This is a genomic window from Streptomyces sp. Root1310 (assembly GCF_001426425.1).
Lineage (GTDB): Bacteria > Actinomycetota > Actinomycetes > Streptomycetales > Streptomycetaceae > Streptomyces.
In genome coordinates this window covers 57672-115342 of record NZ_LMEQ01000032.1, presented here as the reverse complement: position 1 = coordinate 115342, position 57671 = coordinate 57672, and the positions used below count along the sequence as shown (strand labels likewise).

General features: G+C 70.8%; 43 protein-coding genes and 1 pseudogene (2 of these 44 cut by a window edge). 10 read left to right on the top strand and 34 right to left on the bottom strand.

From position 1 onward, the window contains the following. On the top strand, nt 1–423 hold the 3' portion of the coding sequence (locus ASD48_RS33780) for a response regulator (protein WP_054243652.1). Its footprint begins 258 nt before the window's first position; 423 of the gene's 681 nt are visible here — the last part of the coding sequence; its start codon lies beyond the left edge, outside the window; the stop codon is at nt 421–423. A gap of 77 nt (nt 424–500) precedes the next feature. Here the strand turns inward: ASD48_RS33780 and ASD48_RS33775 are convergent, their stop codons facing one another. From ASD48_RS33775 to ASD48_RS33765, 3 genes are all read right to left on the bottom strand, one after another. After that, the gene (locus ASD48_RS33775) at nt 501–1562 is read right to left on the bottom strand and encodes an ABC transporter substrate-binding protein (protein ID WP_057605687.1); all 1062 of its coding nucleotides are present in this window, start codon (nt 1560–1562) and stop codon (nt 501–503) included. 151 nt (nt 1563–1713) lie between these two features. Beyond that, nucleotides 1714–2577, bottom strand: coding sequence for an ABC transporter permease (locus ASD48_RS33770; protein ID WP_057605686.1), 864 nt, complete (start codon nt 2575–2577; stop codon nt 1714–1716). Beyond that, on the bottom strand, nt 2567–3382 hold the full coding sequence (locus ASD48_RS33765; protein WP_020125102.1) for an ABC transporter ATP-binding protein: 816 nt from the start codon (nt 3380–3382) through the stop codon (nt 2567–2569). Before ASD48_RS33765 ends, ASD48_RS33770 begins: the two co-directional genes overlap by 11 nt. 161 nt (nt 3383–3543) lie before the next feature. Between ASD48_RS33765 and ASD48_RS33760 the strand changes: the two genes are divergently transcribed. Beyond that, nucleotides 3544–4236, top strand: a complete 693-nt coding sequence (locus ASD48_RS33760; protein WP_057605685.1) for a response regulator — start codon at nt 3544–3546, stop codon at nt 4234–4236. A gap of 47 nt (nt 4237–4283) precedes the next feature. On the opposite strand, the gene ASD48_RS33755 is transcribed toward ASD48_RS33760, so the two are convergent. From ASD48_RS33755 to ASD48_RS33730, 6 genes are all read right to left on the bottom strand, one after another. After that, nucleotides 4284–5876: a cation acetate symporter gene (locus ASD48_RS33755; RefSeq protein WP_057605684.1), complete on the bottom strand. Its 1593-nt coding sequence runs from the start codon at nt 5874–5876 to the stop codon at nt 4284–4286. Beyond that, nucleotides 5873–6448, bottom strand: coding sequence for a DUF485 domain-containing protein (locus ASD48_RS33750; RefSeq protein WP_057605683.1), 576 nt, complete (start codon nt 6446–6448; stop codon nt 5873–5875). Before ASD48_RS33750 ends, ASD48_RS33755 begins: the two co-directional genes overlap by 4 nt. Nucleotides 6449–6528: 80 nt before the next feature. Beyond that, on the bottom strand, nt 6529–7212 hold the full coding sequence (locus ASD48_RS33745; protein ID WP_057605682.1) for a response regulator transcription factor: 684 nt from the start codon (nt 7210–7212) through the stop codon (nt 6529–6531). After that, complete coding sequence (locus ASD48_RS33740; protein ID WP_057605681.1) at nt 7209–8360, bottom strand: histidine kinase; 1152 nt, start codon at nt 8358–8360, stop codon at nt 7209–7211. Before ASD48_RS33740 ends, ASD48_RS33745 begins: the two co-directional genes overlap by 4 nt. Continuing rightward, nucleotides 8357–8881 (bottom strand): hypothetical protein, encoded by a 525-nt coding sequence (locus tag ASD48_RS33735; protein WP_057605680.1) that lies wholly within the window; start codon nt 8879–8881, stop codon nt 8357–8359. The genes ASD48_RS33740 and ASD48_RS33735 overlap by 4 nt, the downstream gene beginning before the upstream one ends. Before the next feature lie 364 nt (nt 8882–9245). Next, nucleotides 9246–11366 carry a DNA topoisomerase IV subunit B gene (locus ASD48_RS33730; protein ID WP_057605679.1) on the bottom strand — a complete coding sequence of 707 codons (2121 nt, stop codon included), beginning with the start codon at nt 11364–11366 and terminating at the stop codon, nt 9246–9248. Nucleotides 11367–11810: 444 nt separating this feature from the next. Between ASD48_RS33730 and ASD48_RS33725 the strand changes: the two genes are divergently transcribed. Next, a complete protein-coding gene (locus ASD48_RS33725; RefSeq protein WP_020125094.1) occupies nt 11811–12041 on the top strand; it encodes a hypothetical protein in 231 nt (76 codons plus the stop codon). A 121-nt stretch (nt 12042–12162) separates the two neighbouring features. Here ASD48_RS33725 and ASD48_RS33720 read toward each other — a convergent pair whose 3' ends face one another. From ASD48_RS33720 to ASD48_RS33690, 7 genes are all read right to left on the bottom strand, one after another. After that, nucleotides 12163–13029, bottom strand: coding sequence for a serine protease (locus tag ASD48_RS33720; protein ID WP_057605678.1), 867 nt, complete (start codon nt 13027–13029; stop codon nt 12163–12165). A gap of 134 nt (nt 13030–13163) precedes the next feature. Next, the gene (locus ASD48_RS33715; protein ID WP_057606093.1) at nt 13164–14702 is read right to left on the bottom strand and encodes an RNA polymerase sigma factor; all 1539 of its coding nucleotides are present in this window, start codon (nt 14700–14702) and stop codon (nt 13164–13166) included. Between the two features lie 425 nt (nt 14703–15127). Beyond that, a complete protein-coding gene (locus tag ASD48_RS33710) occupies nt 15128–16015 on the bottom strand; it encodes a FadR/GntR family transcriptional regulator (RefSeq protein WP_079074141.1) in 888 nt (295 codons plus the stop codon). Nucleotides 16016–16177: 162 nt separating this feature from the next. Then, nucleotides 16178–18571, bottom strand: coding sequence for an ABC transporter ATP-binding protein (locus ASD48_RS33705; RefSeq protein ID WP_057605676.1), 2394 nt, complete (start codon nt 18569–18571; stop codon nt 16178–16180). A gap of 129 nt (nt 18572–18700) precedes the next feature. Further along, nucleotides 18701–19459: an NUDIX hydrolase gene (locus ASD48_RS33700; protein ID WP_057605675.1), complete on the bottom strand. Its 759-nt coding sequence runs from the start codon at nt 19457–19459 to the stop codon at nt 18701–18703. 130 nt (nt 19460–19589) lie between these two features. After that, nucleotides 19590–21509, bottom strand: a complete 1920-nt coding sequence (locus ASD48_RS33695) for a glycogen debranching N-terminal domain-containing protein (RefSeq protein ID WP_079074139.1) — start codon at nt 21507–21509, stop codon at nt 19590–19592. Nucleotides 21510–22253: 744 nt separating this feature from the next. Continuing rightward, a complete protein-coding gene (locus tag ASD48_RS33690; protein WP_079074137.1) occupies nt 22254–24152 on the bottom strand; it encodes a DUF4192 domain-containing protein in 1899 nt (632 codons plus the stop codon). 163 nt (nt 24153–24315) lie between these two features. Between ASD48_RS33690 and ASD48_RS33685 the strand changes: the two genes are divergently transcribed. Both ASD48_RS33685 and ASD48_RS33680 read left to right on the top strand, forming a co-directional pair. Next, complete coding sequence (locus ASD48_RS33685; protein ID WP_057605674.1) at nt 24316–26481, top strand: RecQ family ATP-dependent DNA helicase; 2166 nt, start codon at nt 24316–24318, stop codon at nt 26479–26481. Nucleotides 26482–26837: 356 nt separating this feature from the next. Beyond that, nucleotides 26838–27458 (top strand): hypothetical protein, encoded by a 621-nt coding sequence (locus ASD48_RS33680; protein WP_020125086.1) that lies wholly within the window; start codon nt 26838–26840, stop codon nt 27456–27458. 202 nt (nt 27459–27660) lie between these two features. Here the strand turns inward: ASD48_RS33680 and ASD48_RS33675 are convergent, their stop codons facing one another. The 3 genes from ASD48_RS33675 to ASD48_RS33665 form a co-directional block, all read right to left on the bottom strand. Beyond that, nucleotides 27661–28299 carry a hypothetical protein gene (locus ASD48_RS33675; RefSeq protein WP_057605673.1) on the bottom strand — a complete coding sequence of 213 codons (639 nt, stop codon included), beginning with the start codon at nt 28297–28299 and terminating at the stop codon, nt 27661–27663. Between the two features lie 68 nt (nt 28300–28367). After that, nucleotides 28368–29069 carry a ribonuclease HII gene (locus ASD48_RS33670; RefSeq protein WP_057605672.1) on the bottom strand — a complete coding sequence of 234 codons (702 nt, stop codon included), beginning with the start codon at nt 29067–29069 and terminating at the stop codon, nt 28368–28370. Nucleotides 29070–29162: 93 nt separating this feature from the next. Continuing rightward, the gene (locus ASD48_RS33665) at nt 29163–29786 is read right to left on the bottom strand and encodes a TetR/AcrR family transcriptional regulator (RefSeq protein ID WP_057605671.1); all 624 of its coding nucleotides are present in this window, start codon (nt 29784–29786) and stop codon (nt 29163–29165) included. A 234-nt stretch (nt 29787–30020) separates the two neighbouring features. Between ASD48_RS33665 and ASD48_RS33660 the strand changes: the two genes are divergently transcribed. Beyond that, nucleotides 30021–31568 carry an MFS transporter gene (locus ASD48_RS33660; RefSeq protein WP_079074135.1) on the top strand — a complete coding sequence of 516 codons (1548 nt, stop codon included), beginning with the start codon at nt 30021–30023 and terminating at the stop codon, nt 31566–31568. Nucleotides 31569–31962: 394 nt separating this feature from the next. Here ASD48_RS33660 and ASD48_RS33655 read toward each other — a convergent pair whose 3' ends face one another. The 3 genes from ASD48_RS33655 to ASD48_RS33645 form a co-directional block, all read right to left on the bottom strand. After that, on the bottom strand, nt 31963–32883 hold the full coding sequence (locus ASD48_RS33655; RefSeq protein ID WP_057605670.1) for an ADP-ribosylglycohydrolase family protein: 921 nt from the start codon (nt 32881–32883) through the stop codon (nt 31963–31965). Between the two features lie 12 nt (nt 32884–32895). Then, complete coding sequence (locus tag ASD48_RS33650) at nt 32896–33555, bottom strand: phosphoglycerate mutase family protein (RefSeq protein WP_057605669.1); 660 nt, start codon at nt 33553–33555, stop codon at nt 32896–32898. A gap of 164 nt (nt 33556–33719) precedes the next feature. Next, a complete protein-coding gene (locus ASD48_RS33645) occupies nt 33720–34325 on the bottom strand; it encodes a YdbC family protein (RefSeq protein WP_020125079.1) in 606 nt (201 codons plus the stop codon). A gap of 155 nt (nt 34326–34480) precedes the next feature. Here ASD48_RS33645 and ASD48_RS33640 point away from each other — a divergent pair, with 155 nt between their 5' ends. Beyond that, nucleotides 34481–35011, top strand: coding sequence for a TerD family protein (locus ASD48_RS33640; RefSeq protein ID WP_057605668.1), 531 nt, complete (start codon nt 34481–34483; stop codon nt 35009–35011). A gap of 129 nt (nt 35012–35140) precedes the next feature. On the opposite strand, the gene ASD48_RS33635 is transcribed toward ASD48_RS33640, so the two are convergent. Together ASD48_RS33635 and nrdR are read right to left on the bottom strand one after the other, a co-directional pair. Then, nucleotides 35141–38041: a vitamin B12-dependent ribonucleotide reductase gene (locus ASD48_RS33635; protein ID WP_057605667.1), complete on the bottom strand. Its 2901-nt coding sequence runs from the start codon at nt 38039–38041 to the stop codon at nt 35141–35143. 166 nt (nt 38042–38207) lie between these two features. Continuing rightward, nucleotides 38208–38777, bottom strand: a complete 570-nt coding sequence (gene nrdR, locus ASD48_RS33630) for a transcriptional regulator NrdR (protein WP_057606090.1) — start codon at nt 38775–38777, stop codon at nt 38208–38210. A 583-nt stretch (nt 38778–39360) separates the two neighbouring features. Here nrdR and lexA point away from each other — a divergent pair. Continuing rightward, nucleotides 39361–40140 carry a transcriptional repressor LexA gene (lexA, locus tag ASD48_RS33625; RefSeq protein WP_028806029.1) on the top strand — a complete coding sequence of 260 codons (780 nt, stop codon included), beginning with the start codon at nt 39361–39363 and terminating at the stop codon, nt 40138–40140. A gap of 169 nt (nt 40141–40309) precedes the next feature. Here lexA and ASD48_RS33620 read toward each other — a convergent pair whose 3' ends face one another. The 4 genes and pseudogenes from ASD48_RS33620 to ASD48_RS33605 all read right to left on the bottom strand — a co-directional run bounded on the left by ASD48_RS33620 (nt 40310) and on the right by ASD48_RS33605 (nt 46902). Beyond that, complete coding sequence (locus ASD48_RS33620; RefSeq protein ID WP_057605666.1) at nt 40310–42286, bottom strand: ATP-dependent DNA helicase; 1977 nt, start codon at nt 42284–42286, stop codon at nt 40310–40312. 172 nt (nt 42287–42458) lie between these two features. Further along, the gene (locus tag ASD48_RS33615) at nt 42459–43082 is read right to left on the bottom strand and encodes a GNAT family N-acetyltransferase (protein ID WP_057605665.1); all 624 of its coding nucleotides are present in this window, start codon (nt 43080–43082) and stop codon (nt 42459–42461) included. A gap of 79 nt (nt 43083–43161) precedes the next feature. Then, nucleotides 43162–45033 carry an IucA/IucC family protein gene (locus tag ASD48_RS33610; protein WP_242432830.1) on the bottom strand — a complete coding sequence of 624 codons (1872 nt, stop codon included), beginning with the start codon at nt 45031–45033 and terminating at the stop codon, nt 43162–43164. A 247-nt stretch (nt 45034–45280) separates the two neighbouring features. Beyond that, nucleotides 45281–46902 (bottom strand): annotated as a pseudogene (locus ASD48_RS33605) (diaminobutyrate--2-oxoglutarate transaminase family protein). A gap of 575 nt (nt 46903–47477) precedes the next feature. On the opposite strand from ASD48_RS33605, the gene ASD48_RS33600 reads away from it, so the two are divergent. Both ASD48_RS33600 and ASD48_RS33595 read left to right on the top strand, forming a co-directional pair. Then, a complete protein-coding gene (locus ASD48_RS33600; RefSeq protein WP_057605663.1) occupies nt 47478–48701 on the top strand; it encodes a hypothetical protein in 1224 nt (407 codons plus the stop codon). Nucleotides 48702–48910: 209 nt separating this feature from the next. Next, complete coding sequence (locus ASD48_RS33595) at nt 48911–50110, top strand: hypothetical protein (RefSeq protein ID WP_057605662.1); 1200 nt, start codon at nt 48911–48913, stop codon at nt 50108–50110. 91 nt (nt 50111–50201) lie between these two features. Here the strand turns inward: ASD48_RS33595 and hflX are convergent, their stop codons facing one another. The 6 genes from hflX to miaA form a co-directional block, all read right to left on the bottom strand. Further along, on the bottom strand, nt 50202–51695 hold the full coding sequence (gene hflX / locus ASD48_RS33590) for a GTPase HflX (RefSeq protein ID WP_057605661.1): 1494 nt from the start codon (nt 51693–51695) through the stop codon (nt 50202–50204). Between the two features lie 135 nt (nt 51696–51830). Continuing rightward, complete coding sequence (locus ASD48_RS33585; RefSeq protein ID WP_057605660.1) at nt 51831–53342, bottom strand: M1 family metallopeptidase; 1512 nt, start codon at nt 53340–53342, stop codon at nt 51831–51833. A 178-nt stretch (nt 53343–53520) separates the two neighbouring features. Continuing rightward, nucleotides 53521–55716 (bottom strand): HD domain-containing protein, encoded by a 2196-nt coding sequence (locus tag ASD48_RS33580; RefSeq protein WP_057605659.1) that lies wholly within the window; start codon nt 55714–55716, stop codon nt 53521–53523. Nucleotides 55717–56016: 300 nt separating this feature from the next. Continuing rightward, nucleotides 56017–56886 (bottom strand): diaminopimelate epimerase, encoded by an 870-nt coding sequence (dapF, locus tag ASD48_RS33575; protein WP_057605658.1) that lies wholly within the window; start codon nt 56884–56886, stop codon nt 56017–56019. Between the two features lie 74 nt (nt 56887–56960). Then, nucleotides 56961–57470 (bottom strand): hypothetical protein, encoded by a 510-nt coding sequence (locus ASD48_RS33570; RefSeq protein WP_057605657.1) that lies wholly within the window; start codon nt 57468–57470, stop codon nt 56961–56963. Nucleotides 57471–57578: 108 nt separating this feature from the next. Continuing rightward, nucleotides 57579–57671, bottom strand: partial view of a tRNA (adenosine(37)-N6)-dimethylallyltransferase MiaA gene (miaA, locus tag ASD48_RS33565; protein WP_057605656.1) — the end only. Its footprint extends 846 nt past the window's final position; 93 of the gene's 939 nt are visible here — the last part of the coding sequence; its start codon lies off the right edge, out of view — the gene reads right to left on this strand; it ends in the stop codon at nt 57579–57581.

Below are 57671 nucleotides of genomic sequence, written 5' to 3'. Positions count from 1 at the left end.
GACGTCACGACCGTGCAGGCGGCGATGCGCCAGGGTGCCCTTCAGTACCTGGTGAAGCCGTTCGCCTTCGCGGGTCTGCGCGCCAAGCTGGAGGCGTACGCCGAGCTGCGCCGGACGCTCGACGGGGGCGGGGAGGCCGAACAGGCCGATGTCGACCGCATCTTCGGCGCGCTGTCCGCCTCCTCGGAACCCGGCCTGCCCAAAGGCCACTCCCCCACCACGGCCGAACTCGTACGCCAGTCCCTGATGAACGCGGAAGGGCCCCTGTCGGCCCAGGAGATCGCCGACCGGACCGGGGTGAGCCGCCAGACCGCCCAGCGCTACCTGAAGCTCCTGGAGCGCACGGGGCGGGCCCGGCTGACCCTGAAATACGGCGACGCGGGCCGCCCGGAACACCGTTACGTGTGGGCGACCCGCGCCTGAAGGACGCGGTCCTCGGGGGCGGGGGAAGGAACCGGCCCTCCTGGGGTTCGGATCCCGGCCCGCCGCCCGCTCGACCGTCAGCCCACCGCCTTCTCGACGAACTCGGTCGTGTAGGTCTTGCTCAGGTCCACGTCGGCGTTCTGGATGTTCGGGTTGAAGGCCTTGAGGACCTTCTCGACGGTCTCGGGACCGTTCTTGGGCATCACGCCGTCCTTGGTGAACATCGGCAGCGTGTTCTCGATGGCCACCGAGTACAGCAGCTTGTTCCCCTGGGAGTAGTCCGTCGGCATCTTCTCGGCGATCTCCGCCGCGCTGTGGGTGGACATCCACTTGAGCGTCTTGACGAATGCATTGGCCAACTTCTGGACGGTGTCCTTGTGACTGTTGACCCAGTCCGTCTGCATGTACAGGCTTGACGAGGGATACGGTCCGCCGAGCGCTTCCTCCGAGCCCTGCGGGGTGCGCATGTCGAGCAGGACCTTGCCCGCCTTCTTGTCCAGGATGGTCGCCACGGTCGGGTCGGTCGTCATGCCGCCGTCGATGGCGCCCTGCTGGAGCGCTGCGATGAAGGTCGGCCCCGCGCCCACGGCGACCGGGGTGAACTCGCTGACCTTCACGCCGTTCTTGACCGCGAGGTACTTGGTGAGGAAGTCGGTCGAGGAGCCGAGACCCGTGACGCCGAGTTTCCTGCCCTTGAAGTCCTTGGGCGAGGTGATGTCACCCTCTGCCTTCGTGGAGACGATCTCCACCTCACCGGGTGCGTGCGAGAACTGCACGACGGACTCCACCGCCTTGCCCTTCACCTGGAGGTCGAGGGTGTGGTCGTAGAAGCCGACGGCTCCCTGCACCTGGCCGGAGACGAGTGCCGTCTCGGCCTGGACACCGGCCGGCTCGCTCAGCATCTCGACCTCCAGCCCCTCGGCGTCGAAGTAGCCCAGGCGCTGGGTCAGCATGGCGGGCAGGTAGATGACCTTGTCCAGGCCACCGACCATGATCTTGACCTTGGTGCCCTTGCCGTCTCCCTTGCCACCGGAGCCCGTGGACGCGGTGCTCGCCGCGTCGTCGGCACAGGCGGTGAGCGAGGAGAGGGCGAGCAGACCGGCGGCGGCCAGGGCCGTGTATCTGGCGGTTGTGCGCATGGCGGGTTCACGTCCTTGTGAGAGTGCGGCGATGCGGGAGTGGGGCAGCAGTGAGGGGAGGCAGCGGTGAGGGGAGGGCGGGGAACTGCCCGAGGAGGTCCCGAGGGCCCCTGCGTGGGAACGGCTCCCCCATGGATCGTTGAACGAAGGGTCAGCTGTCGGAGCCCGACGGCTTCCACCGGAAGACGCGGCGCTCGACGAAGGTCAGCAGCCCCTCCGCGACGAGTGCGACAACGGCGAGGATGACCATCGCGGCATACACACCGGCCGCGTTGAACGTGCCCTGGGACTGCGCGACGAGCAGTCCGATCCCCTTGGTCGCGCCGATGTACTCACCGACGATGGCGCCGATCAGGGCGAAGCCGAAGCTCACGTGGAGGCTGGTGAAGATCCAGGAGGTGGCGGACGGGACGACCACCTGGAGCGTCACCCTGCGGTCGCTCGCGCCGAGGATGCGGGCGTTGGCGACGAGGTTGCGGTCCACCTCGCGGGCCCCTTGGAAGGCGTTGAAGAAGACCGGGAAGAACACCAGGACGACGGCCGAGGCGACCTTGGAGGCGGGGCCGAGGCCGAACCAGATCACGAAGATCGGGGCCAGCACGATCCTGGGTATGGAGTTGAGCACCTTGATGTATGGACCAAGGATGTCGGCGAGGAAGGTGATCCGCCCCAGTGCGATACCGCACACGACACCGGCGACCACCCCGATGACCCAGCCGAGCAGGGCCTCGTAGAGCGTGTACCAGATCTGCTCGCCCAGTGAACCGAGCGCGGTCCCGTGCGTCACCCAGGTCCAGATCTGGTCCCAGATCTTGGAAGGCATCGAGAAGTTGAAGGGGTCGATGACCTTGGCCCGGGAGAACGCCTCCCACAGGGCGAGCACGGCCACCAGCAGCAGGACGCGCGACGCCGTCACCACGGCCTTGCGTCTGCGAGCGGCACGCGCGCGTGAATGGGCGCGATCGGGCACCTTGGCCGTGTCGACGACCGGTGTGCTGAGAACCTCAGGCGACATGAGCCGCACCTCTCTCGCGGGTGATGCGGACCTCTTCGCCGAGGGACTCCCAGATCTCGCGGTAGATCTCGATGAACCGCGGCTCCAGACGCACCGACTCGACCTTGCGCGGCCTCGGCAGGTCGATGTCGAAGACCTGCTTCACGGTTGCGGGGCCGGCGGTCATCACGACGACCTTGTCGGCCAGGGCGATGGACTCCTCCAGGTCGTGGGTGACGAACACGACGGACGCGCCCGTGCCCTCCCACAGCTCGAGGAGCTCGTCCGACATCAGCGCCCTTGTCTGCACGTCGAGCGCCGAGAACGGTTCGTCCATGAGGAGGATCTCGGGGTCGTTCACGAAGGTCGCGGCGAGGGCCACGCGCTTGCGCTGACCGCCGGAGAGCTGGTGCGGGTAGCGGTCCTCGAAGGCGGTGAGCCCGACCCGGGCCAGCCACTCGCGTGCCTTCCGTTTCGCCTCCGCCTTGGGCACCCCGCGAAAGCGCGGCCCGGCCATGACGTTGGAGAGGACCGTGCGCCAGGGAAAGGTGGCGTCCTGCTGGAAGACGAAGCCGACCTTGTCGCCGACGCCACGCACGGGCTGCCCGGCGACCATCACCTCGCCCTGGGTGGGCTCTTCCAGGCCGCTGACCAGGGTCAGCGTGGTGGACTTGCCGCAGCCGGTCGGGCCGACGACGGCCACGAACTCGCCCCGCCCGACAGTGAGGTCGAGCTCCCGCAGGGCGGTGTGCGGGGCCCCCGACGGGGTCCTGAAGACCTTGCTCGCGCCCCGCAGCTCGATGGCGGGGCTGGTGTGTGCGCTCATGGCCGGGGACGGTAGAGGCGACCCGGGAAATGGCGTCAGCCTTCTGGGCGCATGCGCTTCTTTTGCTTGCAGTAGCCTGTTGTGCTCGTTTTGCTCGCGCTAGAACAGCGAAGCCGAAACACGGGCTCAACGCCCGCCTGGCCTTGACGGAGAGAGGCCCGATGATTGACGTCCTGGTGGTGGACGACGACTTCCGTGTCGCCGAGATCAACGCCAAGTACGTGGGAAAGGTTCCCGGATTCCGGGTGGCCGCCCGCGCGCACAGTGCCGCCCAGGCGCTGGGAACCATCGAGCGCGGAACCATCGACCTGGTGCTGCTCGACCACTACCTGCCCGACCAGACCGGCCTCCAGCTCATCCACCGCATGCGTGAGCAGGGCCATGGCACCGACGTCATCATGATCACGGCGGCCGGTGACGTCACGACGGTCCAGACCGCGATGCGCCTCGGCGCGCTGCACTACCTGGTCAAACCGTTCACCTTCGCCGCCCTGCGCACCCGCCTCGATTCGTACGCCGCCCTGCGCCGCACGGTGGACCGGGTCGGTGGGCACGGCATCGCCGGCCAGGAGCAGGTCGACCGCATCTTCGGCGCCCTGCGCACCGGACCGGCGCCCTCCTCACCCGGCCTGCCGAGCGGCCACTCGGAACCGACCACGGACCTGATCTGCGACGTTCTGCACCGCGCGAGCCACCCCCTGTCGGCCCACGAGGTCGCCGCCGAGACCGGCCTGAGCCGCTCCACCGCCCAGCGCTACCTCCGCCACCTGGAACAGGCCGGACGCCTGCACCTCTCCCTCAAGTACGGCGACACGGGCCGCCCGGAGCACCGATACGCCTGGGTGGCGCCCTAACCGTGCGCCAGGACCCCGAGGCAGCTACGGCGGTGAGGCGTCGCCCGTTACGCGGCTCCCGCCCCGGTCAGTGACCGCACCTCGGTCTCCGCGTGCTTGGCCTCGTCCGCGACCTCGGCCGAGGTGACCGTGCCGAGCCAGCCCGCGACGAAGCCCAGTGGAATCGAGACCAGGCCGGGGTTCTGCAGCGGGAAGTACTGGAAGTCCACGGTCGGGAAGAGCGACTCGGGGCTGCCGGATACCACCGGCGACAGCACGACGAGCGCCAGAGCCGGCACCAGTCCGCCGTACACCGCCCACACGGCGCCCCGCGTGGTGAAGCCCGGCCAGAACAGCGAGTACATCAGGACCGGCAGATTCGCGGACGCCGCGACGGCGAAGGCCAGCCCGACCAGGAAGGCGACGTTGAGATCGCGGGCCAGCAGGCCGAGTGCGATCGCCACGACGCCGACCCCCACGGCGGCGACCCGCGCCACCGCGACCTCGCTGCGGGGTTTGGCCTGCCGGCGGCGCAGGGAGGCGTACAGGTCGTGTGCCACCGACGCCGAGGAGGCGAGCGTGATCCCGGCGACGACCGCGAGGATCGTCGCGAAGGCGATGGCCCCCACGACCGCGAACAGCACGGCTCCGCCGGTGGAGTCGGCGCCGCCGCCCAGGTCGAGTGCCAGAAGCGGAACCGCCGTGTTCCCCGCCGCGTTCGAGCCGCGTACCGCCTCCGGGCCGACGATCGCCGCCGCACCGAAGCCGAGGACGATCGTCATCAGGTAGAAGCCGCCGATCAGCCCGATCGCCCAGACGACGGAGCGGCGGGCGGCCTGCGCGGTCGGCACGGTGTAGAAGCGGGACAGGATGTGCGGCAGTCCCGCCGTGCCCAGCACCAGCGCGAGCCCCAGGCTCATGAAGTCCAAACGCGCGGTCCAGTCACCGCCGTACTTCAGCCCGGGTGCCAGGAACGCGTCACCGTGCCCACTGCGCTCGGCCGCCGTGCGCAGCAACTGGTCGAAGTCACCGTGGAAGCGCACCAGGACGAGCACGGTGAGCGCGACGGTGCCGGCCAGCAGCAGAACCGCCTTGACGATCTGGATCCACGTGGTCGCCCGCATCCCTCCCAGCGACACATAGATCACCATGAGCGCACCCACCCCGATGACGGCCCAGGACCGGGCGGCCTCGCCGGTGTTCCCGAGGAGCAGCGCGACCAGGCTTCCGGCGCCCACCATCTGGGCCACCAGATAGAGAACGGACACGGTGACCGAGGAGGTTCCCGCCGCGATCCGCACCGGCCGCTCGCTCATCCGCGCGGCGACCACGTCGGCGAGTGTGAACCGCCCGCAGTTGCGCACCAGTTCGGCGACAAGGAACAGCACCACCAGCCAGGCCACGAGGAAGCCGACCACATACAGCAGCCCGTCGTACCCGAACAGCGCGATGAGCCCGGTGACACCGAGGAAGGAGGCGGCGGACATGTAGTCACCCGCGATGGCAAAACCATTCTCCATCGGGGAGAACAGACGCCCTCCGACGTAGAACTCCTCCTCCGAGCCATGGCGGTTGCGGCTCACCCAGGTCGTGATCCCCAAGGTGACCGCGACGAAGGCGCTGAACAGCAACAACGCCAGCGCCTGATGGTTGCCGGTCACGCCGCACCGCCCTTTGCTTCCCGAGTCAGCTCCTGTGTGTCCCAGCGCAGTTCGAGCGCCGCACGGTCCCGGCGCAGCCGCGCGTGCCGGGCGTAGGCCCAGGTGAGCAGGAACGTGCTGAGGAACTGCCCCAGCCCTGCCAGCAGTGCCACGTTCACCGCGCCGGCCACCGGCCGCGCCATGAGCCCGGGCGCCGTCGTCGCGGTGACCACGTACGCCACGTACCAGACGAAGAACCCGGCGGCGGCGGGCACCACGAACCGGCGGTACCGGCTGCGTACCTCCTGGAAGGCCGCGCTGTGCTGCACCTCGAGGTAGATCTGAGCCGCCGCCGCGGTTCCGGTCTCCCGCCGACGCGCCGCGGGAACCTCGGGTCCTGGCGTGCCCATGATGGCCGACTCGCCCCAGCCCGAGGCGAGCGCGTCGTACCACGGGTCCTCGTAGCGCACATCGCCTGGTGCCTCGGCGTACACCTGGCCCTGGCCTTGATGATGTTCGTGCGCGTGTGGTGTGGGGGCACCGCTATCGGGACCGTCCCCGTCGGCGCGGGCACGACCGTTGCTTGACTGCATGCCCAAGGATGGACAGAACGGGAAGATCCCCGACTATTGTTCCCCGAACACTTCACCCCATCAGGTGACCAACGCGCCGTTCACCCCGCGGGCGGCCGGACCAGCCCCTTCCCGTACGCGTAACGCACCGCCTGGGCCCGGTCCTTGAGTCCCGTCTTGGAGAACATGTTGTTGATGTGTGTCTTCACCGTCGCGGTGGACACGCTCAATCGGCGTGCGATCTCCTGGTTGCTGAGCCCCTCGGCGATCAGGACCAGCACCTCCGCCTCGCGTGTGGTGAGCCCGTCGGGCACGACAGCGGGCGCAGCGGGCTCCGGTTCGGGCGCCGACAGGCGCTCCAGCAGCCTTCGCTGGACACTGGGCGACAGCCCCGCGTCCCCGGACAGCACACTGTGCACGGCCCGTACGATCTCGTCCCCGCCCGCGTCCTTGGTGAGGTACCCCCGTGCGCCGGCCTTCAGCGCCGGGAAGAGGGATTCGTCGTCCGCGTAGGTCGTGAGGACCACGACCTGTGTCCCGGGGTACGCGGACCGGATCCGCCGGGTCGCCTCCACCCCGTCGCAGCGAGGCATCCGCAGGTCCATCAGCACCACGTCGGGAGCCAGTTCGGCGACGAGCCGCACGGCCTCCTCCCCGTCCCCTGCGGCGCCCACGACCTCGACCCCCGGCAGCAGCCCGAGCAGCATCACGATGCCTTCCCGGACGACCGTCTGATCGTCCGCGACCACCACCCGGGCGGGCTTCCTCTCCGCCTCCTCCGTCATACCGGCACCTTCAGCGTCACCACGAAACCTTCCTCGTCCGGCCCGGCGGCGAGCGACCCACCCAGCAGTTCGGCGCGCTCCCGCATACCCAGCAGACCGTACCCGCCGCCGGCCGCGGCGAGTTCGCCCGGCGAACCGCCCGAGTCCCGCACGTCCAGGGTCACTTCATGCCGGCTGTACTCCAGCCGGACACGGACCTTGGCGCCCGGCGCGTGTTTGCGGGCGTTCGTCAGGGCCTCCTGAGCGACCCGGCGCACGGCCTGCGACGCCTCGGCCGGCAGCGGTCTGCGTTCACCGCCCACGGTGACCTCGGCGCCGTCGGACGTGCGGACGAGGTCCGTCAGGAAGTCCTCCAGCGGCGTCAGTTCACCGCGCAACGCGGAGAGTGACTGCCTGGTCTCCTCGAGACCGTCGCGGGCCATCCCCCGTGCCGCCACCACGCGGTCGAGGATCTGCTCGCGGTCCGCGCCCCGCTCGATCAGCAGCCGGGCCGCCTCCAGGTGCACGAGCTGCGCGGAGAGACTGTGGGCCAGGACGTCGTGGATCTCCCGGGCGATGCGGGCCCGCTCCGCGAGTGCGGCCGATTCGGCCTCGGCCACGCGCGCGGCCCGCTCCTGGGTGAGCAGTCGCTGTGCGGTGGCTCTGGCTTCGGCGTCCAGACGCAGTGCGTATCCGGCGAGGGCCATCCCCGCGATGGCGGCGGCCGAGGTCACCCCCGAGTCGTCGTTGACCACGGCGAAGGCGGCGAACCCGACCGATGCCGCCGGCAGCGCCGCGACCAGAGGCAGCCGCTCAAGTGCCACGATGGCGCATCCGCACCACAGGACCGCGGCCGGGGAGTGGAAGTCCGCGGTCTCGGCGCCGGCCGCCAGCCCCAGCAGCATGAGGAGAAGAACCAGGGACGGCCACAGCCGGTGCTCGAACGTGGTCCGGAACAAGGCCCAGGCCAGGCCACCCGCCACCAGGACACCGCCGGCACCGGCGACCGCGACCCACCCCTCGATGCGGCTGTCGTGGAAGGCGCTCCACGCGAGGGCGCCCACGACCAGCAGCCTTACGGCCCAGGCCAGCAGCCTCCTGGGGCGCGATACCCCTCTGGGGCCCAGCGCCTCCCGTGAGGGCCAGCGGGTCCAGACGTTCTCCGTCACACGTGCTCCTTCCGCGGGGACCGGGGCACGCGGTCACCGTACGCCGTGGCCTGCGCGGGAGCCCGGTGCAGAGAGCGCACGCGCAGGATCAGGATCCCGGAGCGGACCAGCAGGGTGGCCGCGAGTCCCAGCATCAGGGCCGCGCTGTCCTGGTGGATGTCCAGCAGGGCGCCGACCCCGAAGAGGCCCAGCCTCAGACCGATGCCGGCCCCCCACACCGCCACGCTCGCTTTGGTGCTCCTGCTCCAGACGGCGCCGTCCGGCTCCACCCAGATGCGGGTGGTCCAGGCCCATGCGGCCCCCATGGCCAGGGCGACGATCAGTTCGGCGCCGAGCACCAGGGCCGACTCGGTGGGGTGACGGGTGCCGAGCAGATCGGGTTCGCGCAACGCTATGACGGCGAGGATCCCCGGCAGGAGCCACCATCGCCGGTCCGTGTCGATGCGGCTTGCGCGGAACTGCCGCACGATCACGAGTGCGGCCACAGCCACGATCACCAGTGCGTTGACGAGCCCGGACATCACAGCCTCCGTGAGCGGGAAGGGAGGCCGGCAGCGAGCGCCGCCGACGCCTTCGACGCTACGGAAACGGGCCGGTCCGCAGATCGGAGCGGGGGTGGATCATGGGTGGATCTCCGGAAGCCGAAGTTCTCCACCCATGGGTGGAGAACCCCCAGCCGGACCCGCCCGACACCGGCCTGACCTGCGCAAGGACAGTCGGACGTGCACGACAACCGGCCCGACCTGCGCGAGACCAAGCCCGACCCGCACGAGACCGAGCCGGACCTGCCTGAGGTCCGGCCGGATCCGTACGGGTGGATCCGGCCGGACCCGTACGGATGGATCCGGCCGGATCCATCGGCGATCCGGCCGGATCGAACCGCGCCTACGCGTCGATACGGGACCGGTCCAGCGTCGCCGCCGAGCTGGAGATGAACTCCTTGCGCGGTGCCACGTCATTACCCATGAGCAGATCGAACACCTGCTCGGCCGCCTCCAGGTCGGAGAGGTTGATGCGGCGCAGGGTGCGGTGGCGCGGGTCCATCGTCGTCTCGGCCAGCTGGTCGGCGTCCATCTCACCGAGACCCTTGTAGCGCTGGATGGAGTCCTTGTACCGGACGCCCTTGCTCTGGAACTCCATCAGCTTGTCGCGCAGCTCACGGTCCGAGTACGTGTACACGTACTTGTCCTGGCCCTTCTTGGGCTGGATGAGCTCGATGCGGTGCAGCGGCGGCACCGCGGCGAAGACCCGCCCGGCCTCGACCATGGGCCGCATGTAGCGATGGAACAGGGTCAGGAGCAGCGTCCGGATGTGGGAGCCGTCCACATCGGCGTCGGTCATCATGATGATCTTGCCGTAGCGGGCCGCGTCGATGTCGAAGGTGCGCCCGGAGCCCGCTCCTATGACCTGGATGATCGCGCCGCACTCGGCGTTCTTGAGCATGTCGGTGACGGACGACTTCTGGACGTTGAGGATCTTGCCCCGGATCGGCAGCAGTGCCTGGAACTCGGAGTTCCGGGCGAGCTTGGCCGTACCGAGCGCGGAGTCCCCCTCGACGATGAACAGCTCGCTGCGCTCGACGTCGTCGCTGCGGCAGTCGGCGAGCTTGGCGGGCAGGGACGAGGACTCCAGAGCCGTCTTGCGGCGCTGGGCGTCCTTGTGCTGCCGGGCCGCGATACGCGTGCGTGCGGCGGCGACCGCCTTCTCCATGACGACCCGCGCCTGAGCTGCGGCATCGCGCTTGGCGGAGGTCAGGAACGCCTTGAGCTCCCGGGAGATCACGGTGTTCACGATGCGCCGGGCCGCCGAGGTGCCGAGGACCTCCTTGGTCTGGCCCTCGAACTGGGGCTCGGCGAGACGCACCGTGACGACGGCGGTCAGGCCCTCCAGGGCGTCGTCCTTCACGATGTCGTCCTCGGCCACGCGCAGCAGCTTCTTGGCGCGCAGCACCTCGTTCATCGTCTTGGCGACCGCCTGCTCGAAGCCGGCGACGTGAGTGCCGCCCTTGGGCGTGGCGATGATGTTGACGAACGACTTGAGGTTCACGTCGTAGCCGGTGCCCCAGCGCAGCGCCACGTCGACGCCGAGCTCACGGGTGACTTCGGTCGGAGTCATCTGCCCGTGCTCGTCCAGGACCGGGACGGTCTCCTTGAAGGTGCCGTGGCCGGTGAAGCGGAGGACGTCGCAGACGGGCTTGTCGTTGGCCAGGTACTCGCAGAACTCGCTGATGCCACCGTCGAAGCGGAAGGACTCCTCGCCCTTGCTTCCGCCTTCGCCGAGGCCGTACTCGTCGCGGACGACGATGGTCAGGCCGGGCACCAGGAAGGCGGTCTGGCGGGCGCGCTGATGGAGGTTCTCGAGGGAGAGCTTGGCGTCCTTGAGGAAGATCTGACGATCGGCCCAGTAGCGCACCCGGGTGCCGGTCCGGTTCTTGGCGACCCTCTTGATCTTCCGCAGGCCGCCCGTCTCGAACTTGGATTCGGGGCCGTCCGCGGCGAAGGAGCCCGGAACACCGCGCCGGAAGCTGATCGCGTGCGTGTGGCCGCCTCGGTCCACCTCGACGTCGAGGCGGGCGGACAGAGCGTTCACCACGGAGGCGCCGACGCCGTGCAGACCGCCGGAGGCGGCGTAGGAGCCGCCGCCGAACTTGCCGCCGGCGTGCAGCTTGGTCATGACGACCTCGACGCCGGACAGCCCCGTCTTGGGCTCGACGTCGACCGGGATGCCCCGGCCGTTGTCACGGACCTCGACCGAGGCGTCGTCGTGGAGGATCACCTCGATGTGGTCGCAGTAGCCGCCCAGTGCCTCGTCGACGGAGTTGTCGATGATTTCCCACAGGCAGTGCATCAGACCACGGCTGTCGGTCGAGCCGATGTACATACCCGGGCGCTTCCGCACGGCCTCGAGCCCCTCGAGGACGAGCAGGTGCCGCGCGGTGTAGTTGGAACCGTCCCGGTCTGCTCCTGCCAGCAGCGCTGTGGACGGCACGGACGTTTCGGCGGTCACGCGGTTCGCTCCTCGCTGAATTTCACTTGAGGCCCTTCTGGGTAAGGGCGCGGCTTGGGTTGCCGCCAAGAGGGTACCGAGGCCTGGTAGAGCCGTTGTAACGCCACCCTCGTCTGAACTCAGACTAGTCCAGCGTCGCATACGTGTTCGATCCCTCGATTGAGTGAAGTACATATCACGTTCCCTTCGAGGCATGAACCATTTAGGCTCCGGGCACGTCCTCATGAACAAACCGGCAACCCAGCCGGGAGGATGGAACCATGACCGACAGCGCGAAACCGTAAGCACTACAGACCACGCAATACGGCACATTCGCCGCCAAACCGGCAGCAGACGGCCACCTCGGAAAGATTTTTTCGAGGACAAGCCACGAGCGGGAACGTTTTGGGGCTGGTTGGATGTTGACCCTGGTACGACAGCTCGTCGAGCTAGAGAAGAGGCGACGTGACTACTGTTCTGACCCCCGCGAGCCCGCTGACGGCCGCAGACCGCTGCGACCGCTGCGGCGCCCAGGCGTACGTACGCGTCGTGCTGCTCAGCGGCGGAGAACTGCTCTTCTGCGCCCACCACGGCCGCAAGTTCGAGCCGGAACTCAAGAAGATCGCCGCTGAGATACAGGACGAGACAGAGCGGCTGACGACCGTTCCGGCCTCTACCCCGGAAGAAGAGCGCTGATCTGCGCGTCCACGACGAGCCATGACCGGCACAGGCCGGTATACGGGCGGCCGCCCCTGCATCAGGGGCGGCCGCCCGCTCTCGTGACCCGAAGACCCGGCCCCGAGGGAGCGGGGCTCGCTCAGACGCCCTCAGGGACCCGCGTCGCGCCTCCGAGCGCCCGCGTCCAGCCCAGCGTCTTCACGGCGTCGGACACCCGCGTGTAGACGCCGGGACTTCCCGCGCGCCCACAACCGCTGCCCCAGGACACGAGCCCGATGAGTCGGCCCTGCGCGACCAGCGGCCCGCCGCTGTCCCCCTGGCAGGCATCCCGACCGCCCCGCTCCTCCCCGGCGCACACCATGCTCCGCGCGTCGTAGGTGCCGTCCGAGGTACCCGGGTAGGCCCGCTCGCAGGACGCGTCGGACAGCACATGCACACGGGCCGCTCGCAGACTGTGGGCGTACGCGCCGAACCCGGTAGCGTCACCCCAGCCGTAGACCACGGCCTCCGTGCCGGCCTCGTACGCCGGATCGCCCTCGGCGGCCATGGGGATGACCGCGGCCGCCGGAAGGGGCTGCGCAAGGGTGAGTACGGCGAAGTCGCCCGCGTTACTGACGCCGTCGTAGCCCGGATTCACCCAGACGCCGCGCACGGAGACCTCCTGTCCGGTGTCCCTGTACAGGTCCGTACGGCCCGCGACGACCTTCAGGTCGGCCAGCTGCCCGGGCGGTGCACCCAGGACGTCCTCGCCCATGCAGTGGGCCGCTGTGAGCACGGTGGAGGGGCCGACCGCCACGCCTCCGCAGAACTGCCCGGAGCGCGTACCTCCGAACCGGTCACGACTGGACAGCGCGACCGTCCACGGGCTCTGGGAGACATCGACCGGGAAGCCGCCCACGACAACACCGTCGGAGGCCGCCGGGACCGCGGAGGCCAAGGGTATGGCCACCGCCGCGGCCGCCAGGATCAACGGCCGGGACAGGGCCCGGACCAGGGGACGACGCATGCGCGCTCCTCACTCTGGAGTGACTGATGGACACCCAGAGTCATCCAGCGCGCGGCGGCCCGCACCCTTGCGCCGAAGCCGAAGGCCCGGCTCCCTGACGGGAGACCGGGCCTTCGGCTTCGTACGGCTACGACCTAGTCGAGGTAGTCGCGCAGCACCTGCGAACGGGACGGGTGGCGCAGCTTGGACATGGTCTTGGACTCGATCTGACGGATGCGCTCGCGCGTCACGCCGTACACCTTGCCGATCTCGTCGAGGGTCTTCGGCTGACCGTCGGTGAGACCGAACCGCATGGAGACGACGCCCGCCTCGCGCTCGGACAGGGTGTCGAGGACGGAGTGCAGCTGCTCCTGGAGAAGCGTGAAGCTGACCGCGTCGGCCGGGACCACGGCCTCGGAGTCCTCGATGAGGTCACCGAACTCGCTGTCACCGTCCTCACCCAGCGGGGTGTGCAGCGAGATGGGCTCGCGGCCGTACTTCTGGACCTCGATGACCTTCTCCGGGGTCATGTCGAGTTCCTTGGCCAGCTCCTCCGGGGTGGGCTCGCGGCCCAGGTCCTGGAGCATCTGGCGCTGCACGCGCGCGAGCTTGTTGATGACCTCGACCATGTGCACCGGGATACGGATGGTGCGGGCCTGGTCGGCCATGGCGCGGGTGATCGCCTGACGGATCCACCAGGTGGCGTACGTGGAGAACTTGTAGCCCTTGGTGTAGTCGAACTTCTCGACCGCGCGGATCAGACCGAGGTTGCCCTCCTGGATGAGGTCCAGGAAGAGCATGCCGCGGCCGGTGTAACGCTTGGCCAGGGAGACCACCAGACGGAGGTTGGCCTCCAGAAGGTGGTTCTTGGCGCGTCGGCCGTCCTCGGCGATGATCTCCAGCTCGCGCTTGAGCTTCGGGGCGAGCTTGTCCGCGTTGGCCAGCTTGTCCTCGGCGAACAGACCGGCCTCGATGCGCTTGGCGAGCTCGACCTCCTGCTCGGCGTTGAGCAGCGGGACCTTGCCGATCTGCTTGAGGTAGTCCTTCACCGGGTCGGCGGTGGCACCGGCCACGGCGACCTGCTGGGCAGGCGCGTCGTCCTCGTCGTCGTCGGAGAGGACGAAACCCTTGTTCTCGGTCCCCTCCTCTTCCTCTTCGCCGGGCTTGGCGTCCTCGAGGACCTCGTCCTCGGCAACCTCGGCGTCGTCCTTGCCTGCGGTCTTCTTGGCCGCCGTCTTCTTGGCGACGGTCTTCTTCGCGACCGTCTTCTTGGCGGTCGTCTTCTTGGCAGCCGCCTTCTTGGCGGGGGCGGCTTCGTCTGCGGGATCGTCCACAGCGGGAGCCGCCGGGGTGACCGGGGCGGCCGTGGCGGTGGCCTTCCTCGTGGTCACCGCCTTCGCCGCGACCGTCTTGGTGGCGGTGCGCTTGGCCGGACTCTTCGCTGCGACGCTCTTTCGGGTGCGCTTGGGCTCCGCGGCACTGACCATCAGCGTCACACCCTCTTCCTCGAGGATCTGGTTGAGGCTGCGCAGTACGTTCTTCCACTGAGTGGCCGGAATCTGGTCAGCTTCGAAGGCCCGACGCACATCGTCGCCGGCGATCTGCCCCTCAGCCTTTCCCCGCTCAATGAGCGCCATGACAGAGACGGACTCGGCGATCTCAGGCGGGAGCGTACGGGATGTGCTGGCCGACACGAACAACCTCTCGGAACGTTGGAAAACGGCTTCCGGCCCCGTCCGTGACGGACAGGAGCCGACCACCGGCCTGGGGGTGGGCCGACGGCGCGGGCGGGGGCCGGGAGGATTCACAGCGCCTTGAACGGCGTCCGTATTCCCTCCGCGGCGGTCACCTCTTAGGTCATCGCGTTGTTTCCACAAGCGTTACGCCCAATCTTCGTGGCCCGAGTCACACCCCGTAAGCGTTCAAAAACGGTCAGACGCGGGCAGATGAGGTCACCCGTCGAGCCTACCGGTACCGCCAGAGCCTGTTCGGCCACATCGACCGTCGGACCCCGCAGGCCCCGTGACGGGTTCTGCGGGGTCCGAGGGGAGTACGGAAGGAGCGGCCGAGGACGACGCGGGAGGGGGAGGCACCCCCGACCGTCCCCCGCGCGGTGCGGTCAGTGCTCGCGCGGTGCCGGCACGACGCGCTCCACCTCGGGATGAACGGTGAGCAGCGCCCGCATGGCCGTCTCGGCGGCGGTGCCGTCGCCCGCCGCGAGGGCGTCGACGATCCGGCCATGGTGTCCCAGCGACGCGTCGCTCGGCCGGTCACAGCCCGTGACGGGGCCGCCGGAGACCTGGAGGGCGGACGACACGATCCCGGAAAGGTGTTCCAGCATGCGGTTGCCCGCGACCTGGATGAGCAGCGAGTGGAACTCGGCGTCGGCCCGGGAGTAGGTGAGGGCGTCACCCTGCCCCATGGCGTGCGCCATGATCTCGACCATGTCGGCCATGCGCTGCTGGATGTCGGCACGGCCGTGCCCTGCGGCGAGGCGCGCGGCCAGCGGCTCGATCGTCCAGCGCAGCTCATTCAGCTCCCGCCGTTGATCATCGCGCTGGGGGCCGAACGCCCGCCACTCGATGATGTCCGGGTCGAGAAGGTTCCAGTCGCTCACGGGACGCACGCGCGTGCCGACGTTCGGACGGGCACTGACCAGGCCCTTGGCCTCGAGGACGCGCAGCGACTCGCGGACGACGGTGCGGGACACCTCGAACCGCTGACCGATCTCCTCGGGCACCAGCGGTCGGTCGGCACCCAGGTCGCCCGAGACGATCATCTGACCGAGCTGCTGGACGAGTTGGCCGTGCAGTCCGCGCCCCCGGCTGCCCGCGGCGCGGCGGCCCACGCGGCCAAGCTCAGGTTCCGCGGACTCCCATACGGGGGCTCCGACGCGTTCGGCCACGGGGGCCTCACCGAAGGGATAGCGGTCGAGTTCGCCCGGGCCGGCCAGACCGGAGTCGGTGGAGCGGGCGGCGGTCATCATGGTGTGCGCAAGGGTACTCACGGATCCTTTGTCGGCGCTGCTTCCAACTCCCTTGAGGTCTTTGGTGAAAAGCACACGAAAGGGTGATCGCTCACCCCGTCGCAATTGACGCCTTATCGGAAAGAAATGGGCTTTCTTCGGGGAGTTGCGCACACGCCGGGATCGGATCGGCCCGGCCGGTGGTCATCGGGCCCTGTTGCGCAGGGTCGTGAGCAGGTACGCGCACAGCAGAGCCGTCAGCGACAACGTCATTGCGCCGCCGACCGGTTGGGCGATCACACGTGCCGCGGCGGCCAGATAGCGCTCTCCGCCGAAGGGCCACTGCACCAGGAGCAGCTCGCGCAACCGCATCGAGAATCCGGCCGCCGTCCGCACGGACGTGCTCTCCACGGCCTTCTGTACGACCGGCAGGACGACCACGGGCATGGCGACCACCGCCGCCAGTCCGGCCGTGGTGGAACGGAAGACACCCGCGGCCAGCACACCGGTCCAGGCGCAGCCGACCACGAGACCGATCCAACTCGCGCTCAGGGAAAGCCAGTCCCCGGGAACCTGTGCGACCTCCCGTCCGTAGACGAGATAGAGCGCTTCGGCGTCGCAGCCCACCGTGAGAAAGGCCAGCATCAGTGCGGTGAGAGCGGCGACGAGGAGCTTGGCGGTGAGCACCCCGAGCCTTCGGGGCACGGTGCCGCGGTCCGCGGCCAGGGCGGGGTGGCGGAATTCGTCGCCGAAGGCCAGCGCACCGAGCAGTCCCGCGCCGAGCGCCGCGGGCGGCAGCGGAAGCTCCGTGGGCCACGCGGCCAGCAGCCGTGCCTGCGCGGTGTGCCCCGCGCGGGCCAGGAGCAGGGCGATGAGGGCGGAGACGATCAGCACGGCGGCACCGGTGGTGAATCCGGTGCCGATCCCGGTGGCTCGACGGAGTTCGTAGCGGAGCGGGCGCAGCGGGCTGGGGGCCGAGCGGACGGAGATGGGAGGCGGCAGGGCGGGCAGGGTGTGGACATCGCGAGACGCGAAGGGGCGGACGGAGCGCTGAGCCGTGGGCAGTCCAGACGCGGCCGGGGAACGGGGGGCGTCCGGGTGGGTACCTGGGGCGGCGCCGTCGGAGGCGCCGGCTTTTCCGGGCGGTCGGAGTTCGTCGACGATCGTGACTGCGGATGCGGCCGGTCCACTCTCGGAGTGCCTGCCGGGGGCGGTCGGAGCCGCCGTCGCGTCCAGGGTCTCAGCAGTCCGGCCGACGGCGGCGGCGGGCGCCGCGACACCGGACGAGGAGTCGCCGTCGGAAGCCGGGATACCGGACGGGGAGCCGAGGCCGCAGGCCGGGAGGCTCTCCCGAGGCACCGCGTCGGCCGGCCGGTACGGCGCTGCGGACGGTGGACGCTCGTCGCCTTGGCCGTCCTGGCCGTCCTGGCCGTCCTGGCCGTCCTGGCCGTCCTGGCCGTCCTGGCCGTCCTGGCCGTCCTGGCCGTCCTGGCCGTCCTGGCCGTCCGAGGCGTCCGAGGCGTCCGAGGCGTCCGAGGTGCCCGTGCGCCGGGATTCGCTCGCCACCCGTGCGTCTTCCGCGGCCTCCGCGCGTTCCGTGCCCGGACCGGGGGCGGCGAGGGTGGTCGGTTCCCTCTCCGCGGGGCCCTGGTCGCCTGCTTGCGCCGAGAACCCCCGCCTTGCCTCGGAGGCCGCCCGCCACTGGCCCTCCGCCCCTGCCCCCGGCCCCATGTCGCCCGTCTCGTCGGCGAGTTGGTGGACCAGGATGTCGTGTCGGAACGCCGTCTCGCCGACCTGGGCACAGCTACTGCCGTACACGGAGAGCCGATTGCCGTCCTCCTGCACGACCTCGACGGAGCGCTGGGCGGTTCGCGCCTCCCTGGCGAGCACAGCGGCCAGGCGGGCGGCGTGCGGGCTGCGGACGGCCACCCGGGGGCGCAGCCGGGTGCGGGCGAAGTCGGTGGCCTCTTGATCGCAGACCACTGTGCCCCGGTCCAGGGTGATGACCCGGTCGGCGGTGCGGGCGGCCTCCTTGGGGTCGGTCGTGGTCGTCAGGACGGTGCCGCCCTGGTCCGCGTGGGCGCGCAGCATGCCGTGCAGCCAGCGGCTCTCGCGCCCCGAGAGGCCGTCGGCCGGATCGTCGAGGACGAGGGTGTGCGGGTCGGCGAGGAGAGCGCAGGCAAGGCCCAGCCGCCGGTCCATGCCGCGGGACAGGGTGCCGAGGCGTTCGTCGCGCAGACTGACGAGGCCGACCACCTCGAGCACTTCGTCGGCCCGCCGCACCGGAACCCCGGCAGCCGCGCACAGCATGCGCAGGTGACCCCGGACGGTGCGGGCCGGGTGGCCCGGCACATCGCCGAGGAGGACGCCGACCTCGCGCGAGGGGTGGGCGATGCGGTGCAGCGGACGGCCGCGGAAGTAGGCGAGTCCGCGGCCCTGCTGGAGTCCGAGCATGAGTCTCAGCGCCGTGGTCTTGCCCGCGCCCGGCGCTCCGAGCAGCACGGTGACGCGGCCCGCGCGCGCCTCGAAGGAGACATCGTCGACGGCGGGCGGGAGCGCCTTGCGGGAGTTGCTGGTCAGTCCGAAGGCCTGGATCACCCGTAGCAAGATAGCGCGGTATATCCCTTTTTTCCGTTCACCGCACGGTGGCACCGCGCAGACGTCACGCAGCCGCGGCCGACCGGTTCGAGCACCTCCCCGACCTGCGGCCGGCCCGATCGGCCTGCGTCACACCTCGGGCCGCAGCATCGGCGGATTGAGCAAAGTCGCGCCGCCCGCTCGGAACAACTGCGCAGGGCGGCCGCCCTGCCGGGTGGTGGTGCCACCGGTGGGCACCAGGAAGCCGGGTGTGCCGGTCACCTTGCGGTGGAAGTTGCGCGGGTCGAGCGCCACGCCCCACACCGCCTCGTAGACCCGGCGGAGCTCGCCGACCGTGAATTCGGTGGGGCAGAACGCGGTCGCGAGGGACGAGTACTCGATCTTGGAACGGGCCCGCTCCACGCCGTCCGCGAGGATCTGGGTGTGATCGAAGGCGAGCGGTGCGACCGGCTCACCGTCCCGCCCGTAACCGCCGTGCTGAAGCAGTTCCTCCACCGGCGCCCACCGCGCGTTGCTGGCGTCTCCGCCCGCTCGCGGGGCCGGCAGGTCCGGTGCGAGCGCCAGGTGCGCGACGCTGACGACACGCATCCTGGGGTCGCGCTTGGGGTCGCCGTACGTGGCGAGCTGCTCCAGATGGGCACCGTTGTCGTGCGCCGGGGCCGAGGGATCGTGGGCACGCAGTCCCGTCTCCTCGGCCAGCTCGCGCGCCGCGGCCTGGGTGAGGTCCTCGTCGGCCCGTACGAAGCCGCCCGGAAGCGCCCACCGTCCCTGGAACGGCGCCTCGCCCCTGCGCACCGCCAGCGCGCACAGGGCATGGCGGCGCACGGTCAGCACGACCAGGTCCACGGTGACGGCGAAGGGCGGAAAGGCTGACGGGTCGTAGGGCATGCGGCGATCATAGTCGTCTTCCTGACGATAAACACTCCCTTCGTCGGCCGCTTCGATGGCTGATCCACTTCGGTACCGCCCGGCCGTCGTCGTCCGCCCGGGCCGGCGTCCGGAGGTGTGTCGTACGAGGTCACACTCCCAACTGGAGTCCGTCGGCCGCTTCCTCGACCATGGCGAGACCGAGCCGACTGACCCGTACGGAGAAGGGGGCACCGGCGACCCGCAGCCCGGTCAGGCCGATCTCCCCCAGGGGTGCGCCGCGCAGTGGCCGCAGGGTGACGGTCCCGCCCGGAGCATCGGGCCGGACGCCGGCCAGGGTGTTCAGCAACAGGACACCGGCCGCCGCCGAAGTGGCCGCGGGACGACAGGCGGCCGGGTGGGGAAGCGGGGCCGTCCCGTCACCGCGTTGCTCCCCCGCGTACATCTCCGGGAGGCGGTGGCCGAAGGCCTCGGCCGCCGTCAGTACGCCTCGCAGCAGCGCGGCGCCCTCCTTCTCGTAGCCCGCGGCTGCCAGGCCGGCGACGGCGATCGCCGTCTCGTGGACCCGGACGGCGCCGCTGCGGTGGCCGAAGGGGTTGTAGCCGACCTCCTTCGCGCCGAGGCCACGCAGCCCCCAGCCCGAGTCCATGACCGGGCTGCCGAGCAGCCGGGCCAGCTGTTCGGTCTGCACCCGGTCCAGCAGCCCGGGAGCGTGAGCGCCGCCGCCCAGCAACCCGGTGTCGAGCAGGTGGACCGCCGTCGCGCAGAGGTGGGGCAGCGGCCGCCCGTCCGGGGTACGGGCGGCCGCGGGCCGGCCGCCTCCGGGGTCGTCGATCCAGAAGTCCCGCCGGAAGGTGGCGCGCAGCTTGCGGGACCACTCCCGCAGCCCGTCCCCGCCCGGTCTGCCGCAGGCGTCGAGCAGGTCGGCGCCGAGCAGTGCGGCCCGGTGGGCGTAGGCCTGTGTCTCGCAGCGGACGGGCCCACCGGGTTGGGGATCACTCACGTAGGGCCCCTCGCCGACCGTGGTGCGCAGCCAGGCCAGGCAGCGCTCGGCGGCCGGGAGCAGCTCCTCCGTCTCGTGGTCGGGCAGGCCCCATCGGCGGGCCTCCGCGAGGAGCACCGGGAAGAGCAGCGTGGCCTCGGTGCCCGTGCATCCCGGCGGAAGGTGCGCGCCCGCGTCCCGACGGGGGCCGGGGATCATGCCGCACCGTGGTCCCGGAGCCGTGATCTGTGTACGGGCCAGGGTGCGCAGCGTGCCGACGGTGAGGCGGGTCCCGAGAGGCAGTGTCATGCGGGCCGCGACAAGCGCGTCCGCAGGTGCCAGGCCGCAGCGCCACGGCGCCCCTGCCGCGAGGTGGGTGTCCGCGGGATGTGCCGGGTCGCGCACCAACAAGGCCTGGAGGTCCGCGACGCTCGCCGCCAGGAGCGCCCGGACGCGTGGATCGTCGCCCGTCGCCTGTGCCGTGGCCAACGGGCCGGTGGCCGCCCGCCCCACGGCTCGGACCGGTCCCGCACCGTCCAGGCGGACTCTCAGCTCCACGCGGACGGTTCCGCCGGGAGGCACGTCGAAGTCCCAGCGCAGCAGTCCCGCGGAGGCGATCGCGTCGGCCGGCGGCGGGTCGGCCGTGACGCTCGAGGCCCCGGCGGCACAGGACCACCGCAGGCCGCAGTCGTGGACGCTGGCGGCGAGTTCGGGCCCCACGGTGCCGGACGCGATCGCCCCCAGGTCGGCCAGATCGGTACCGAGCGCCACCTCGACCGGGAGGCGCAGCGGCCGGGCGGCGGCGCTGTGCAGCGTGATCAGTTCCGTGCCGTCCGCGGAACGGGTCCGCTCGACGACGATGTCCGGGTCCGGGCCGCCGTGCGGTGTGACCCGGAGCGTGCCGATGAAACGGGCCCGGTCGGCCGAGGTCATCCGGGCCTGGACCGCCAGCGGTTCACGTCCCGCCACCCGCACCTGGCAACGGGACAGGACGCGTCGGCCCGCCCGGTAGAACCCTTCCAGCCCATGCCCCGTCAGCTGCCCCTGATCGGTCGAGATGGCGAGGCCCGGCAGGGCGACGCAGATCATCGCCGTGTGGGCGGGGGGCAGGCCGACCGGGCGGGGCTGGGCCGGCGTCCCGGGCGAAGGTCCGGCGCCTCTGGACGAGGGCGGCGGGCGCCGCGCGGTGCCGGCCGACGGGAAGGCGGACGTGCCGCGGCTGCCCGGTCCGGCGGGCGGGCGCGGGCCTGCGACCGGGCCGGTGGTGGGAGCGGGTGGTGAGGTGCGCCGGCCCTCGCCCGGAACTCCGGCCCGGTGCGGATCCGGCCCGTCCGTGAGCGGTGGGTCGGCTCCCGCGTCGGGGACCGGCGTCGAGGTGTCGTGGCTGGAGAGTGCGTCGGCGGCTGAGGGCGGAGTCGGCTGGTGCATGCGGTGACTTCTTCTGCTCTCTGTGCGCCTCGGGCATGGTCGAGGCCGGGTGGACGGCTCCGGCAGGGCGGGTGCGCTGCGGCGGCGCGCCCCGTGCAGGCGTTCCGCCACTCAGGTGAACGGGGCGGGACTCCGCCAGGTCACGCCCCTGGGCCGCAGGCCCCACCGAATGGCCGCCGGATCCGGTCACCCGCCGGGCCGGCTTCGGAGCCCGCGGAGCCGGCTGCGGAGGCTGCGGAGTCGGCTTCGGAGCCTGCGAAGTCGGTTTCGAGGCCACGTCAGGGCTGTCGGGGCGGGGTGTCCGGTCGGCGGCGTTCACCCGGGAGGGCAGTCCGTCACCGCGGCCTCGGTCCTCGCCGGCCCGCCCGCGCAGCACCGTCCTTCACCCCGGCGGCAGGACGGGCGTCACCCCTGCCCCGTCGTGTCGCCGCTGTCGGACCGCAGGCCTTCCGGGCAGGCGTCGCGGCGCCGCGTAGGGGCCTTCCCCGCGGGGCGGGTTCGGGATCCGCCCCGGCTCGGCGCGGCAGGGCGCGTGACACGCGGCCTCGGTGTGTGAGCGCGAGGCTCGTTCGCTCCCCGCGCGTGGCGTTCCGGTTCCTGGCCTTCTTCCGCTCCGGCCGCTGCCGGTGCGTGGACCGCGCCCGCTGCGCTGGGGCGGACACGGCGGCGCCTGCGAGCAGCGGCGGGGGCGGGTACCGGCGCAGGTTCCGAGGCGGGCGTGGCCGAAGCGTGCGGGAGTACGCCGGAGGTGCGGCCCTTCACCTCGCCGGGTCGGTCCCCGTGCCCGGCTTCGCCGGCGCCGTCCCGGTCGTCCGGCGCGCTGGAGCGGTCTCCATCGCCGGAGCGGCCTCCCTGCTCGGAACGGCTTTCCTCGCCGGGGCGATTCCCCGCGTCTGGACCCCGAAGGTCGGCGGACGCCTCTCCCCTCTCTGTTCCGCACTGGCCTGCGGGGAATTCCGTCCCGCCCGGGTCCTGCGTGCCCTCGGACGTTTTGCTGCCCTCGGCCCCCTCGGGTCCCTCGGAGTCTTCGGTCACAGGCGGCTTGCCGGGCGTTGCGGCTGTCGTGGGCAGCCCGCCGTCCTCGCGCTCGGCGCGCAGACAGCGTCGGACCGACTCGGGGTCGAGGCCCTCGTTGCAGGCCTGGTGCAGAAGGCGGGCGAACAGATAGTCCGGGTCCGCTCCCAGGGCCATGGCGAGAGCCTCCCTCGCCTCGAGCTCATCGCCGGTGGACCAGGCGACCCAGCCGGCGAGGGTGAGGGGCGCCGCCGCGTGTTCGCCGTAGGGTCCGACGCAGCGCCGGGCCAGGGCCCGCCAGAGACGCAGGGCGGGGGCCGCCTCGTCGCCCTCCATCCAGCCCGCCGCCCGGTCACGCGTCACCCGGTCCTGGAGGCCGAGAATCAACGCTGCGGCCTCGTCGGATCCGAGCAGTTCGTCGTCTCGGCGGTCCGCCGGGAGAGCGCCCGGCACCACGGGGGCCTCGGCGAGGCGGCGCACCACCCGGCCGGCCAGATCCAGCGTCTCCTGGGCCACGGCCGCGCGGCTCGCCTCGTCGAGGATCCTCGGGACGAGCGCCATACCGGCGGTGTCCAGGGCGATCTCCTGCTCCAGCGCGGCACCGGTCTCCAGGGGAAGCAGTCGGGCACGCAACTCGCGCAGGGTGCCGCGGACCTGGATGCCCGCGTAGGTCGCGGCCGCGGCCAGCACAGAGGTGCCGGGCAGGCCCATCGCCACCCCTTCGACCGGGCAACAGCCCTTGCCGCCGCAGCAGTACGACCAGAAACGGCCGTCGGCGATACAGAGCGCCTCGATCACGGGGACGTCGAGGCGGCCGCACTCGAGGCGCAGTCGGTGGGCCAGCGGTTCGAGCCGCTCCATCACCTGACGGCCCGTCTCCCCCTTTCCCGGTTCCTGGCAGAGGTAGGCGACCATGCTCGCGGGACGGGTGCCCCGGCGTTCGCTGCCCTTCACGAGCCCCTGCGTCAACTGCTGGGCGACGGCTCCCCAGTCGTCCGGGTTCGCGGGAATGCCGAGCCGTGCCCGGCCGCCGAACCGGCCTCGTCCGCCACGGTCGTGCAGGGCGACCAGGACGATGCTGTCCTCCGGCCGGTACCCGAGCAGGTAGGGCAGGGCGTCGGCCAGCTCCGCCGGAGTCCGCAGGGTGACCTGGTGGTCGGCGGGGTTCGCGCCGTACCCGACGTCTCCCTCGAACACCGTGTGGCCGGCGCTCGCCGGGTGCTCGCGTCCGTCGTGTCCGGTGATGTCGCCGTTTTCGGAGGATCCAGTGGTTTCGCTGTGATTCGTCATGCGCCGACGATCTCGCGGATCATGAGGTTCCGCTTGGCCTGTGGAAAAGTCCGATCAGGGGCACGTCAGGAATCCGGAGGGGAGGGGCCTCGGTGCCGCCGGGCAATACCCGGTCCCCTCCGCCGCTGACCGGATTGTCAGCGCCGTCCTGTTGTATGGGGGCATGGAGCACACGAACAACGCGGATCTCCGGGCCGACGCCGACGCCGTACTCGCCCGCCTCGTCGGTGATGCCACAGGCGTGGCCCGGCTGCGCGAGGACCAGTGGCGGGCGATCGAGGCGCTGGTCGCGGACCGGCGCCGGGCCCTGGTGGTGCAGCGGACGGGGTGGGGCAAGTCCGCCGTCTATTTCGTGGCGACCTCTCTGCTCCGAGCCCGCGGTTCGGGCCCCACGGTGATCGTCTCCCCGCTGCTCGCCCTGATGCGCAACCAGGTCGAGGCCGCGGCCCGGGCCGGTATCCACGCACGGACGATCAACTCCTCGAACACCGAGGAGTGGGCCACCGTGCAGGCCGAGATCGCCGCCGGCGAGGTCGACGTCCTGCTGGTCAGCCCGGAGCGGCTCAACAACCCTGATTTCCGGGACGAGGTACTGCCCGCACTGGCCGCCGCGACCGGGCTGCTCGTGGTCGACGAAGCCCACTGCATCTCCGACTGGGGCCACGACTTCCGCCCGGACTACCGTCGGCTGCGGACCATGCTCACCGATCTCCCGGCGGGGGTACCGGTGCTCGCGACGACCGCTACCGCCAATGCGCGCGTGACGTCCGACGTAGCCGAACAGCTCGGCACCGGCGGCACCTCGGACGCCCTGGTGCTGCGCGGCCCGCTGGACCGCGAGAGCCTCAGCCTGAACGTGCTGCGGCTGCCCGACGCCGCGCACCGGATGGCGTGGCTCGCCGACCACTTCGACGACCTGCCCGGCTCCGGAATCGTCTACACGCTCACCGTCGCCGCCGCGGAGGAGGTCACCGCCTTCCTCCGCCAGCGCGGCCACATCGTCGCCTCGTACACCGGACGCACGGAGAACGCCGACCGGCAGCAGGCCGAGGAGGACCTGCTGGCCAACAAGGTCAAGGCGCTGGTCGCAACCTCCGCGCTCGGCATGGGCTTCGACAAGCCCGACCTCGGATTCGTCGTGCACCTGGGTTCGCCCTCCTCCCCCATCGCGTACTACCAGCAGGTGGGCCGCGCCGGCCGCGGTGTGGAGCACGCGGAGGTTCTCCTGCTGCCGGGGAAGGAGGACGAGGCGATCTGGGAGTACTTCGCGTCGCTCGCCTTCCCGTCGGAGGAGCTGGTGCGCCGCACCCTGGACGTCCTCGCGCGGGCGGGGCGCCCCGTGTCGCTGCCCGCTCTGGAGCCCTTGGTGGAGCTGCGCCGCTCCCGCCTGGAGACCATGCTCAAGGTCCTCGACGTGGACGGGGCGGTCAAACGGGTCAAGGGCGGCTGGCTCGCGACCGGGCAGCCGTGGACGTACGAGACCGAGCGGTACGCGTGGGTCGCCAGGCAGCGCAAGGCCGAGCAGGAGGCGATGCGGCAGTACGCGTCGACGACGGACTGCCGGATGGAGTTCCTGCAGCGTCAGCTCGACGACGAGGGCGCCAAGCCCTGCGGCCGGTGCGACAATTGCGCGGGGGCGCGCTACACCGCAGAGACGTCCACGGCCGCGCTGGACGCCGCGCGAGTGGACCTGGGCCGCGCGGGCGTCGAGGTGGAGCCCCGCCGGATGTGGCCGACCGGCCTCCCGGCGATCGGCGTGGAACTCAAGGGGCGCATTCCGGCCGGTGAACAGGCTTCGACCGGGCGGGCGTTGGGGCGCCTCTCCGACATCGGCTGGGGCAACCGGTTGCGCCCGATGTTCACTGCCCAGGCTTCCGACGAGCAGGTTCCGGACGATGTCGCGAGGGCCGTGGTGGGGGTGCTGGCCGACTGGGCGAAGGGTCCCGGCGGTTGGGCCTCCGCGGTGAGCGACGCCTCGCCACGCCCGGTCGGCGTGGTCACCATCGCCTCCCGCACCCGACCGCGGTTGATCCATTCCCTTGGTGCGCGCATCTCCGAAGTCGGCCGACTGCCGCTCCTGGGCTCGGTGGAGTACACGGCCGACGCCTCGCCGATCTCCCGGAGCAACAGCGCCCAGCGCCTCAAGGCGCTCCACGGCATGCTGGAGGTGCCGCCGGCGCTCGCCGCCGCGCTCACCGAAGCTGCGGGACCCGTTCTGCTCGTGGACGACTACACCGAGACGGGCTGGACTCTCGCGGTCGCGGCCCGGATGCTGCGCCGCGCGGGCGCGCAGGGGGTGTTGCCTCTGGTACTGGCCGTGCAAGGCTGACCACGGGTTGCGACCGTCGACGCGTGTCCCGAGCGCGTCCGACCGCCTGTCAGTGGAGCCTCGGCATCGGTGGGCCGGTGTGGTTGTCCGTCGAATCCGCCGCCGCGGAGGCACTCACAGGGCGTGAGCTGGCGGCTCACGTGTCCTTCCGAGAATCACTGGGTAAGGATATAAGTCACTCATCGTCACATAACGGTCGGTGGCCCCAATTGCTCGTTGCCGCATCCCAGTTCGCCAGGAAGAATTGAGTTCCGCTCCCCGCACGGCTCGCCCGTAGTCCGGTAGGGCTTTGCTGCGGCGTGCGCTCCCCCGAATCCGACCCGCCCGCTGTGTGGGCCGTAGCCGAAGGGAGGATCGTGACCTTCGGATTCGCTCCGTCCTCGGCGGCATCGCTGTCGACGTCCACGTCCGCCACCTCCGCCACCCGCCTGCTCGAACCCGCCGAGTGGGCAGCGGCCGGCATCCCGCTGCTGCGCAACCCGCGGGAAGTCGTCAGCGGACTGCACTCGCGGCACCGGCCACGGCCGGCCACCGCGATCGTGGCCGTGCTCGACCCGGACGAACGGGTGCGGGCCAGCGCCTCGTTCACCCGGCGCCAGGCATCGTCCGACGGCTGGATGTTCCGCAACGCCCTGCTCGCCCAGCTGCGCCGGGTCATCCCGCACGACCTTCGGCTGCGCACGCCCGTGCGCACCGCCGTGCTGCTCTACTGCCGGGACGGCGACGCGCGCTGGACGGAAGAGGACGGGGCGTGGATGTGGGGTCTGCGCGATGCCTGCACGTTGCACGGGTTGCGCTGTGGGGCGTACATCACGCTCACCCGGGACGGCTGGCAGGTTCTCGGCGAGGGGCGCGGAGGCCGTCGGCCCCACGCCGATTCGACTCCGGAGCCCTTCGCACTGTCCGAGGCCCCACCGCCGCTGCCCCGAACCGGCGGCGCCGCCTCGGAGGTACTCCGGCGCGCGGCAGCCCGCTGAGAGGCGGCCGGCGGCCGAAGACACGACAGGAACGTCGGCCCCCGGGAGGTGCGAACCTCCCGGGGGCGACCCGCATCCTCGCGCGCCCGGACTCCGGCCGTCCGGCACACGCAAAAGCCCTACCGGCGGGGCGCACACCACAGAGGCGCCGCACAGGCGACGCCTCCGTGACCCCGGCGCCTACCGGCCTACCGGAACCGGCTCAGACACCCGCGCTCAGTGCCGCGTTGATCTGCTGCGGGTCGCCGCAGACGATCAGCAGGCCGGCTGCCCGAGCACGGGCCAGCGGCAGCGCGGTGGCGGCCACGGAGTCGGGTCCCCCGTTGACGGCGACCACGACGACGGGACGCACGCCCGCACGGTCCAGGGCGGCGGCATCGGCGTAGAAGACGTCGTCTCCCGCGTCGTGCTGCGCCCAGTAGGGCGCCTCACCGAAGGACAGTTCGTGGGTGGCCCAGGGGTGCTGCTCGCCGGTGGTGACCACCAGCACGTCCCCCGGAGTACGGCCCGATTCCAGGAGGAGGTCCACGGCCTCCTCGGCGGCGTCCAGCGCCCCCTCGGCCGAGGCCGGGATCAGCTGAACCTGGGGAGTCACCGAAGCGGGCGCGGCGACGGCAGGGGCGGCCGGGGCCGAGGGCCCGGGCTTGGCGGCCGCGTCACGCGGCGCGCGTTGCGCCGGTGGTGCGGGCCGGACGGGTCCGGGACGACCGGGACGCGACGGAGCCGCGGGACGGGGTCCGGGTACAGGTCGAGGGGTCGGCGCTGTGCGGCCGCTGGCCGGAGTGGCGCGGGGACCCTGGGCACTCTCGTGAATCTGAGGCTCCTGGGGAATGAGAGGCATGAGCTGTTATTTATCAAACGTTGGTGCGGCTAGCGCCAGCGGGTGGCACATCAGTGCGACCGGAATCGTCAGAAGTCGAAGCCGAGTTGACCTTCGACTCCCGAAACGCTCCCGTTCGCCCAGGTGCGGGCCTTCTTGAGGTGCCGCCACTGGGGCAGCGCATCAAGATACGCCCACGACAACCGGTGGAGCGGAGTGGGTCCCCGCTCCTCCAGTGCGGCCTTGTGCACGGGCGACGGATACCCGGCATTGTCCGCAAAACCGAAGTCTGCATGGTCGATACCCAGTTCGGCCATCATTTTGTCGCGCTGGACCTTGGCGATCACCGAGGCCGCCGCGACCGCCACACAGGACTGGTCACCCTTGATCACCGTACGGACCCGCCACGGGGCGCCGAGGTAGTCGTGCTTCCCGTCGAGGATCACCGCGTCCGGGCGGATCGGGAGGGCCTCCAGGGCCCGCCCGGCGGCGAGCCGGAGCGCGGCGGTCATCCCGAGGTCGTCGATCTCCTCCGGGGAGGCGTGACCCAGGGCGTGCGAGGTCACCCACGTCAGCAGCTCCTGGGAGAGCTCGTTGCGCCGCTTGACGGTGAGCAGCTTGGAATCGGTGAGGCCTACGGGTGGCCTGCGGAGTCCGGTGACGGCGGCGCAGACGGTGACGGGTCCGGCCCAGGCACCGCGGCCCACCTCGTCGACACCGGCAACGACCTTCGCTCCGGTCGTGGCGCGAAGGGAGCGCTCGACGGTGTGAGTGGGTGGTTCGTACGGCATGGCGCCCTTAGATTACGCCGCCGGGATCCCGTTGCGACACCCCGGTCGGCGCAGGGCCCCCGCCGAGCGATCACAGGGGCACCGAATCCGCGCTCACGATCGGTCCGGCCGCAGCAGCGGCAGCATGAGCCGGTCGATCATCTCATCGAGCTCGTGATCATTCCATTCGCTTCCGCACATCTTCGATCGATACATCATCATGGCCGGAATGACATCGAACACGTAGCCGTTCGCCGCGTCGGACCGCACCTCCCCTCTCCCGATTCCGCGGCTGACGACCTCGCGAAGCAATTTCACGGTCGGCTCCACCACTCCATCGATGATCAAGGTATGGAAGCGTTGAGCCTGAGTCGGATCGCATTCGTGAATGATCGAACGCAACGCGAAACCGGGGCGGGAAAACATCGCGTCCCGCGCGTCACGACACAGCGCCATGAGGTCCGCGCGCACGCTGCCCAGATCGGGCACGGCATCCAGCCGGGGCAATCCGGCCCGTAGGGCGTCCGCGACGAGCGCCTCCTTGGAGGGCCAGCGCCGATAGACGGCGGCCTTGCCGGTCTGGGCGCCGGCCGCCACCCCTTCCATCGTGAGGCCGTTCCAGCCGACGGTGCCCAACTGCTCCAGCGTGGCATCGAGAATCGCACGTTCGAGCACGGCGCCGCGCCGGCGGGGAGAGGACGCCCGAGCGGGGGCGGCCGTCCAGCGCGAAGTAACCATCCAGGTGTCTCCAGCGAACAGAGGAGCGGGGATCAGGGGGAGCGGGGATCAGGGGGAGCGGGGATCAATGGGAGCAGGGATCAAGGGGTGGAGCGAGGCTCTGCGCGACCGCGACGGGGGACACGCCGAGAGGCGACGCCGCAAGTGAACGCTTGCGTTCACTACGAGGGACTCACTACCGTTGACGCGCCAGTGAACGCCATCGTTCACTAATGCTCTTGTGGGGGACTCATAGTGACAACCTCTCAGCTGACTCAGAACCAGAAACCCGGGGCGGCCCGCCGGGAGGGGCATCCCGGCATCGCACTCACCGTGATCGCGGCCTGCCAACTCATGGTGGTACTCGACGCGACGATTGTGAACATCGCGCTTCCGCACATTCAAGACTCGCTCAAGTTCAGCACCACCGATCTCACCTGGGTGGTCAGCGCCTACACGCTCACCTTCGGCGGCCTGCTGCTGCTCGGCGCCAGGGCGGGTGACATCCTCGGCCGGCGACGCGTGTTCATGGCCGGCATCCTTCTCTTCACCTTCGCCTCGCTCCTGGGCGGACTGGCGCAGGAACCCTGGCAGTTGCTCGCCGCACGCGCCCTCCAGGGCGTGGGAGGCGCGATCGCGTCGCCCACTTCGCTGGCGCTCATCACCACCACGTTCCCCGAGGGGCCGGAGCGGAACCGGGCCTTCGGCGTCTTCGCCGCGGTCTCCGCGGGCGGCGGCGCCATCGGCCTGCTCGCGGGCGGCATGCTCACCGAGTGGCTCGACTGGCGCTGGGTGCTGTTCGTCAACGTGCCCATCGGCGTGCTCATAGCCTTCGTCACACCGCTGTACATCAGCGAGTCCGAACGCCACCCCGGACGCTTCGACATAGCCGGCGCGCTGACCTCCACGCTCGGCATGGCCTCCCTGGTCTACGCGTTCATCCGCGCGGCGGAGGAAGGCTGGCGGGACAGTCTGACCATCGGCGCCTTCGCGGTCGCGCTGGTCCTGCTGGTCGCCTTCGTGTTCACGGAGTCGCGGGCCAAGGAGCCCATCACCCCGCTGAAGATGTTCGCCGACCGCAACCGCTCGGGTACGTACGTGATCATGCTGAGCCTCGCTGCGGCCATGTTCGGCATGTTCTTCTACATCGTTCTCTTCGTGCAGAACGTGCTGGGCTACAGCCCGATCAAGGCGGGGCTCGCCTTCCTCCCCGTCACGGTCGCCATCGCCGCGGGCGCGGGCCTGTCGCAACGCTTCCTGCCCACCGTCGGCCCCAAGCCGTTCATGCTCGTCGGTTCCGCGCTGGTGGCGGTCGGCCTCACCTGGCAGGCCTTCATCAGCCCCGACAGCTCCTATGTCGGCGGAGTGCTCGGGCCGATGGTGGTCTTCGGCTTCGGCATGGGACTGAACTTCGTGACGGTGACGGTGACCGCCGTCTCCGGTGTCGCCCCGCACGAGGCAGGCGCCGCGTCCGGTCTGCTCAACGCCACGCAGCAGGTGGGAGGGTCGCTCGGGCTGTCCATCCTGACGACCGTCTTCGGTACGGCGAGCAAGGACGAGGCGGAGAAACAGCTGCCGAAGTTCCTCGCGGACGGAACCCCCGAGCAGAAGGCCGAGTTCGCCAAGACGCACCAGTTGCCCGCTCCCTGGGGGCATGAGGTACTCGCCCACGGCATCTCGACGGCCTTCGTCCCGGCCGCCGCGATGGCCGTACTCGCTCTGGTGACGGCCTGGTTCGTCATCCGTGTCCGGAAGAGCGACCTGGAGGCACTGTCCGGCACGGCGGGTCCCATGGCCGGCTGACGGACCGGCACTGCCGACCGGCCCGGGAGTGTCACCGCCCGTCACGACGAAGGCGCGTCCACCGCTTCCGGGTCGGCCCGCGCGGCCTCTCGACACCGACAACATGATCGCCAACACGTCGAACCGCACGCGCACCCCCTCTGCCGTCCCACGACCACCCGCCGACCCGCACGCACACGTCCCACTGCGGATGCCCGAACAACGCCCAGGCCGTCACGCAGAGTTCCCATCGAACACCGAGAGTTCTCACCGGCTGCCCTGCCGCCTTCCCCAGCACGACTACGCGCGCACGGTGGCCGTACGGCGACCGCCGACAAACGACAAACGGCAGATGGCAGACGGCAGACGGCAGCTGGCAGCTTCAGGCTCTGGCACCACGTGACGCAGAAGAGCTTCAGGCTTCCGGCACCGCGTGGCGCACCGGCATCCACTCCGGCAGCGCTTCCACCTGTCGCGCCCATGCCTCCGGAGGAGTCCCCGCCTCGCCGGACGCGAGTATTCCGCCCACGATGGCGCAGGTCGTGTCGACATCGCCGCCGACCTGCGCGGTGGTCCAGAACGCCGTCTCGTAGTCACCGAGGGCGCGCGCCGCCGACCAGACCGCGAAGGGGACGGTGTCGTGGGCCGACGTCCGTCTCCCGCAGCCCAGCACTGCCGCGACGGTGGCCGCGTCGGCGTAGTCGAGCATGTCCCTGGCCCGTCGCAGACCGGCGCCGACGGCACTCTTGGGAACGAGGGCGACGACGCCGTCCAGAAGCGCCTCGGCGCTGGGCGGCCCTCCCGGGGCGCCGACCAGCGCGGCGGCCGCGGCGACGGCCATCGCCCCGACCACGGCCTCCCGGTGCTGATGTGTGGGGTAGGCGGAGATCTCGGCCTGGTGGGTCGCCTGCTCGGGATCGTCCGCGTACCAGGCACCCAGCGGGGCGACGCGCATGGCGGCGCCGTTGCCCCAGGACCCCTGCCCGTTGAACAGGGCGGCCGACAGCTCACGCCAGTCGGCGCCTTCCCTGACCAGCCTCAGCAGCCGGTTGACCGCGGGACCGTACCCGCGGTCGAAGTCGTGGTGCCGCGCGAAGGACTGCGCGAGGGCGTCCTGGTCGATGCGGTGGTGAGCGGCCAGGACGGCCACGACGGAGCAGGCCATCTCGGTGTCGTCGGTCCACTGCCAGGGGCCGGGCGGCAGGGCGCGGCGCTGGAGCAGCGGATAGTTCACCGGCACGAAGAACTGTGAGCCCAGCGCGTCACCCAGGGCGAGGCCGCGCAGGCTGGCCAGCGCGCGCTCAAGGCGCCGGTCGGGAGAGGAGTCAGCGGTCATCGCTCTGCCACTCTATCCGGTGATCCCGTACGGTTCCGGATCTCGCCAGCGGTTGAAGGGCCGGTCGAGCGTGTACCTGTCCTCGTCCCCGAGAACGAGCATCCGCATCTCGGCGTTCCCCGGGTTCGCGAGGGACTCGAATTCCGCGACCGTCCAGTGGAACCAGCGCATGCAGAACAGCCGCATCGCGAGCCCGTGGGTCACGATGAGCACGTTCGGCGGGTGGTCGGGGGCCTCGAAGCTGCGGAAGAGGCTCTCCAGGAAGCCGCCGACCCGGTCGTAGACGTCGGCGCCGCTCTCGCCCTGGGCGAAGCGGTAGAAGAAGTGCCCGTAGGCGTCGCGGTAGGTCTTCTGCAGCCGCACGTCGTCGCGGTCCTGCCAGTTTCCCCAGTCCTGCTCACGCAGCCGGGGCTCTTCACGTACCCGTATGAGCTCGGAGTCCAGGTGGAAGGCCCGGAGAGTCTCGTGTGTACGCCGGTAGGGCGAGACGTACACGCTGACCCGCTCGCGGCCGAACACCTCCCGCAGGGTCTTTCCCGTCTCCTCGGCCTGCTGCCACCCTCGCTCGGTCAGGGCCAGTGCATGGTCGGGTTCACGCTCGTAGACGGTGTCATCAACATTGCCCGTTGACTCCCCGTGCCGGACAAGGACGATGCGCCGTGGTCGTGCCATGCCAAAACCCTAGATCGGGTGACGGCCGACTGAGCACTCGTACGGCCTTCATACAGCGTAGGTCACACAAATCCCGCAACAGAAAGCGCGTACAGCGCACGATCCACGCGTCCGACGGCTCCAACGGAGCCCCAGGACGTCCGACGGGGCCGTGCGTCCGTTTTTCAAACCGTCCAGGTCGACTCGAGTTCGACGATGTCACCGGTGAGGGCGGATATGTCCGCCTCCGTCTGGGCGCGCAGCGCGAGCCGCTCCACGCGTTCGGTTCGGTACTTTCCGTGTTCGGCCGCGGAGCGCCACATCGAGAGCACCATGAACTCGTGCCCGGGCGCCTCGGCGAACAGCCCCCGGATCATGCCGGGCGAGCCGGCCATGGCGGGGTTCCACACCTTCTCCTGCATGAGGGTGAAGTGCTCGGCCCGTTCCTCGTGGACCCGGCAGAGGGCCACCCGCAGCAGGTCGGAGTCGGTGAAGCGCGGTTCGAAGCCCGTCTTCACGTCGAAGCGGTAGTCGAACAGCCGCACCTGGGCGTCCTTGAAGGTGCCCGACTGAGCCGCCGCCAGCCGGTCATGGGAACGCGCCATGAAGGAGTCATAGAAGGCGCGGCTCTCCCAGAACGCGAAGACATGCGCGACGGAGGGCCGCCCCCTGCTCCAGCCCCCGCCCTGCCCCCGGAACCCCGGCTCCCCCAGAAGCCCCGCCCACTTTCGCTGTCCCCGTTCGAAACCGCGGCGGTCCACCACGGTGCAGCGAATCCACTTGACCAGCACCGCGCCATCGTACGGCCAGTGGGCGTGGCGTTGGTCACTCTCGTTCACAGAGCGACGCTGCGAGGGCGCACACGCGCGTGGCAGGATGGGCAACCGGCCCTGAGAGTCGGCGGGTTCAGGGCGATATCAGACGGGGAAACGGGGAGGGGTATCCGGTGAGCGGCCTCAACAAGGGAATCCGCAAGGTCGAGATGGCGCTGAAGTGGGACCCGAGTCCGACGGGTCAGCCACCCACCGACCTGGACATCGTGGCCGCGACCTACCTGGAGAGCGATCCGCATGGTGCCCCTGCCTATGTGGTGCACTTCGACAGTCGCTCCCCCGACGGAACGATCTATCTCAACCGGGACAGCAAGGACGGCAAGGGTTTCGGCTGGGACGAGGTGATGACGCTGGAGCTCGACCGCCTGGACGCCCGGTACGCGCGCGTGGTCGTCGGTGTCGTCATACAACAGAACCCGCACCGCACGTTCGTCGGTGTGCTCAACCCCGCCTTCCGGATACGGGAGGGCTACACCGTCCTGGACGAGGACGACTTCGCCGGCGTCCTCGGCGCGACCGCGGCGACGGTCGGGGAGTTCCTGCGCGAGTCGTCCGACGGATGGTCGTTCCACTCCGGTGTCCAGGGCTTCGAGGACGACCCGGCGACCTTCACCAGGACCATGGGCCAGGTCCGCCACTCCTGAAGGCACGGAGGACGGCCACCGACGCCTCGCGGACGGTGGAGCCTTGAGAAAACACCGAGGGCGGTGGAGCCGGAAACCGGCTCCACCGCCCTTTGTCAGGTCATCGCGACCTGACCGGCACGGCGGGGATCAGCTGCAACCGCTGGTCGAACCGCAGCCCTCGCAGATGTAGCAGGAACCGGCCCGCTGCATCTTCGTACCGCAGGAGAAGCACAGCGGGGCGTCGGCCTGGATGCCCAGCTGCATCTCCACCAGCTCGGCGCTGGTGTGAACCTGCTTCGGGGCGGGCTCGGCCACCTCGACGTCGGCCTTGGGGGTGGCCACGGCCTTCAGGTCCGTCTGACGCGGAGCGGACTGCGCGAGCCCCTCGACGTCCACGTTCTCCTCCTCGAAGGTCGGCTCGTACGAACCGGTCTCCAGGTGGCGCTGCCGCTCCTCGGCGGAGTGGATGCCGAGCGCGGAACGCGTCTCGAAGGGCAGGAAGTCGAGCGCCAGGCGGCGGAAGATGTAGTCGACGATCGACTGCGCCATCCGCACGTCCGGGTCGTCGGTCATGCCGGCCGGCTCGAAGCGCATGTTGGTGAACTTCGAGACGTACGTCTCCAGCGGCACGCCGTACTGGAGACCGACGGAGACCGCGATGGAGAAGGCGTCCATCATCCCGGCGAGGGTCGAACCCTGCTTGGACATCTTCAGGAAGACCTCGCCGAGACCGTCGTCCGGGTAGGAATTGGCGGTCATGTAGCCCTCGGCGCCACCGACCGTGAAGGAGGTCGTGATGCCGGGCCGGCCCTTGGGCAGACGCTTGCGGACCGGGCGGTACTCGATGACCTTCTCGACCGCGGTGCGGATCGTCTCCTCGGCCTTCTCGGTGATCTCGGTCTTCTCCTTCTCCTTGGTCTTCGCGGAGAGGGGCTGACCGACCTTGCAGTTGTCGCGGTAGATCGCGAGCGCCTTGACGCCGAGCTTCCAGGCCTCGAAGTAGATCTCCTCGACCTCCTCGACGGTCGCCGTCTCCGGCATGTTGACCGTCTTGGAGATGGCACCGGAGATCCACGGCTGGATCGCGGCCATCATGCGGACGTGGCCCATCGGGGAGATGGCGCGCTCGCCCATGGCGCAGTCGAACACCTCGTAGTGCTCCGGCTTGAGGCTGGGGGCGTCGATCACGTTGCCGTTGTCGGCGATGTGGGCGACGATCGCCTCGATCTGCTCCTCCTGGTAACCCAGGCGGCGCAGGGCCTGCGGGACGGTGCCGTTGACGATCTGCATCGAGCCGCCGCCGACGAGCTTCTTGAACTTGACCAGGGCGAGGTCGGGCTCGACGCCGGTGGTGTCGCAGGACATCGCCAGACCGATGGTGCCGGTCGGGGCGAGCACGGACGCCTGGGAGTTACGGAAACCGTTCTTCTCACCGAGGCGCAGCACGTCCTGCCAGGCCTCCGTGGCGGCGGCCCAGACCGGGGAGTCCAGGTCGTCCATGCGGACGGCCGCCCCGTTGGCGTCGGAGTGCTGCTTCATGACGCGGTTGTGGGCGTCGGCGTTGCGGGCGTAGCCGTCGTACGTGCCGACGACGGAGGCCAGTTCGGCGGAGCGGCGGTAGGCCGTGCCCGTCATCAGGGAGGTGATGGCGCCGGCCAGCGAGCGGCCGCCGTCGGAGTCGTAGGCGTGGCCGGTGGCCATCAGCAGGGCGCCGAGGTTGGCGTAGCCGATGCCGAGCTGGCGGAACGCGCGCGTGTTCTCGCCGATCTTCTGGGTCGGGAAGTCCGCGAAGCAGATGGAGATGTCCATCGCGGTGATGACGAGCTCGACGACCTTCTGGAAACGGTCGGCCTCGAAGGACTGGTTGCCCTTGCTGTCGTCCTTGAGGAACTTCATCAGGTTCAGCGAGGCGAGGTTGCAGGACGTGTTGTCCAGGTGCATGTACTCGCTGCACGGGTTCGACGCGGTGATCCGGCCGGACTCGGGGCAGGTGTGCCAGTTGTTGATCACACCGTCGTACTGGATGCCCGGGTCGGCACAGGCCCACGCGGCCTCGGCGAGCTTGCGGAACAGCGCCTTGGCGTCGACCTTCTCGATGATCTCGCCGGTCATACGCGCGCGGAGGCCGAACTCGGTGCCGTTCTCGACGGCCGTCATGAACTCGTCGTTCACGCGGACGCTGTTGTTGGCGTTCTGGTACTGGACGGACGTGATGTCGTCGCCGCCCAGGTCCATGTCGAAGCCCGCGTCGCGCAGGGCGCGGATCTTCTCCTCCTCCTTCACCTTGGTGGCGATGAAGTCCTCGACATCCGGGTGGTCCACGTCGAGGACGACCATCTTGGCCGCGCGACGGGTGGCGCCACCGGACTTGATGGTGCCGGCGGACGCGTCGGCACCGCGCATGAAGGAGACCGGCCCCGAGGCGTTGCCACCGGAGGAGAGGAGCTCCTTGGAGGAGCGGATGCGGGAGAGGTTCAGGCCGGCGCCGGAGCCGCCCTTGAAGATCATGCCCTCTTCCTTGTACCAGTCGAGGATCGACTCCATGGAGTCGTCGACGGCCAGGATGAAGCAGGCGGAGACCTGCTGGGGCTGCGGCGTACCGACGTTGAACCAGACGGGGCTGTTGAAGCTGAAGATCTGGTGCAGCAGGGCGTACGCCAGCTCGTGCTCGAAGATCTCGGCGTCGGCGGGCGAGGCGAAGTACTTGTGGTCCTCACCGGCCTTGCGATACGTCTTCACGATGCGGTCGATCAGCTGCCTGAGGCCGGTCTCGCGCTGCGGGGTGCCGACGGCACCGCGGAAGTACTTGCTGGTGACGATGTTGACCGCGTTCACCGACCAGAAGTCGGGGAACTCGACGCCACGCTGCTCGAAATTGACCGAGCCGTCGCGCCAGTTGGTCATGACGACGTCACGACGCTCCCAGGCCACCTCGTCGTAGGGGTGCACGCCGGGGGTCGTGTGGATGCGCTCGATACGCAGGCCCTTGGTGGTCTTGGTGCCCTTGGCTCGGGAACCTCGTGCCGGACCGCTCGCCGTCTCTGTCATGCCGCCTCCCTCTACGGGCGAAAACGCCCTAAAATGCCACGTTTGTTCCCGTGACACGGTGTTCTGTCTTGTGCTGTGGGCACCCACGCGCTATCACCCACAGCAGGTCTTGGTCAGCCGCCGCCCGGCCGTCCCCGGACTCGAAACCCCGGTTCCGGCCCTCGGGTCAGTCGGCGGCGTGGGCGGGCTCGGGGACCTGCACGGTCCCTCCGGTCCCGCCTTCGTCTTCCCGGCTCCCCACTACAGTCCCTGCATCGCCCTCGCGGTCGTCGTCGTCCGCGGCGAGGCGTGCCGTCTGGTCCCTGAGTTCCGCGATGGCGGCCTCGAAGTCCTCGAGCGAGTCGAACGCCCGGTAGACGGAGGCGAATCGCAGATAGGCGACGAGGTCGAGCTCCTGCAACGGGCCGAGTATGGCCAGCCCCACGTCATGGGTGGTCAACTCGGCACTTCCGGTGGCCCGGACCGCCTCTTCGACCCGCTGGCCGAGCTGAGCCAGCGCGTCCTCGGTGACAGGCCGCCCCTGACATGCCTTGCGCACGCCGTTGATGACCTTGATACGGCTGAAGGGCTCGGTGACTCCGGACCGCTTCACCACCATGAGCGAGCACGTCTCCACGGTCGTGAAACGACGGGAGCAGTCAGGGCACTGGCGGCGCCTGCGGATCGACGTGCCGTCATCCGTCGTACGGCTGTCGACGACTCGGCTGTCGGGGTGCCTACAGAAGGGGCAGTGCATGAACTCCAACCCTCCTCACAGCAGACTCAATGGCCTCGCCGGACCTCACGGGCCCCTCGAAGCAGCCCCAAGCATAGGGGATCCATGAGCATCCGAAGACACCGGGGACCACAACTTCTGGGCCGCTGATGCAATCCAACCACTACATGTGGGGGCCTGGCCTATACATCCAGGCTGTAACGCGTGTCGCGTCCGACACCTTCACCCCTCGCGATCCCGCCGTCACACCCAGCACCCGGAAGCCACCCGCGCACGCGCGTGTGCACCCGTATCGGCGCGCCGGATACGGCGATACCGTGGGCGCCGCAGGGAGGAGAGGTGCGACTCTCGCGCAGAGCGGGGTCGATTCCCTGTCTGCGGGGCGCCGGATGGCAGACTGAGGCCACACCTCACAAGGTCATCCGTCTCGGCGCAGAAGAGTACAACAATGAGCCCTTTTGTCCGTCGGGCGCCACGTTAGCCATACACCCAGACACATGATCAAGTCAGGCTATCCACGCTTTTTCACTCGAACGTGTGTTTGGCGCAACCTTTCGAAAGCAACTACCGTTGTCCAGCAGGGAGACAATCGAGAGGGGCCGACGTGACCACCACCGCAGACAGTGCCACCATCACTGCCCAGGACCGCTCCCAGGGCCGACTCGAGCCGGTGCATGCGATGAACGAAGCCATGAATCCCGAGGGACACAAGCGCTCTCTGCCTGGGCGACCTCCAGGCATCCGCGCCGACAGCTCGGGACTCACCGACCGGCAGCGCCGAGTGATCGAGGTCATCAGGGACTCCGTACAGCGGCGCGGCTACCCGCCGTCCATGCGCGAGATCGGTCAGGCGGTCGGCCTGTCCAGCACGTCCTCGGTCGCCCACCAGCTGATGGCACTGGAGCGGAAGGGCTTCCTGCGCCGCGACCCGCACCGGCCGCGCGCCTACGAGGTGCGCGGTTCCGACCAGGCCAGCTCCGTGCAGCCCACGGACACCGCCGGCAAGCCCGCCGCGTCGTACGTCCCGCTGGTCGGCCGCATCGCCGCCGGTGGCCCGATCCTCGCCGAGGAGTCGGTCGAGGACGTCTTCCCCCTCCCGAGGCAATTGGTGGGTGATGGCGAGCTGTTCGTCCTGAAGGTCGTCGGTGACTCGATGATCGAGGCCGCGATCTGCGACGGCGACTGGGTCACCGTCCGCCGGCAGCCCGTCGCCGAGAACGGCGACATCGTGGCGGCAATGCTGGACGGCGAGGCCACCGTCAAGCGCTTCAAGCGCGAGGACGGCCATGTGTGGCTCCTCCCGCACAATGCCGCCTACGAGCCGATCCCGGGCGACGACGCGACCATCCTCGGCAAGGTGGTGGCCGTACTCCGCCGCGTCTGAGTACGGCGGTGGACGGGTCGCCTCCGTCCGCCCCTGAAGCTGGGCCCCGGGATCCCTGCGCCGGTTCCGGGGCCCTGTGCTGTACCCGAACAGTGCTGTACCCGTTCAGCGGTGCACCCGATGAGCCGTGAGGGAGGGGGCCGTCCCGGAAGCGGGACGGCCCCCTCCCTCACTGTGCCTCCGCCTGCTTGGCCACCGCGTCGATCGCCGCGAGCGACCTGCGGACCTGATTGCGGTCCGTCGTGTACCAGAAGTCCGGCAGGGACGCCTTCAGGTAGCTTCCGTAGCGGGCCGTCGCCAGTCGCTGATCCAGTACGGCGACCACGCCGCGGTCCCCCGACGCCCGTACGAGTCGTCCCGCGCCCTGGGCCATCAGCAGCGCCGCATGGGTGGCCGCGACGGCCATGAAGCCGTTGCCGCCGGAATCCTCCACCGCTTTCTGGCGGGCGCTCATCAGGGGGTCGTCCGGGCGCGGGAACGGGATCTTGTCCATGACGACCAGCTGGCAGCTGGGACCGGGGACGTCCACGCCCTGCCAGAGCGACAGCGTGCCGAAGAGGCAGGTCTGCGGATCCGCCGCGAAGTTCTTGATCAGCTCACCGAGTGTCTCCTCGCCCTGGAGGAGGATCGGGAACTCGGGGACACGCGTGCGCAGTTCCTCGGCGGCGAGCTGCGCGGCCCGCATGGAGGAGAACAGGCCGAGCGTGCGCCCGCCGGCCGCCTGGATCAGCTCGGTCAGTTCGTCGAGCATGTCGCCGCGGTCGCCGTCCCGCGCGGGACGCGACAGGTGTTTGGCCACATAGAGGATGCCCTGCTTGGGGTAGTCGAAGGGCGACCCCACGTCGATGCCCTTCCACTGCGGGACGTCCTCGCCCTCGGTGCCCTCCGGCGCGAGCCCCATCGAGGCGCCCACACCGTTGAAGTCCCCGCCCAGCTTCAGGGTCGCCGAGGCCAGGGTCACGGAGCGGTCGGCGAAGAGCTTCTCCCGCAGCAGGCCCGAGACGGACATGGGAGCGACGCGCACGGAGGCACCGAAACGGTCGTGCCGCTCGTACCAGACGACGTCGTACTCGGAACCGTTGACGATCCGCTCCGCCACATCGTGCACGCTCTCCACGGACGCCAGCGCCTGCTTGCGGACCGCGTCCTCGTCCTGGACCGACTTGTCGCGGGTCGCGCCGATGGCCGAGATGACGGTCCGCGCTGCGTCGCGCAGCGCCATGAGGGCGTACCCGAGATCCTCCGGGATCTCCTCCAGGCGGCCGGGCAGCGCCAGCTCCATGAGCCGCTCGAAGCCCTCGGCGGCGGTCTGCAGCTGGTCGGCCGCCTTCTCGTTGACCAGCTTCGCCGCCCGGCGTACGGCCCGGTTGACCTGGCCGGGAGTGAGCTCGCCGGTGGCCACACCGGTGACCCGCGAGACCAGCTCGTGGGCCTCGTCGACGATCAGCACCTCGTGCTGCGGCAGGACCGGCGCACCCTCGATGGCGTCGATGGCGAGCAGCGCGTGGTTGGTGACGACGACCTCGGCGAGTTTGGCCCGCTCGCGGGCCAGCTCCGCGAAGCACTCGGCGCCGTAGGCGCACTTCGTGGCTCCCAGGCACTCCCGGGAGGACACCGACACCTGCGCCCAGGCCCGGTCGGAGACACCCGGCGTGAGGTCGTCCCGGTCACCGGACTCGGTCTCGTCCGACCAGTCCCGCAGCCGGAGCAGGTCCTGGCCCAGCTTGCTGGTGGGCGCGGCCGCCTCGAACTGGTCGAAGAGACCCTCCTCCTCGTCCTGCGGGACTCCTTCATGGAGTCGGTGCAGGCAAAGGTAGTTCGACCTGCCCTTGAGCATCGCGAACTCGGGGCGCCGGCGCAGCAGCGGATGCAGCGCGTCGACCGTACGCGGCAGGTCCCGCTCCACGAGCTGGCGCTGGAGGGCCAGCGTGGCGGTCGCGACCACGACGCGCTCCCCGTGCGCGAGTGCGGGCACGAGGTAGCCGAGCGACTTGCCGGTGCCGGTGCCGGCCTGGACCAGCAGATGGGATCCGTCGTCGATCGCCTCGGCGACGGCTTCGGCCATGGTCACCTGGCCGGGGCGCTCCGTGCCGCCGACGGCGGTGACGGCAGCGTGCAGGAGTTCGGGGAGTGAGGGCTTCGTCATAGCGCGACCACCCTACGGCGCGGCACTGACAAACGTGTGGTCAAGGCGGACGGGCGGGAGGGGATCAAGGCGGTGGGTTTCCCGGTGGGGGCGGGGAGGGCGGGCCTCGGCGGGGGCGGGAACTCATGCGGTGCGACGGACGTTCCATGTGTGACGGCTCGATCACTCGGCGTCATGACGGATCACGCGGGGCCCGGTCCCGCACCATGAGCGCGGCCCGCTTGGTGGGCAGGTCGACCTCTGCCAGGAACCGGAACCCCGCGCTCAGGAAGGTGGCGATGGACGCAATGTTGCGAAGGTCGGGCTCGGCGACGACCCGTGCGCAAGCGGGCCTCCTGTCGAGGATCAGGTCGGCGACTGCTGCGAGCAGACGGCTGCCGAGGCCTCGCCCGCGGTCGGCGCCACCGCCGATGAGCAGATGGACGCCGGTGTCGTGCGGTCGGGCCGGGTAGCGGCGCGCCAGCGGGTCGAGGTCCGCCCGGTAGATCTCCCAGTAGCTCATCGGCCTGCCCTCCAGCACTCCGAGGCAGGGCATGCTGCGCCCGTCGCCGGCGAGCTGGCGGCGCAGGTGCCGCGCCGTCCTGGACGCGGGTCCCGCCAGTTCCCAGTACGCCGCGACAACGGGGTCGTTCATCCACCGGCAGACGAGCGGGAGGTCCCTCTCGACCTGTACGGGGATCAGGTGGAACACACCCGCCGGGGTGGCGGCGGGCCCCCAGCCGCCGACGCTGTCGAGCAGGTCGGAGGCGGCGGGAAGGGTACGGCGGCTGTCGGCAGCCGTCTCGACGGGAGCCACGGCAGCTCCTCTCGGCAGGTCGGGCGGGATGTGTTCCTCGGAGAAGGGCAGGGGTCGGGGTGGCCGGTGCAGCTGCGGCTCAGGAGCACAGGGGGTTGGCGATGGTGACGTAGACGGACTGGGTGTCCACGGGACCGACGAGTTCGTCGAGGCCGTGCAACCGGGTCAGCAGATTGGCCTTGCAGCGCAGGCGGGGTGAGTCGAGCAGTCGGGCGGGCAGCGAGCCGCGCAGCCGGCGGGGGCCGGAGGCGGCGTCGGCGAGAAAGCGCCGGAAGGCGGCGAGCAGCAGCCGCTCGTCGGCGAGCCGTTGGGAACCGAACGCGCCGATGAGTCCGAGCACGTTGTTGATGCCCAGGTAGTAGGCGAAGCGCTCATCGGTGACGTCGTCGGACACGAAGGTGTCGCTGTGTTCGCCGATGCCGGGCAGCCGGGCCTCGAGTTCCGCGCGGCCGGACTCGCGGAAGTAGTAGCCCTGGTTGTCGCGGTAGCGGCCGCCGGTGGGCCAGCCGTCGGCGTCCAGGAGGAGGAGCGTGTTCTGCTGATGCGCCTCCAGGGCGATCCCCGCCTCACCGTCGAGCCACAGGACGGGGCGGACGACATGCTCCAGGTAGCGCAGGAACCACTCGGCGGCGACAGCCGACAGCGGCCGGCCCGTCCGTGCGGCGAGGTGCCCGACGATCGCGCTCAGCCGGGAGCGGTGGGCGCCAGCAGTGTCCGGCCGGGGTGCGACGAGACCGGCGACGCAGGAGACGTCGTCCTCCGGGGCGAACGGATTGTGGCGGATCACCACGTCGAGGCCCGTCAGCGGGAGGCCGTCGGCACCGTCGACCGCGAGCCAGGCCGGATCCCGGACGATGTCGAAGTCCGGGTGGGCAGCCTGCCACTGCTTGGCCAGGCCCGCGCGCAGAAGCCGGTGGACCTCGACACCACGGTGGAGTTCTTTTCGGAGGTTCTCACGACGGGAGTTGGTGATGCGCAGACCGAGCGACAGTTTGAGCATCGCGGGGGCCCCGGTCCGATGCACGGTGCGTACGGAGGAGGTCGGATGCCACGCAGGGCCGTGGGCGCCCAGGTCCTGGAGGTGTCCGGCGTCGAACAGGGCCTCCACCTCGGGGCGGTGCCGGGCCTCGCGCAGTTGCCAGGGGTGCACCGGCAGGGCGGCGAACCCGGTCGGCAACGGCAGCCCGGCGCCGCCGAGCCGGGCCGTCAACCGGGCGGCGGGGACGGGACGGCCGCCTTCGGTCCAGGCGGAGTCGGTGGCGACCACGGAGGGAGCGACGGCGAGCCAGCGAAGAGGGAAGGAGCCGCGCGACTCCGGTGAGCAGAGCCGCGCTTCGCCCTCCGAGAGGCCTTCCCGGCTCTTCGGCGTCGGGTGCAGCGGATGCCCGAGCAGCAGGGCCTGTTCCGCGGTCAGGAACAGGTCGGCCCGGTCGTCGGGGCGTTTCCGGCGCTCACCGATGAACTCCGCGGTGCGCCGGACGGAGTCGGCGACGCGGGCGACCAGGTCGGTGCCTTCGCCACTGCTCCTGTGAGGGGGCGCGCTACGGGGCGTCGGCTCGGCAGCGGTGGCGCGCTCCACCGGGACGGCACCCGCACGGGCCGCTGCCACGGCTACGGCTGTCGCGCCGGACGGACGGCCGCCGTCCCGGAGCGTCTCGCGGACCAGCAGGGCCGCGACCGTGACGGCGTCCGCGGGCGGGGAGTGTTCGGGTGAACAGGCCAGGCGCGGGAAGCCGAAGCGGTGCCAGCCGGTCGGAGACCAGTAGTGGACGGGGGCGAGCAGGGTGACGCCGCTGGCGGGCAGCGGCACGCGCAGGACGCCGTCCTGGGGTGCGGGCAGGCCCGTCTCGCGCACCCAGCAGCGCAGCAGGTTCTCCACGGTGGCCGCGTCGGCCGCCATGTGCGGATCGGGGTGGTCCAGGAGATCGGCGCCGCGGCTCGGCGATGCCACGCGGACGGCGTCTGGCTGCTGGTGCGGGACGGGGGACGTGCGGGAGGTGGACTGGTGGGAGGAAGTGGACTGGTGGGAGGAGGTGGTCAAGGTCGTTCCTCGTGAAGTGATGGGGTCGGCCGCGGGCGGGCGGTGGTGCGGAGCCCACGCGCCCGCGGGTCGCGTGGGCGACGCCCGCCGATGGAGGGGTCGACACCGGTGCCGCCGGCGTCCGCGGGCCCGGGGGTACGCCGGCGGCCGCCCGGGGCTACCCCGTCCACCCGGCATGACCGTCCTGGCGCCGGTCGGGCCCCGACGGACGGCCCGGCCGGTTCGGTGGGTGAGGTTGGTGCTGGGCCCGGTACTCCGGCTGATGCCGGCGCTCGGGCTGATGGTTCGGCTGATCGGGCACCCTCGGCCCGGCACCGCGGAGGTGGTCGCGGGACACCGCCGCCATCGCGTCCGACAGCCGGTCGAGCACCGCGGCGGCCTGCTCGTCGGTGATCGTCAAGGGCGGAAGCAGCCGTACGACGCTGGCGTGACGGCCGCCGAGTTCGACGATCAGGCCCCGCCGCAGGCACTCCCGTCGGACGGCGGCGGCCAGTGCGGGGGCGGCGGGGCGGGGGGCGCGCCCGGGAGCCGCAGGCGGCGTCGGGCGGGGCGGAACGCCGGGGGCGCGGACACCGTCGGCGGACGCGCCGGGCGTTCCACCGGCCTGCGCTGCGCCCTGTCCGACGCCCTGCGCAGCGCCGACGGCACCGGACCCGCGCTCCCCCTCGGGGTCCACCATCTCGACCCCGATCATCAGCCCGCGGCCCCGTACATCACCCATGCACGGGAACTCCTCCGCGAGAACGCGCAGTTGGCTGAGCATGCGGCCTCCCAGGGTGGCCGCGCGTTCGGCGAGACGATTCTCGCGGACGTAGGCGAGGGTGGCCGTACCGGCGGCCATGGCGAGCTGGTTTCCGCGGAACGTGCCCGCGTGGGCACCGGGTTGCCAGACGTCCAGGGCGTCACGGTAGACGACGACGGCGAGCGGCAGGCTGCCTCCGATGGCCTTGGACAGGACCATCACGTCGGGGACGACCCCGCTGTGCTCCACCGCCCAGAAGGCACCGGTCCGGCCCACGCCCGTCTGGACCTCGTCGGCGATCAGGGGGATCGAGCGCTCGGCCGTGATCTGCCGCATACGCCGCATCCACCCGTCCGGTGCGGGAATCACCCCGCCCTCGCCCTGGACCGGTTCGAGGATCATCCCGGCGGGCTGCCGCACCCCCGACTTGGGATCGTCGAGGAGGGACTCGGTCCAGCGGGCGGCGAGTTCGGCGCCGCGCTCGCCGCCGATACCGAAGGGACAGCGGTAGTCCTGCGGATAGGGCAGCCGCGCCACCCGCACGTCGAAGGCACCCCCGGAGGCTTCGAGGGATCCGGCGGTCATCCCGTGGTACGCACCGGTGAAGGCCAGGACACCGGTGCGGCCGGTGGCGGCCCGGACCAGCTTGAGTGCGGCCTCCACGGCGTCCGTTCCGGCCGGTCCGCAGAACTGCACCCGCGCGTGGTCGGCGAGACCGGGGGGCAGTGTCCGGAACAGTTCGGTGACGAAGGCGTCCTTGACCGGGGTGGCGAGGTCGAGGACGTGCAGGGGGGCCCCGAGTCGAGGACCTTGCGGATGGCCTCCAGCACGACGGGATGGTTGTGGCCGAGCGCGAGCGTTCCGGCGCCCGAGAGGCAGTCGAGGTATCGGCGGCCGTCCGCGCCCTCGATGGTCAGCCCGCGCGCCCGGACCGGCACGATCGGCAGGGCCCGCGCATAGGTGCGTGCCGCGGACTCGCGAGCGGACTGACGCCGGAGGATCCCCTCGTAGGCGGGCCGGCCGTCCGGCCGGCTCACCGCGGCGGCCGTTCCGGCGAAGTGGGCTCCCGCGACGGAAGAGCCGGCGACGGGAGAGCCGCTGACCGGAGACCCGGGGCCCGGAGAGCCGCTGGCCGGAGACCCGGGGCCCGGCGACCCGGGGTCCGGAGATCCGGCATCGAAGGCTCCGTCGGCGCGAGTTCCGGTGGCACGCCCCGAAGGGGCCTCCTCGGGTACTGGCTCGGTCACGGCCACGCCTCCCCCTGTCCTCCCGCCCGTCGGAGGCGAGCACACACAACAGCCCTCATCGCTACCAACACCGGAAGGCCGCGCTGGTTACGGGTCGTCACGGGAATGACGGTGGCCACGCCGACGTCGGCGCGCGCCCGCGTGCTCCACGCGCTCCCCGCGGTCCCGCTCCTGGCCGGTTCTGTCCGCGGTCTGTGGCGGAACAGTTGCCATTCGGTCGGGAGTCCCCCGCGGCGACCGCATATCGTGTGGTGGCATCACACATGGCCGTGAGACCCGCTTGAACTCGGTGTGAGATCACCATGAGTTCCACTCGGCGGGGCGGCCGGCACTTCAAGTTCGTTGACAGCAGGGGGAGTCAGATCATGCGATCCATACGGCCGTCGTTCACCGCTCGGCGAGGGAGGAACGCGCGCCGCAGAACCTCCCCCGTCCTGGGCGCCGTGGCCCTCGCCTCGGTGCTCGCGCTCACCGCGACCGCCTGTGATTCGGGCGACACCAACGCGGACAACCAGTCCGGCGCGACGGCGTCGACCGGCAGCGACGGCAAGATCACAATCCCGGACGACATCAAGGACAGGCTCAAAGAGCACGGGATCGACCTCGACAAGTGGAAGAACGGCGCCTGGAAGAACTGGGACAAGGACGACTGGCTGCGTGAGGCGCAGGACTACGTCAACCCGATCATCGAGGGCCTGTGGGACCCGGACCGGATGCGGGAGGCCGAGGACCCGGACCGGAGCGTCGACGAGAACGACCTCTCCGGCGACCAGGGCGTGACCGACCCGACGCCGCAGGAGGTGGACGCGAAGGCCGTTTCGCCCTCGTACCACGAGAACGCCGCCGAGGCGGGCAAGGTGCTCTTCGACTCCCCCGAGGGCACGATGGTCTGCTCGGCGACGGTCGTGAAGGACCCCGCCCACCCCGGAAAGTCCAACCTGGTGTGGACGGCCGGCCACTGTGTGCACGCCGGCAAGGGCGGCGGCTGGTACCGCAACATCGCGTTCGTGCCGTCGTACAACGATTCGGGCCTGTCGGCCGAGCAGTTGGAGACGGCCACCAAGGAACAGGTGGCTCCGTACGGGGTCTGGTGGGGCGACTGGACGAAGACGTCCGACCAGTGGATCGCGCAGGGCGGGCAGACCGGCGGTGACGGTGCCTCGTACGACTACGCCGTCATCCATGTGACGCCGGAGGAGGGCGGTACGGGCAAGTCCCTCGAGGAGACGGTCGGTTCGGCACTCCCGGTGAACTTCAACGCCCCGGCCGTGCCGAAGGTGAGCAGCATCACCGCGACCGGCTACCCGGCGGCGGCGCCGTACGACGGGCAGAAGCTCTACCAGTGCCAGGACAAGCCGGGACGGTTCTCGCTGAGTTCCTCGGACCCGACGATGTACCGCATCGGCTGCACGATGACCGGCGGTTCGTCCGGCGGCGGCTGGGTCGCGGCGGGCTCGGACGGAAAGCCCGCGCTGGTGTCCAACACCTCGATCGGCCCGGTCAACGCGGGGTGGCTCGCGGGACCGCGGCTGGGTGACGTGGCCAAGGGTGTGTACGACTCGGTGAGCGACAAGTTCGCCGGTCAGTAGCTTGATCGGCGGTGGGACGCCTGACGGGAACCTTCACCGTCCCACCGCCGTTCGTCCCGAATTCCACGGGCATGATGGGGTGTTGCCTGTGAGCGAGCGCGGCGTCGACCCGACCCCGTGCCTGTCAGGCTCATGACATTCCAGTCGGCTCGGACGTTCAACGATCCACACGCATCACCTTCACACGCTTCAACGGGGGACATCGCACCATGCGTTTCACACGTACGCCCGTCGCGCGCCCGCACGGCAGACGGCGCACCCTCCTCGCGGCCGGGCTCGTCACCGCCCTGGCCCTGACGGCGACCGCGTGCAGCGGCTCCGACGACACGAAGGCCGACGCCACCGCCTCCGGGACGGCCACCGGCTCCGGTGACGGCAAGGTCCAGGTCCCGGCCGACATCGCCGACAAGCTCGAGAAGCACGGCGTCGACGTCGACAAGTGGGCCGACGGCGGCTGGCGGGACTGGGACAAGGACAAGTGGCTCAGCGCGGCCGAGGACTTCGTCAATCCGGTGATCGAGGGGCTGTGGAAGCCCGAGCGGATGCGGTCCGCGAAGGAGGCCGACAAGACCGTCACCACGAAGGACGCCGCCGCCGACCAGGGCGTCAGCGATCCGGATCCGACGGCCGTGAAGGCGGAGGCCGAGAAGACGCCGTACCACGAGAACGCGGCGCCGGTCGGCAAGGTCTTCTTCGACTCGCCCGAGGGGGCGATGGTCTGCTCCGGTACGGTCGTCAAGGACGTGAACCACCCGGGCAAGTCCAACCTCGTGTGGACGGCCGGGCACTGTGTGCACGCCGGGGGCGACGGCGGCTGGTACCGCAACCTCGTCTTCGTCCCGGCCTACAACGACCTCGGCAAGACGGAGGCCCGGCTCGGCGACGCCACGGCGTCGGAGATCGCGCCCTACGGCAACTGGTGGGCCGACTGGGCGTCGACGTCGAACGAGTGGATCGCCGGCGGATCGGACACCGGCGGCGCGGGAGCGGCGTACGACTACTCCGTGCTGCACGTGACGCCGGAGCAGGGCTCCAAGTCGCTGGAGGAGACGGTCGGCGCGGCGCTGGACGTGGACTTCTCCGCGCCGTCCGCGACCGAGGTTGCCTCGATGGGCGCCTGGGGCTACCCGGCGGCACCGCCCTACAACGGGCTGAAGATGTTCAAGTGCCTCGACCGGCCGGGGCGGTTCTCACTCGACCCGTCGCTGCCGACGATGTACCGCATCGGCTGCACGATGACCGGCGGTTCGTCCGGCGGCGGCTGGTTCCGGGTGGTGGACGGCAGGACGGAGCTGGTCTCCAACACGTCGATCGGCCCGGCCGACAACAGCTGGCTGGCGGGGCCCCAGCTCGGCCGGGAGGCCGAGGCGCTCTACCGGAACATGAGCAAGACGTACGGCGGTCGGTGAGCTCGGCCGTCAGTGAACCGAGCACGCCGAAGGCCCGCCCCCTGCTCGACGCAGGGGGCGGGCCTTCGGGCATGACGCGGGCCGCGACGGCTCAGCCGAGCGGAGCCGGCACGTACGGTGCGAGGTCCGCCGCCAGCTCCTCGTGCACCCGCACCTTCAGCAGGGTGCCCTCCGCCGTGTGCTCCTCGGAGATCACCTCGCCCTCGGTGTGGGCGCGGGCGACCAGGCCACCGTGGGTGTACGGCACGAGCGCCTCCACCTCGACCGACGGCCTCGGCAGCTCGTTGTCGATCAGCGCGAGCAGCTCGTCGATGCCCTGGCCGGTACGGGCAGAGACCGCGATGGAGCGCTTCTCGATCCGCATGAGCCGCTGGAGCGTCAGCGGGTCGGCCGCGTCCGCCTTGTTGATCACGACGATCTCGGGCACGCCGGTGGCGCCGACGTCCCGGACCACCTCGCGTACGGCGGCCAGCTGCTCCTCCGGGTTCGGGTGCGAACCGTCCACCACGTGCAGGATCAGGTCGGACTCGCCGACCTCTTCCATGGTGGAGCGGAACGCCTCGACCAGGTGGTGCGGCAGGTGCCGGACGAAGCCGACCGTGTCCGCCAGCGTGTACAGACGGCCGCTCGGCGTCTCCGCCCGGCGCACGGTCGGGTCCAGGGTCGCGAACAGGGCGTTCTCGACCAGGACACCCGCGCCGGTGAGGCGGTTGAGCAGCGAGGACTTACCGGCGTTGGTGTAGCCCGCGATGGCGACGGACGGCACCTTGTGGCGCTTGCGCTCCTGGCGCTTGATCTCGCGGCCGGTCTTCATGTCCGCGATCTCACGGCGCATCTTCGCCATCTTCTCGCGGATCCGGCGCCGGTCCGTCTCGATCTTGGTCTCACCGGGGCCACGGGTGGCGAGGCCGCCGCCCTTGCCGCCGCCCATCTGACGGGACAGTGACTGACCCCAGCCGCGCAGCCTCGGCAGCATGTACTGCATCTGCGCGAGCGCGACCTGCGCCTTGCCCTCTCGGGACTTGGCGTGCTGGGCGAAGATGTCCAGGATCAGGGCCGTACGGTCGATGACCTTGACCTTGACGACGTCCTCGAGGTGGATCAGCTGGCCCGGGCTGAGTTCACCGTCGCAGATGACGGTGTCCGCGCCCGTCTCGAGCACGATGTCGCGCAGCTCCTGGGCCTTGCCGGAGCCGATGTAGGTGGCCGCGTCGGGCTTGTCCCGGCGCTGGATGACGCCGTCGAGCACCAGCGCGCCCGCCGTCTCCGCGAGGGCGGCCAGCTCCGCGAGGGAGTTGTCCGCGTCCTGCGCGGTGCCCGTGGTCCAGACACCGACGAGCACGACCCGCTCCAGACGGAGCTGGCGGTACTCGACCTCGGTGACGTCCTCGAGCTCGGTGGACAGGCCCGCCACGCGGCGCAGGGCCGCGCGCTCGGAGCGGTCGAACTGGTCGCCGTCCCGGTCTCCGTCGATCTCGTGGCTCCAGGCGACGTCCTCTTCCATCAGGGCATCGGCCCGGAGACCTTCGGGGTAGGCGTTCGTCACGCGCTGGGTGTCCTGGGAAGGGGAAGAAGAGGAGGTCATTGGGTCCTTACGTCGTGGGATGCCGGTACGGCTGCCTTCTTGGTGGTCAACGCGCGAGGGCGCCGGGAGATTCCCGTGTCCCTCGTTGCGCCGACCTCACGATGGTCGCACGGTACGGCCCGTCTCGTCACGGCCTTATTCCGTGGCCCGCGCGACCGGCGGGGAGACCTTCGGTGCGGCCTTCGGCTCGCCCTTGGCTACCGGTGCCGCCGGCTTCCAGTCCGGGTGGCCGGGCATCGGCGGGGTCTTCTCGCCGTACAGCCAGTCCTTGAAGAACCGGGCCAGATCCCGTCCGGAGATCTCCTGGGCGAGGCGCTCGAAGTCGGCCGTGGTCGCCGTGGAGTCCCGGTGGTTGTGGACCCACGCCCGCTCCAGGTGCTCGAACGCGGTGCGGCCGATCTCCTGGCGCAGGGCGTAGAGGACGAGGGCCGCGCCGTCGTAGACGTTGGGCCGGAAGATGCTGATCTTCTGGCCGGGGTTGGGGGCCTTGGGCTGCGCCGGCGGGCCGCCCGTGGTGCGCCAGCGGTCGGAGGCACCGTACGCCGCCTTCATCCGCGCCTCCAGGGTGCGCCCCGCCTTCTCCTCGGCGTACAGCGCCTCGTACCAGGTGGCGTGTCCCTCGTTCAGCCACAGGTCGGACCAGGTGCGCGGGCTGACGCTGTCGCCGAACCACTGGTGGGACAGCTCGTGCACCATGATCGACTCGACGTACCACTTGGGGTAGCCGGGCTCCGTGAAGAGGTCTCGCTCGAAGAGCGAGAGGGTCTGCGTCTCGAGTTCGAACCCGGTGGAGGCCTCCGCCATGAGCAGGCCGTAGGTCTCGAAGGGGTAGGGACCGACCTTGCCCTCCATCCAGGCGATCTGGTCGGGGGTCTTCCTCAGCCACGGTTCGAGGAGATCGCGGTCCTTCGTGGGCACGACGTCCCGTACGGGCAGTGCGTGCGGCCCCTCGCGGTGCACGACCGTAGAGCGTCCGATGGACACCTGGGCGAGCTCGGTGGCCATGGGGTGCTGGGTGCGATAGGTCCAGGTGGTGGCCTCGCCGACCCGCTCGACACCGGTCGGCAGCCCGCCCGCGACCGCCGTGTAGCCCTTGGGGGCCGTGATCCGGATGGTGAACATCGCCTTGTCGGAGGGGTGGTCGTTGCACGGGAAGACCAGGTGCGCGGCGTCCGCCTGGTTGGCCATGGCGAGGCCGTCCGCGGTCCTTACCCAGCCGCCGTCCCGGCCGCCGCTGCTCACGGGATCGCTGGTGTGCCGCACGGTGATCCGCGTCCAGCTGCCGGCGGGCAGCGAGTCCTCCGGGGTGACCACCAGGTCGTCGCCGGCACTGCTGAACGTGGCGGGTTCGCCGTCGACCTCGACCGATTCGACCTTGCCCTGGGCGAAGTCGAGGTTGATCCGGTCCAGGGCGGTGGTGGTCCACGCGTCGATGGTGGTGACCGCCTGGAGGGGCTTGGTGTTGGTGCCCGGGTAGGTGAAGGCCAGGTCGTACGAGGCCACGTCGTACCCGGGGTTGCCCAGGTACGGGAAGAGGCGGTCGCCGACACCGAGCGGGACCTCCGGGGCGCTCGCGGCGACGAGGCAGACGGATACGGCCGAGGCGAGGAGCGCGGATTTCAGCCGGGCGCGGGGGGTGAGCAGCATGCACCACCGCTACCAGCGCGCGCGTCCGTGGCGTCGGCGACGCGCGCCCGGCCCACTCGAACGGGTTGCGCACGCGCGCGTGCTTGACGCCCGGGAGGGCAACCGCGCGACGCGCCCTCGCTCCCCGCGCGCGGGGACACCGGCGCGGCCGTCCGCGTCACGCGCGCGTGGGCAGCGCCTACGCCGGTTCCGGGGAGGCGGTGGCGTGATGCTGCGCGCGGCCCACGTCGTAGACGCCGGGCACGTTCCGCATGGCGCGCAGGAGGCTCGGCAGGTGACCGGCGTCCGGGAGTTGCACGGTGTACGTGTGGCGCACCCGCTGCTGGCTCGGGGGCTCGACGGTCGCGGAGACGATCTCGGCGCCCTCCAGCGCCATGGCCTCGGTGAGGTCGGCGAGCAGGTGGGGGCGGCCGAACGATTCGGCGACCAGGGTGACCCGGCAGCCGCGGGTGTCACCCCAGCGCACGTCGACCTCTTCGCGCCCCGCGCTCGCCATGCGCGCCACGGCGGAACACTCGGCGCGGTGCACGGTCACCACTCCCCCGCGCACCGCGAAGCCGGTGACCTCGTCGAAGGGCACGGGCGTGCAGCACCCGGCGAGCCGGACGCTCGCCTCGGGCCGGTCCACGACGGTGATCGCGGCGCCGGGCCGGGAGGCGGGGCCGTCCGCGGTGACCGTGTGGGGCGCGGGCCGGGCGGTCGCCTCGGCTGCCTTGGCGGTCCTGGCGGACCCGGAGTCCTCCGCCGGCTCCGTGCCCTCGTGCTCGGCCGGGGCGGGGTGCGTCGCCAGCCACCGTTGGATGGCGATGCGGGCGGCGGGGGTGTGGGCGTGCTCCAGCCACTCCCTGGAGGGTTCCGAGGCGGGGTCCTGGCCCATGAGGAGCTGGACGGTGTCGCCGTCCCGCAGAACGGTGCTGAGGGTCGCCAGACGGCCGTTCACCCGGGCGCCGATGCAGGCGTGGGCGTCCTCGCCGTACTGCGCGTACGCGGCGTCGACGCAGGTGGCTCCGTCGGGCAGGCCGAGCGTGCCGCCGTCGGGACGGAAGACGGTGATCTCGCGGTCCTGGGCGAGGTCCTCGCGCAGGGTGGACCAGAAGGTGTCGGGATCGGGCGCCGCCTCCTGCCAGTCCAGGAGGCGGGAGAGCCAGCCGGGCCGGGTCGGGTCGACGCGTTCCTCGTCGGCCGGGACCCGCCCCCGGGTCTGCTCCTCCGCGGAAGCCGTGTACGGATTGCCGAGTGCGATGACACCGGCCTCGGCGACCTTGTGCATCTGGTGGGTGCGGATGAGGACTTCGGCGACCTGGCCGTCCTCGCGGGCGACGGCGGTGTGCAGCGACTGGTACAGGTTGAACTTGGGGACCGCGATGAAGTCCTTGAACTCCGAGACGACCGGCGTCATACAGGTGTGCAGTTCGCCCAGGACGGCGTAACAGTCGGCGTCCTCGTTCACCAGCACCAGCAGCCGGCCGAAGTCGGCGCCCCGCATCCGGCCGCGTTTGCGGGACGCGCGGTGCACGGAGACGAAGTGCCGTGGCCGGATGAGGACTTCGGCCTGGATGTCGGCGTCGCGCAGGACCGCGCGCATCGCCTCGGCGAACTCCGCGAGGGGGTCGTCCGCGCGGGAGGCGTTGTCGACGATCAGTTCGCGGGTGTGCTGGTACTCCTCGGGGTGGAGGATCGCGAAGACGAGGTCTTCCAGCTCGGTCTTGAGGGCCTGGACACCGAGACGTTCGGCGAGCGGGATGAGGACGTCGCGGGTGACCTTGGCGATGCGTTCCTGCTTCTCGGGCCGCATCACGCCCAGGGTGCGCATGTTGTGCAGCCGGTCGGCGAGTTTGATCGACATCACGCGGACGTCGTTGCCGGTGGCGACGAGCATCTTGCGGAACGTCTCGGGCTCGGCGGCCGCGCCGTAGTCGACCTTCTCCAACTTCGTGACGCCGTCGACGAGATAGCGCACCTCGGCGCCGAACTCCTCGCCGACCTGATCGAGCGTCACATCGGTGTCCTCGACGGTGTCGTGGAGCAGTGAGGCCGTCAGGGCCGTGGTCTCCGCGCCGAGTTCGGCGAGGATCAGGGTCACGGCGAGCGGATGGGTGATGTAGGGCTCGCCGCTCTTGCGCATCTGGCCGCGGTGCGAGGACTCGGCGAGCACATAGGCGCGGTGCAGCGGTTCCAGGTCGGCGTCGGGGTGGTGGGCGCGATGGGCCTCGACCACGTGACCGATCGCGTCGGGCAGCCGGCCGCGCGAGGCCGGGCCGAGCAGCGCCGCCCGGCCCAGGCGCCGCAGGTCGATCCGGGGGCGACTGCGCCTGCGGGGCGCTGAAGGCACTACCGGGCCTGGGGTCGCGGGATTCGTGGCCTCCGCACTCATGGGCACCTCCGGCTGCGTGGACCGGCGGACGGGGTGTCCCAGGGCGGACACGGCTCAGGGGACTGGTGAACGGTCCCCCGTCCGGGCCGGTGCTTGATGCTACCGAGCCCATCACGCGCGACCGACCGCCTCTCGCCGAGCGTGAAACGGATCACCCATTCGAGCGATGGACCGGGGGTTTACGATTTTGCGCCACCCGGCCTGATCTGGATCGTGAATTCGAGCCCACGACCGGACCCCCGGGGGCGACCCTTCGGGCCGTCAGGCCGCTCCCACCTCCGATGCCAAGCTCTCGCCAAATCAGCGGGCGACTGATTCCAGCCACTCCGGATCGATCTCACCTGTGGCCACGATCACTGCGGGCCCGGTCATCTCGATCTCGCCGTCGGGCCGCTCGGTGATCACCAGGCGTCCGCCGGGGACGTCCACGACGTACGTCGCCGGCACACCGGTGGCCGCCGGGTCGGCGCCGTCCCGGCGCGCGGCCGCCACGGCGACGGCGCACGCGCCCGTGCCGCACGAGCGGGTCTCGCCCGACCCGCGCTCGTGCACGCGCAGGGCGACGTGCCGCGGGCCGCGGTCCACGACGAACTCGACGTTGACGCCGTCCGGGTAGGCCGAAGCGGGGCTGAACGGCGGCGGGGCCGACAGATCGCCCGCGTGCGCGAGGTCCGCCACGAAGGCGACGGCGTGCGGGTTGCCCATGTTCACGTTGCGCGCGGGCCAGCTGCGCTCGCCGACGCTCACCGTGACGCCCCCCTCGGGGAGGCGGGCCCTGCCCATGCCGACGGTGACGTCACCCTCCTTGTCGAGGTGCGCGCGCTTCACGCCCCCGCGCGTGGCGACCGCGATGTCACCCTCGGTGACGAGCCCGGCGTGCTGCAGGTAGCGCGCGAACACCCGGACGCCGTTGCCGCACATCTCCGCGACGGAGCCGTCGCCGTTGCGGTAGTCCATGAACCACTCCGCCTCGGCCGCCATGTCCTTCGCCTCGGGGTGCGCGGCGGACCGCACGACGTGCAGCAGCCCGTCACCGCCGATGCCCGCGCGGCGGTCGCACAGCGCGGCGACGGCGGCCGGGGGGAGGTCGATGGCGTTCTCCGGGTCCGGGACGATCACGAAGTCGTTCTCGGTGCCGTGACCCTTGAGGAAGGCGATCCGCGTGCTCATCCCTCGATCGTACGGGGTGGCCGGGACACGCCGTCCCGGGGCGGCAGAGCCGGTGCTCCACGCGCGCGTGGAGCTCAGCGCAGCCGGGCGACCCGCCCGACGGCCAGGGCCACCACCGCGGCGACCATCACGACGTAGGCGAGGACGACCCGCCAGTCGGGACGGCGCCCGGAGCCGCGCGGGGGCAGACCGGGCCACGTGTAACCCACGCGGCGCGCGGCCATCATGCCCCAGCCGGCCGCGCAGGAGCAGATCAGCAGCCCGAGCATGGCGATCATGGCGCCGCTGTCACCGAAGTCGAAGGCCAGCGGGAAGGCGAACATCAGGGAGCCGCCGGCGGCCAGCGCCACGATGGGCGCGAGCTGCCAGAGCCGGAGCCGGCGCTGCGGGCGCAGCTCCACCTCGACCTCGGGTCCGCCCGTGAACATCTCCTCGGGCTCGGGACCGTCGTCGCTCACGCCGTCCCGGGTGTCGTCCTCGTCCGGCCCGTCGGGGCTCAGACCGCCTTCCTCGGGCTCCGGTTCACCACGCCCGGTGGTGAGGTGCTCGGTGCCTTCTGCGGTGTCGCGAGGGCCGGCCTCCATCGCCACGCGCCCTCCCAACTCGGACTCCACTTGGTCGATCGAAGCTCGATGATGGCACGGTGTGGGATGCCCGGATGACGGCCTGGGCGTCCCGATGCCATGACGTGATCAGGCTGTGACCGGTCGCTCCACCAACGCCAGCGCGAGCTCCGGAAGTTCTGTGAGGTCAGCCGCGGCCCCACTCAACCAGTGCACCCGCGG

Coding starts and splice junctions, on each gene's coding strand:
- ASD48_RS33775 (WP_057605687.1), bottom strand. CDS start 1,562: ATGCGCACAACCGCCAGATACACGGCCCTGGCCGCCGCCGGTCTGCTC.
- ASD48_RS33770 (WP_057605686.1), bottom strand. CDS start 2,577: ATGTCGCCTGAGGTTCTCAGCACACCGGTCGTCGACACGGCCAAGGTG.
- ASD48_RS33765 (WP_020125102.1), bottom strand. CDS start 3,382: ATGAGCGCACACACCAGCCCCGCCATCGAGCTGCGGGGCGCGAGCAAG.
- ASD48_RS33760 (WP_057605685.1), top strand. CDS start 3,544: ATGATTGACGTCCTGGTGGTGGACGACGACTTCCGTGTCGCCGAGATC.
- ASD48_RS33750 (WP_057605683.1), bottom strand. CDS start 6,448: ATGCAGTCAAGCAACGGTCGTGCCCGCGCCGACGGGGACGGTCCCGAT.
- ASD48_RS33745 (WP_057605682.1), bottom strand. CDS start 7,212: ATGACGGAGGAGGCGGAGAGGAAGCCCGCCCGGGTGGTGGTCGCGGAC.
- ASD48_RS33735 (WP_057605680.1), bottom strand. CDS start 8,881: ATGTCCGGGCTCGTCAACGCACTGGTGATCGTGGCTGTGGCCGCACTC.
- ASD48_RS33720 (WP_057605678.1), bottom strand. CDS start 13,029: ATGCGTCGTCCCCTGGTCCGGGCCCTGTCCCGGCCGTTGATCCTGGCG.
- ASD48_RS33700 (WP_057605675.1), bottom strand. CDS start 19,459: ATGCCCTACGACCCGTCAGCCTTTCCGCCCTTCGCCGTCACCGTGGAC.
- ASD48_RS33695 (WP_079074139.1), bottom strand. CDS start 21,509: ATGATCTGCGTCGCCCTGCCGGGCCTCGCCATCTCGACCGATCAGGGG.
- ASD48_RS33690 (WP_079074137.1), bottom strand. CDS start 24,152: ATGACGAATCACAGCGAAACCACTGGATCCTCCGAAAACGGCGACATC.
- ASD48_RS33685 (WP_057605674.1), top strand. CDS start 24,316: ATGGAGCACACGAACAACGCGGATCTCCGGGCCGACGCCGACGCCGTA.
- ASD48_RS33675 (WP_057605673.1), bottom strand. CDS start 28,299: ATGCCTCTCATTCCCCAGGAGCCTCAGATTCACGAGAGTGCCCAGGGT.
- ASD48_RS33670 (WP_057605672.1), bottom strand. CDS start 29,069: ATGCCGTACGAACCACCCACTCACACCGTCGAGCGCTCCCTTCGCGCC.
- ASD48_RS33665 (WP_057605671.1), bottom strand. CDS start 29,786: ATGGTTACTTCGCGCTGGACGGCCGCCCCCGCTCGGGCGTCCTCTCCC.
- ASD48_RS33655 (WP_057605670.1), bottom strand. CDS start 32,883: ATGACCGCTGACTCCTCTCCCGACCGGCGCCTTGAGCGCGCGCTGGCC.
- ASD48_RS33650 (WP_057605669.1), bottom strand. CDS start 33,555: ATGGCACGACCACGGCGCATCGTCCTTGTCCGGCACGGGGAGTCAACG.
- ASD48_RS33635 (WP_057605667.1), bottom strand. CDS start 38,041: ATGACAGAGACGGCGAGCGGTCCGGCACGAGGTTCCCGAGCCAAGGGC.
- nrdR (WP_057606090.1), bottom strand. CDS start 38,777: ATGCACTGCCCCTTCTGTAGGCACCCCGACAGCCGAGTCGTCGACAGC.
- ASD48_RS33620 (WP_057605666.1), bottom strand. CDS start 42,286: ATGACGAAGCCCTCACTCCCCGAACTCCTGCACGCTGCCGTCACCGCC.
- ASD48_RS33600 (WP_057605663.1), top strand. CDS start 47,478: ATGCGATCCATACGGCCGTCGTTCACCGCTCGGCGAGGGAGGAACGCG.
- ASD48_RS33595 (WP_057605662.1), top strand. CDS start 48,911: ATGCGTTTCACACGTACGCCCGTCGCGCGCCCGCACGGCAGACGGCGC.
- hflX (WP_057605661.1), bottom strand. CDS start 51,695: ATGACCTCCTCTTCTTCCCCTTCCCAGGACACCCAGCGCGTGACGAAC.
- ASD48_RS33585 (WP_057605660.1), bottom strand. CDS start 53,342: ATGCTGCTCACCCCCCGCGCCCGGCTGAAATCCGCGCTCCTCGCCTCG.
- ASD48_RS33580 (WP_057605659.1), bottom strand. CDS start 55,716: ATGAGTGCGGAGGCCACGAATCCCGCGACCCCAGGCCCGGTAGTGCCT.
- dapF (WP_057605658.1), bottom strand. CDS start 56,886: ATGAGCACGCGGATCGCCTTCCTCAAGGGTCACGGCACCGAGAACGAC.
- ASD48_RS33570 (WP_057605657.1), bottom strand. CDS start 57,470: ATGGAGGCCGGCCCTCGCGACACCGCAGAAGGCACCGAGCACCTCACC.